At 43.0% G+C, this 57,671-nt stretch carries 46 protein-coding genes and 3 pseudogenes (1 of these 49 running past the window's edge); 42 read left to right on the plus strand and 7 right to left on the minus strand.

Translation table 11 applies throughout. The features are described from left to right. Positions 1 to 222: 222 nt before the first annotated feature. Positions 223 to 543, plus strand: coding sequence for a hypothetical protein (locus tag KQI87_RS04695; protein ID WP_216459098.1), 321 nt, complete (start codon positions 223 to 225; stop codon positions 541 to 543). 20 nt (positions 544 to 563) lie between these two features. Then, entirely contained in the window at positions 564 to 3,914 is a 3,351-nt protein-coding gene (locus KQI87_RS04700; protein ID WP_216459099.1) for a carbohydrate-binding domain-containing protein, read from the plus strand. A gap of 81 nt (positions 3,915 to 3,995) precedes the next feature. Here the strand turns inward: KQI87_RS04700 and KQI87_RS04705 are convergent, their stop codons facing one another. Next, on the minus strand, positions 3,996 to 4,709 hold the full coding sequence (locus tag KQI87_RS04705) for a LytR/AlgR family response regulator transcription factor (protein WP_216459100.1): 714 nt from the start codon (positions 4,707 to 4,709) through the stop codon (positions 3,996 to 3,998). 15 nt (positions 4,710 to 4,724) lie between these two features. Further along, a complete protein-coding gene (locus tag KQI87_RS04710; protein ID WP_216459101.1) occupies positions 4,725 to 6,053 on the minus strand; it encodes an ATP-binding protein in 1,329 nt (442 codons plus the stop codon). A gap of 279 nt (positions 6,054 to 6,332) precedes the next feature. On the opposite strand from KQI87_RS04710, the gene KQI87_RS04715 reads away from it, so the two are divergent. The 5 genes from KQI87_RS04715 to KQI87_RS04735 all read left to right on the plus strand — a co-directional run bounded on the left by KQI87_RS04715 (position 6,333) and on the right by KQI87_RS04735 (position 11,316). After that, entirely contained in the window at positions 6,333 to 7,280 is a 948-nt protein-coding gene (locus KQI87_RS04715) for a hypothetical protein (protein WP_216459102.1), read from the plus strand. Between the two features lie 237 nt (positions 7,281 to 7,517). Continuing rightward, positions 7,518 to 9,002 carry a sensor domain-containing diguanylate cyclase gene (locus KQI87_RS04720; protein ID WP_216459103.1) on the plus strand — a complete coding sequence of 495 codons (1,485 nt, stop codon included), beginning with the start codon at positions 7,518 to 7,520 and terminating at the stop codon, positions 9,000 to 9,002. 197 nt (positions 9,003 to 9,199) lie between these two features. Next, entirely contained in the window at positions 9,200 to 9,634 is a 435-nt protein-coding gene (locus KQI87_RS04725; RefSeq protein ID WP_216459104.1) for a DMT family transporter, read from the plus strand. 97 nt (positions 9,635 to 9,731) lie between these two features. Continuing rightward, positions 9,732 to 10,613, plus strand: a complete 882-nt coding sequence (locus KQI87_RS04730; protein WP_253292370.1) for a helix-hairpin-helix domain-containing protein — start codon at positions 9,732 to 9,734, stop codon at positions 10,611 to 10,613. A 10-nt stretch (positions 10,614 to 10,623) separates the two neighbouring features. Continuing rightward, positions 10,624 to 11,316 carry a response regulator transcription factor gene (locus tag KQI87_RS04735; RefSeq protein WP_216459105.1) on the plus strand — a complete coding sequence of 231 codons (693 nt, stop codon included), beginning with the start codon at positions 10,624 to 10,626 and terminating at the stop codon, positions 11,314 to 11,316. A 101-nt stretch (positions 11,317 to 11,417) separates the two neighbouring features. Here the strand turns inward: KQI87_RS04735 and KQI87_RS17495 are convergent. Then, positions 11,418 to 11,483 (minus strand): annotated as a pseudogene (locus KQI87_RS17495) (DUF6783 domain-containing protein); the annotation flags it as partial. Here KQI87_RS17495 and KQI87_RS17500 point away from each other — a divergent pair. From KQI87_RS17500 to mobB, 9 genes and pseudogenes are all read left to right on the plus strand, one after another. Further along, positions 11,458 to 11,541 (plus strand): annotated as a pseudogene (locus KQI87_RS17500) (DUF6783 domain-containing protein); the annotation flags it as partial. The pseudogenes KQI87_RS17495 and KQI87_RS17500 overlap by 26 nt on opposite strands. 206 nt (positions 11,542 to 11,747) lie before the next feature. After that, positions 11,748 to 12,230, plus strand: coding sequence for a complex I 24 kDa subunit family protein (locus KQI87_RS04740; protein ID WP_216459106.1), 483 nt, complete (start codon positions 11,748 to 11,750; stop codon positions 12,228 to 12,230). Continuing rightward, positions 12,227 to 14,104 carry an NADH-quinone oxidoreductase subunit NuoF gene (locus KQI87_RS04745; RefSeq protein WP_216459107.1) on the plus strand — a complete coding sequence of 626 codons (1,878 nt, stop codon included), beginning with the start codon at positions 12,227 to 12,229 and terminating at the stop codon, positions 14,102 to 14,104. The genes KQI87_RS04740 and KQI87_RS04745 overlap by 4 nt, the downstream gene beginning before the upstream one ends. 13 nt (positions 14,105 to 14,117) lie before the next feature. Then, positions 14,118 to 16,826, plus strand: coding sequence for a formate dehydrogenase subunit alpha (fdhF, locus tag KQI87_RS04750; RefSeq protein ID WP_216459108.1), 2,709 nt, complete (start codon positions 14,118 to 14,120; stop codon positions 16,824 to 16,826). Positions 16,827 to 17,036: 210 nt separating this feature from the next. Beyond that, entirely contained in the window at positions 17,037 to 18,761 is a 1,725-nt protein-coding gene (locus tag KQI87_RS04755) for a [Fe-Fe] hydrogenase large subunit C-terminal domain-containing protein (RefSeq protein ID WP_216459109.1), read from the plus strand. Then, complete coding sequence (locus tag KQI87_RS04760) at positions 18,748 to 19,950, plus strand: PP2C family protein-serine/threonine phosphatase (protein WP_253292371.1); 1,203 nt, start codon at positions 18,748 to 18,750, stop codon at positions 19,948 to 19,950. Before KQI87_RS04755 ends, KQI87_RS04760 begins: the two co-directional genes overlap by 14 nt. A 21-nt stretch (positions 19,951 to 19,971) precedes the next feature. After that, a complete protein-coding gene (locus tag KQI87_RS04765; protein ID WP_216459110.1) occupies positions 19,972 to 20,409 on the plus strand; it encodes an MOSC domain-containing protein in 438 nt (145 codons plus the stop codon). A gap of 99 nt (positions 20,410 to 20,508) precedes the next feature. Continuing rightward, on the plus strand, positions 20,509 to 21,768 hold the full coding sequence (locus KQI87_RS16940; RefSeq protein WP_216459111.1) for a molybdopterin molybdotransferase MoeA: 1,260 nt from the start codon (positions 20,509 to 20,511) through the stop codon (positions 21,766 to 21,768). 17 nt (positions 21,769 to 21,785) lie between these two features. After that, positions 21,786 to 22,298, plus strand: a complete 513-nt coding sequence (mobB, locus tag KQI87_RS04775) for a molybdopterin-guanine dinucleotide biosynthesis protein B (protein WP_216459112.1) — start codon at positions 21,786 to 21,788, stop codon at positions 22,296 to 22,298. Here the strand turns inward: mobB and fdhD are convergent. After that, positions 22,273 to 23,091, minus strand: a complete 819-nt coding sequence (gene fdhD, locus KQI87_RS04780; protein WP_253292372.1) for a formate dehydrogenase accessory sulfurtransferase FdhD — start codon at positions 23,089 to 23,091, stop codon at positions 22,273 to 22,275. The two genes, mobB and fdhD, sit on opposite strands and share 26 nt — an antisense overlap. A 272-nt stretch (positions 23,092 to 23,363) precedes the next feature. On the opposite strand from fdhD, the gene moaA reads away from it, so the two are divergent. The 10 genes from moaA (at position 23,364) to holA (ending at position 35,271) form a co-directional block, all read left to right on the plus strand. Beyond that, positions 23,364 to 24,338, plus strand: a complete 975-nt coding sequence (moaA, locus tag KQI87_RS04785) for a GTP 3',8-cyclase MoaA (RefSeq protein ID WP_216459113.1) — start codon at positions 23,364 to 23,366, stop codon at positions 24,336 to 24,338. A gap of 94 nt (positions 24,339 to 24,432) precedes the next feature. After that, entirely contained in the window at positions 24,433 to 25,014 is a 582-nt protein-coding gene (mobA, locus tag KQI87_RS04790; RefSeq protein ID WP_216459114.1) for a molybdenum cofactor guanylyltransferase, read from the plus strand. 285 nt (positions 25,015 to 25,299) lie between these two features. Next, positions 25,300 to 26,724 (plus strand): sensor histidine kinase, encoded by a 1,425-nt coding sequence (locus tag KQI87_RS04795; RefSeq protein ID WP_216459115.1) that lies wholly within the window; start codon positions 25,300 to 25,302, stop codon positions 26,722 to 26,724. A 12-nt stretch (positions 26,725 to 26,736) separates the two neighbouring features. Beyond that, a complete protein-coding gene (locus tag KQI87_RS04800) occupies positions 26,737 to 27,669 on the plus strand; it encodes a GerMN domain-containing protein (RefSeq protein ID WP_216459116.1) in 933 nt (310 codons plus the stop codon). Positions 27,670 to 27,687: 18 nt separating this feature from the next. After that, complete coding sequence (locus tag KQI87_RS16945) at positions 27,688 to 30,132, plus strand: ComEC/Rec2 family competence protein (protein ID WP_216459117.1); 2,445 nt, start codon at positions 27,688 to 27,690, stop codon at positions 30,130 to 30,132. Between the two features lie 168 nt (positions 30,133 to 30,300). After that, positions 30,301 to 31,590 (plus strand): L-aspartate oxidase, encoded by a 1,290-nt coding sequence (locus tag KQI87_RS04810; protein WP_216459118.1) that lies wholly within the window; start codon positions 30,301 to 30,303, stop codon positions 31,588 to 31,590. Then, the gene (gene nadC, locus KQI87_RS04815; protein ID WP_216459119.1) at positions 31,583 to 32,440 is read left to right on the plus strand and encodes a carboxylating nicotinate-nucleotide diphosphorylase; all 858 of its coding nucleotides are present in this window, start codon (positions 31,583 to 31,585) and stop codon (positions 32,438 to 32,440) included. The genes KQI87_RS04810 and nadC overlap by 8 nt, the downstream gene beginning before the upstream one ends. A 246-nt stretch (positions 32,441 to 32,686) precedes the next feature. After that, on the plus strand, positions 32,687 to 33,229 hold the full coding sequence (locus KQI87_RS04820; protein WP_216459120.1) for a transcription repressor NadR: 543 nt from the start codon (positions 32,687 to 32,689) through the stop codon (positions 33,227 to 33,229). A 34-nt stretch (positions 33,230 to 33,263) separates the two neighbouring features. Next, positions 33,264 to 34,181 (plus strand): quinolinate synthase NadA, encoded by a 918-nt coding sequence (nadA, locus tag KQI87_RS04825; protein ID WP_216459121.1) that lies wholly within the window; start codon positions 33,264 to 33,266, stop codon positions 34,179 to 34,181. Between the two features lie 94 nt (positions 34,182 to 34,275). Then, entirely contained in the window at positions 34,276 to 35,271 is a 996-nt protein-coding gene (gene holA / locus KQI87_RS04830; RefSeq protein WP_216459122.1) for a DNA polymerase III subunit delta, read from the plus strand. 194 nt (positions 35,272 to 35,465) lie between these two features. On the opposite strand, the gene rpsT is transcribed toward holA, so the two are convergent. Continuing rightward, positions 35,466 to 35,729 carry a 30S ribosomal protein S20 gene (gene rpsT, locus KQI87_RS04835; RefSeq protein ID WP_330635998.1) on the minus strand — a complete coding sequence of 88 codons (264 nt, stop codon included), beginning with the start codon at positions 35,727 to 35,729 and terminating at the stop codon, positions 35,466 to 35,468. Positions 35,730 to 35,922: 193 nt separating this feature from the next. On the opposite strand from rpsT, the gene gpr reads away from it, so the two are divergent. Next, positions 35,923 to 36,837 (plus strand): GPR endopeptidase, encoded by a 915-nt coding sequence (gpr, locus tag KQI87_RS04840; RefSeq protein ID WP_216459124.1) that lies wholly within the window; start codon positions 35,923 to 35,925, stop codon positions 36,835 to 36,837. 162 nt (positions 36,838 to 36,999) lie between these two features. Beyond that, positions 37,000 to 38,340: a stage II sporulation protein P gene (locus KQI87_RS04845; RefSeq protein ID WP_330655687.1), complete on the plus strand. Its 1,341-nt coding sequence runs from the start codon at positions 37,000 to 37,002 to the stop codon at positions 38,338 to 38,340. Between the two features lie 47 nt (positions 38,341 to 38,387). Here the strand turns inward: KQI87_RS04845 and KQI87_RS04850 are convergent, their stop codons facing one another. Continuing rightward, entirely contained in the window at positions 38,388 to 39,497 is a 1,110-nt protein-coding gene (locus tag KQI87_RS04850) for an Ig-like domain-containing protein (RefSeq protein ID WP_216459125.1), read from the minus strand. Between the two features lie 271 nt (positions 39,498 to 39,768). Here KQI87_RS04850 and lepA point away from each other — a divergent pair, with 271 nt between their 5' ends. The 4 genes and pseudogenes from lepA to uvrA all read left to right on the plus strand — a co-directional run. Next, complete coding sequence (gene lepA, locus KQI87_RS04855; protein ID WP_216459126.1) at positions 39,769 to 41,577, plus strand: translation elongation factor 4; 1,809 nt, start codon at positions 39,769 to 39,771, stop codon at positions 41,575 to 41,577. A gap of 54 nt (positions 41,578 to 41,631) precedes the next feature. Next, entirely contained in the window at positions 41,632 to 42,000 is a 369-nt protein-coding gene (locus tag KQI87_RS04860) for a hypothetical protein (protein ID WP_216459127.1), read from the plus strand. A 120-nt stretch (positions 42,001 to 42,120) separates the two neighbouring features. Then, positions 42,121 to 43,263, plus strand: a complete 1,143-nt coding sequence (hemW, locus tag KQI87_RS04865) for a radical SAM family heme chaperone HemW (protein ID WP_216459128.1) — start codon at positions 42,121 to 42,123, stop codon at positions 43,261 to 43,263. Between the two features lie 207 nt (positions 43,264 to 43,470). After that, positions 43,471 to 46,248: pseudogene (uvrA, locus tag KQI87_RS04870) on the plus strand (excinuclease ABC subunit UvrA); the annotation flags it as partial. Here uvrA and KQI87_RS17160 read toward each other — a convergent pair. Beyond that, a complete protein-coding gene (locus KQI87_RS17160; RefSeq protein WP_334300723.1) occupies positions 46,187 to 46,432 on the minus strand; it encodes a DUF6783 domain-containing protein in 246 nt (81 codons plus the stop codon). The pseudogene uvrA and the gene KQI87_RS17160 sit on opposite strands and share 62 nt — an antisense overlap. On the opposite strand from KQI87_RS17160, the gene KQI87_RS17165 reads away from it, so the two are divergent. The 10 genes from KQI87_RS17165 to KQI87_RS04915 form a co-directional block, all read left to right on the plus strand. Continuing rightward, a complete protein-coding gene (locus KQI87_RS17165; RefSeq protein ID WP_334300724.1) occupies positions 46,364 to 46,507 on the plus strand; it encodes a DUF6783 domain-containing protein in 144 nt (47 codons plus the stop codon). The two genes, KQI87_RS17160 and KQI87_RS17165, sit on opposite strands and share 69 nt — an antisense overlap. A 220-nt stretch (positions 46,508 to 46,727) precedes the next feature. After that, positions 46,728 to 47,717: a rod shape-determining protein gene (locus KQI87_RS04875; protein WP_216459130.1), complete on the plus strand. Its 990-nt coding sequence runs from the start codon at positions 46,728 to 46,730 to the stop codon at positions 47,715 to 47,717. Positions 47,718 to 47,865: 148 nt separating this feature from the next. Next, positions 47,866 to 50,112: an SF1B family DNA helicase RecD2 gene (gene recD2 / locus KQI87_RS04880; RefSeq protein ID WP_216459131.1), complete on the plus strand. Its 2,247-nt coding sequence runs from the start codon at positions 47,866 to 47,868 to the stop codon at positions 50,110 to 50,112. A 116-nt stretch (positions 50,113 to 50,228) separates the two neighbouring features. Beyond that, a complete protein-coding gene (locus KQI87_RS04885; RefSeq protein WP_216459132.1) occupies positions 50,229 to 50,939 on the plus strand; it encodes a ComF family protein in 711 nt (236 codons plus the stop codon). 149 nt (positions 50,940 to 51,088) lie between these two features. Further along, positions 51,089 to 51,523, plus strand: coding sequence for a hypothetical protein (locus KQI87_RS04890; protein WP_216459133.1), 435 nt, complete (start codon positions 51,089 to 51,091; stop codon positions 51,521 to 51,523). Then, positions 51,520 to 52,614 (plus strand): hypothetical protein, encoded by a 1,095-nt coding sequence (locus KQI87_RS04895; RefSeq protein ID WP_216459134.1) that lies wholly within the window; start codon positions 51,520 to 51,522, stop codon positions 52,612 to 52,614. Before KQI87_RS04890 ends, KQI87_RS04895 begins: the two co-directional genes overlap by 4 nt. 89 nt (positions 52,615 to 52,703) lie before the next feature. Beyond that, positions 52,704 to 53,594 (plus strand): diadenylate cyclase CdaA, encoded by an 891-nt coding sequence (cdaA, locus tag KQI87_RS04900; RefSeq protein ID WP_216459135.1) that lies wholly within the window; start codon positions 52,704 to 52,706, stop codon positions 53,592 to 53,594. Continuing rightward, positions 53,569 to 54,882, plus strand: coding sequence for a CdaR family protein (locus tag KQI87_RS04905; RefSeq protein WP_216459136.1), 1,314 nt, complete (start codon positions 53,569 to 53,571; stop codon positions 54,880 to 54,882). Before cdaA ends, KQI87_RS04905 begins: the two co-directional genes overlap by 26 nt. Before the next feature lie 154 nt (positions 54,883 to 55,036). Continuing rightward, complete coding sequence (locus KQI87_RS04910; protein WP_216459137.1) at positions 55,037 to 55,300, plus strand: HPr family phosphocarrier protein; 264 nt, start codon at positions 55,037 to 55,039, stop codon at positions 55,298 to 55,300. Positions 55,301 to 55,616: 316 nt separating this feature from the next. Continuing rightward, positions 55,617 to 57,671, plus strand: partial view of a L,D-transpeptidase family protein gene (locus KQI87_RS04915; RefSeq protein ID WP_330655688.1) — the 5' portion only. The gene runs 558 nt beyond the window's last position; the window shows 2,055 of its 2,613 coding nt (coding positions 1-2,055); its start codon is at positions 55,617 to 55,619; the stop codon falls past the right edge of the window.

Raw genomic sequence — 57,671 nt, forward strand, 5'->3', positions numbered from 1 at the left:
CATCTGATGTAATTATACAGACTGGAAATAACGCCAGTCTTCTTGTTGTACACAAAAATAGATTAAAGAAATAATTTTAAAAACCTGCTTAAAAGTACTTGACTTTTGTTAGCAGGTTTTTTTGAAAAAATTTGATTTTCAGGTGAGAGTTTTTCGGTTTTTTTGTACCTATATAAGTGAAAGACTTTTTTAGACTGTTTTTTGGGAAGGAGGTTGGAAGGCATGTACGATACCAAAACCCGTATCGAATTGGTAAAAAAGCGAATGCATGAATACCACCGCCGCCAGGAGCGGCGCGCAGTCTGCCGGCTGTCTGTTCTGTGTACCCTGTTATTCCTGTCTCTTGTGGGAGCAACGGGGATAATGCAAAGCCAGCCAATAAACGTTACGGGAATGTACGGCACAATTCTGCTGCATGAGGACGCAGGCGGCTATGTGTTGGTGGCTGTCATTTCCTTTAATATGGCAGTCGTGATTACCGCATTATGTATCAAATTCAGAAAAAGAGGACAAAAGAGTCAAGACGCAGAAGATCATGTATAAAGAAAGGAAAGGTGGAAAGCATGAGGAAAAAGTTATTAGCCGGGATTCTGGCACTTGCACTGTGTTCTACAAATATGCCCCCCCAGACCATATTTGCGGAAGAATTTACTTCCGGAAATCAGGATGTAGTGTCTGAGGAAGAAACTCCGGAGATTTTTACCAATGAAGAGCAGGAAGCTGTAGGAGAGACAGATGAGGAACTGTCTGTATTCAGTTCAGAAGAGGTTCCTGAATTTAATGATGCCCCCGATGAGGCAATGGCTGCTGCGGAAAATGAACAAGCTGGAGAAATTGATTTAACTACGAGCAATAAAGTTGTGAATGGAGTTTATACTATAAGTTCGGCAGGAGATCACAAATTCATATGTAGCCAGGAAACAGGAAATAGAATTGTGGTTGATGGAACAAATATTTTGGCGAAAGACAAAATCAACATTTATCTTAATAACGTAAGTATCAATACATCTGCTGGTTCGGCATTGCAAATAAAGGGAGATGTGGAGGCTGCAGTCACTATCCATTTAACAGGCACAAATAGTCTTATAACAAAGAATAACTATAATGCCGGTTTACAGAAAGATAACAAAGCTCAGCTTATAATAAAAACCAATAATTCAGACGCTACTGCAGGAATCTTAAATGCTCGTAGTATCGATGGGGATGGCGCCGGAATTGGTGGCGGCTATTACGGCTCCGGCTCTTGCAGTAATATTATTATTGATAGTTGTTCTGTAATTGCTAGTTCTAAGTATGGTGCTGGAATTGGTGGCAGCAAGCAACACGCTGGCAGTGATATTACCATTAATAGTAGTTCTGTAACTGCTAGTTCTACGGATGGTGCCGGAATTGGTGGCGGCCTTTACGGCGCTGGCAGTGGCAGTGATATTACCATTAATAGTAGTTCTGTAACTGCTAGTTCTACGAATGGTGCTGGAATTGGTGGCGGCGAAGGAAATTCTTGCAAAAATATTACCATTAATAGTAGTTCTGTAACTGCTAGTTCTACGAATGGTGCCGGAATTGGTGGCGGCAAGGGAGGCGCTGGCAGTAATAATATTACCATTAATGGCGGCTCGGTAAAAGCCTCTTCTGTATCCGGTTCCCCAACAAACAAAGGGAAAGAGGTTTACTGTTGTACTATTGAAAATCCCGAAAATGCGAACGTAACAATCAAACCTGGAACAGGTAATTGGAAGCCTGTAAACCATTCCTCTCTCGACCCTGATGACACTAATCTGTATGTTTGGCTACCCAAGCTCGAAGGCAATTCTACAAACAGCTATTTGATTATACTTGACCCAGAAAACGGTTCAGAATCTCGAACACGGAATTATTCATTCGACACCGTTACCAACACATTTAAAGCTGCTCAAGTTGTTGATGATTTTATATTTAAGTCCCCTGTAAATCTTACTTACGATGGTCAGCCTAAAGAAGCCTCATTAGAGTTTAAATTTAAACCTACACATGAAAATAACAGAAAAATATCATTGGTATATTATAAAGGTAATTACGATGATATCAAAGATACCACCGAACCGCTCCAAGGTGCTCCTGTAAATGCAGGCACATATACTGTAAAAGCTCAGATAGCGGCAAGTGAATCCTATTTTGCACATAATGGATTAGAAAGTCGAGATTGGACATTTACTATTGAAAAAGCCCCTGTAGCACCAGGAGTAGATCCTAATAAAACTACTATATCCGTTCTATGGTCCTGTAAAAAGATCAGAGACATTACCAATCCTTTTTCGGCTGACTGGAAATGGGATAACGATGTTAATCCTGATCAGGAATTACAAGTTGGAAAACCCATTACAGCTACCGCAGTTTACAATGGCGACGATAAGGGGAATTACGAAAAAGAATCTATTACTTACACAATCACCAGAAGTCAATGCACGCACGAACACACCGCCGGACGTTATTACTCCTCTCCATCCTGTACTTCCAGCGGATATAGCGGAGATACCTACTGCACAGACTGTAATGAAACACTTTCGTATGGTTATACCATTTCCGCATACGGCCATGACTATGACAACGGCGTTATCACTACAGAACCAACTACAGAAATTGACGGAATCATAACTTACACCTGTAAACGATGCAAACATCAGGATACAAAAAATCTCGGAAAGCTTGGTGACGGGGAACCTTACATTGAGGGAAGTTTCCAGAAGAAAAGCTGGGATACTGTTAATGATCTGATCAAGACATCCAAAGAAAAAGATACCATCTCCATTATCATGAATGGTGCCAGGACACTTCCTGCTTCCGTTTTATCCGGGATAAAAGGAAAAGATATTTCCCTGAATCTTGATATGGAGAATGGTTTCATCTGGAAGATTAACGGTACTTCCATTACAGCAGAAACACCTGCAGATACCGATCTTTCTGTTACAAACACAGCAGAATATATCCCGGCAGCATTATACAGCCTGATTTCCACAAACCAGAATGATTTCGGTTTCCATCTTGGAAGAAACGGAACTTTTGATTTTCCGGCTGTGCTTTCTGTAAAAGCAGATGCCTCCTGTGCAGGACTTATGGCAAATCTGTTCTGGTATGATGTTGAGAATGGGGTTCTGCAGTGTATCCAGACTGTAACTGTAGGCGGTGCATTTGAGGACAGCATTCCATATGCTGACTTTACCCTTTCCAAAGGACAGGATTATTTCATAGCATTTGGTACAGAATCCCTCAATGGCAGAGTTATTCACACAGACGGAAGTATCACAGATGAAAACGGTACATACCTGCGACCTGCCGACACAAAGATTTCCAGCTACTCCATTGACAGAAACAAGCTTACTGTCAAACTTGCCAAAGGATGTGCCGGTGCTCAGGGTTATGACTTCGTGATCAGCAGGAAATCAGATATGCTTAAGACCGGTAAATTCAGCAAAACAATTTCCTCAACCGGCAAGCCACAGGCATCTTTCAGATATCTGGCAAAAGGTACCTGGTATGTGGCAGCCCGAAGCTGGGTTCTGGATGCACAGGGCAATAAGGTCTATGGTTCCTGGACAAAGGTTAAAAAGATCAAGATCACAGTTGTCACACCACAGCAGCCAAAGATCAAGAATATCACTGTAAAAGGAAACACAGTGACTGTTACTTACACAAAATGCAAAAATGCCACAGGTTATGAGATTCTGCTCGGAACCAAATACAAGACCTCCGCAGGAGAGAAGTATCCGATTAAGAAATATGTGAAACGTACAGAAGGCAAAAATACCGTAACAGTAACCTTTACAAACGTAAAGAAAGGTACCTGGTATGTGACAGTACGTTCCTGGAATAAGACCTCCAAGGATAAATCCAGAGTTTACAGTCCATATTCCACAATGAAGAAATTTGCTGTATGATTTTTTCGTAACTGAATAGACTGATACTAAAGAAAACAAGGGGCGGTCGATAAGACCGCCGTTTTCTGTTGTTTGGAGAAATTAAAACCATTTTGCAGCGTATTGCTGTAATTGTTCCTGGACATCCCGGTAGCTGTATTTGCTGACCGGGATTATTTCATGATTATTCAGTGTGATTTCAAAGCGTCTGATTGAACGGACAGCATACAGAGAAACAATGTAGCATCTGTGACATTGCACGAAGATATCTTTCGGCAGAGTTTCACGGACTGCAGAAAGGGATTTATATATCTTCGTGACAGTACCGTCCTGAAGGTGAATCTGCAGTTCTTTATTGATTATTTCAATATAGGTAATATCCCTGATATGAAAGGATACAGTTCTGGACGGAGTGTCGATTATAATGGATTTCGGGATCAGATGTCGGATTGCACGGGTTAGTGCTTCTGCAAGTTTTTGACGGCTGACCGGCTTGAGGATATAACCTACAGGTTCAGCAGAATATGCATCGAATACAAATTTCTCACTGCTGGAAATGAAGATAACGGGAATTTGGTTTCTGGTGTCACGGAGACATTCTGCAAAGCTGATCCCATTGTTTTCACCCAGCATAATATCAAGAATCAGAATGTCACAGTTTTTGGGAGTATTCTGCAATGTATTTTTTAATTCTGCAATAGAAGTATATTTTCGAATCTCGCAGGATTCTCCCATGGATGCTAAAATATCGCTGATCATTTCTGATATCTGTGTTAAAAAAATCGGTTCATCATCACAGATGACAATATGGTACATAGTGAAAGCCTCCTATTATTCGTTATTTTCGTCAAGACAAAGCGTTGTTGTTACAGCAAAAAAGCCGCCACGTACCTGTACGCTCAGTATACCATTGTATTTTTCGGCGATTCCATTGATGATCTTAAGACCGTAACCGTGTCTGTCACTGTTCTTTTTACTGGATTTATATTTTCCATTCGTGATTCTCAAGTTATCCTCATTGCAGGAGTTTTCACATTTAATAAACAGAAAATTTCCCTTTGAATGGAGATTCAGCCGGATGACCCGCTGTCCTTCAGAAACCTTCTGACACCCTTCTACTGCATTTTCCAATATATTTGTCAACATCCGGCACAAATCAATGTCTTCCATGTTGAGTCTTCTGCCAATGATAATACTGTACTCCACTATGGCTTTATAACGGCTGGCACGTTCTGCAAATTCTGAAAGGATGGAATTGACCAGAGCATTGGCTGTGTAGGTGACAAAAGGAAGCTGTTCGGCTTCTTCAGTAAATTTCTGTATATACTGTCTGGCACCTGCATAGTCCTCCTGTTTAAGATAGGAGGACAGGGCATTCATATGATGCCGGATCTCATGGTGTATTTCCAGAATATGTTCGTTGTTTTCTGCCTGATTCCGGTAGTTTTCCAGTATGCGCTCGGAAATCCGCTGTTCTTCCTGTTTACTGCGGATGTATTCCATGACACTGAAGAATACGGCATACACCATGAAAGCAAATACTGCAAACAGTACAAACATAACATGGACAACTATATTATTGGAAAGATTTATTATGCTTGAGAACTGTGCAATACTGGCAATTAGAATAAACAAAGCAGGGAGGGAGCAGAGAATCTTCCAGATACGTGATTCCAGATCAGCGTTGATCATAGTACGGATTCGCTCCATCAGCATGAGAAATGGTTTCGCAAGAAGCAGATTTATGATAAGTGTGAGAATCAGTGCAAGGGGCGGATACATAAAATGGTCGGATGGGAACCGGAAAGTACGGTGCAAAAAAGTAACAGTACTTGTGACAAAGAATCCGTAGCTCATTACAACAAAAAATACAAATAGTTTTTCTGCTATTTTTGCCTGGATGATAAAGCAGTACAACACTCCGAACAGTAGCAGGGCAATATAAAAAATAACATTCCAGATCAGCTCTTTGTAATCACCGCCAATGTTGAACTGTGCGATAAGAGAAAACGGAATGACCATTACAATAAAAATGGACAGTGCCATGAGCATTGTCTTTTTTGTGCTTAGGCGGAAACGATCCCGGAATGGATACAAACAGAAAAATGCATAAGGAAGAATCTGAAGAGAAAATCCGCAGAAATAACGCAATGCTATCATAAAGACCTCCTGTCGTAAAGATAGATAATGGCCAGGTTACTTATTAAAAAAAGTATACCATTGGCAGATGGTAAAATCAAACCAGACAGAGGTCTTTTTACGCTATATTTTGACTATTCACGCAAAAATATAGACAGGGAAGTCAAATTCAAATAACATAAATAATATAGATACAGAAAACTGTCAAAATGAGGAGAGCTTTTGATACGGTATATATGTCCGAAAGTTCGCTTTTACTGGCATCGTAAAGGAAAAAATATAAGAAAAGGAGACTAAAAAATGAAGAAAAGAATGATTATTGTGACGACACTGATTATGGGAACTCTGGGAGCAGGATGTGTGAGTGTCCAGGCATCGGATACGTTACCTGAACTGACAAAAGACAATGCACTGGAACAGATGATGAAAGCAGGAGAAACAGACAGTCTTGTAAGCAATCATAAAAGCTATGAAGCTACCTGTGAATATATACTGCAGAATACAAAGGTATATGACTATGAAGATTCTGAAGTGATGTATGTAGATATGTATGGTACTACCCAGATGCTCTATAAAGATGGCGAATTAAAATACGGAAAAGAAGGAGATGAGTATCTCTCCTGTCTGTATATTGATGAAGCAGATGGAAATGCAGATGATCTTATAAGCTTTTACACAGATGAAACTATAGAGGAAGAAGTGACGGATCTGAAGGAAGATGGTGATACGATCATTATACAGACAAAGGTACCTGAAGAACTTACGCAGAGCGCATTGAATTCTCAGGGAGATGGAGAATCCTACACAGAGGGAGACTGGATTTCTATGGAATATGTGGTTGCTTCGGATGATTACAGACCATTGAAACATACTCAGATTCTGAATCATAAGGACGGCACTTCAGAAGAAGCTTCGAAGATGGAATTCTCCTACGGCGTGGACAGACCTGAGGATGTAGCAGATCTCTGTGAAAAGTACGAAGAAGCAGAAAAAGCAGAAGGTGATGTACGTAATGTGACAGTTACTGCAGCTCCTGGTACAGAGCAGGAAAAGGATTATGCAATCACGGTTCCAGCAGATAATCATGTATGGATCATGCTTCATGACGATAATTCTTATTACATTATGTATACAGATAAGGAATGTAAAGAACTGTACGAGCCAGAGGAAGATGTGAAAGGAGACACACATCTTTATGCAGAGATTGAGTCTTATGAGGATTATGAAGAGGCAGAGGATGAAGTATGAGGAGTTTGAGAGTATTTATCCGGTAACAGTATATCACAAAACAATACCATAGATTTACAATTCGTGTCATTTTCTGTCGTTTCGTGACAGAATTATTGAAAAAAATTCTGACTCTTTTATAATGAGGATAACAAATGGGAGTACATTAAATGGAAGAGCAGAAAATAAAAGAAGGACTTTCCATCTGGCTTGAATGTAGAAAAATAAGATGAGAACGACATTCAGGAGGAAAACAACATGAAGACAATCATAAAGTATGAACTGGTCATAAATGAAGCACTTATATCCGCACTCAATTACCATACACCTGACGAGCAGATTAATGAATTTATCCGTTTTTTCGGCAGACATATCGGTTCTGACAGAATATATATTTTCGAAGACTGTAAAGAAAGACATGGCACAGATAATACGTATGAATGGTGTGCACAGGGAGTAATTCCTGAGATAGACAGATTGCAGAATGTCGATATGGACGTAATAAAGTGGTGGTATGATACGTTTTCCAAAGGCGAAAGTATCATTATTACTGATATAGAAGATATCAAAGAAGAACATCGTGCATCGTATGATATGTTAAAAGCGCAGAATGTGAGAAATGTGGTGGTATGTCCTTTGCGTTATAAAGATGAGATAAGTGGGTTTTTCGGTGTGGATAATCCTCCAAAGAGTGATTACAGGGGACTTACTACTTTTCTGGATATGATAGGAACGCTTCTTATCTCATTTCTGAAATTGCGTAATTCGTTTATAAAGTCAAATAAAGAGGCAAAGCTCAGCAGTTATTCGTCGCTTTCCAAAATCTATGCATCTATGTATTTGGTTGATGTGCAGACAAAAAGATATCATATTATAAAAATGACAGATCAGATTGCGGAATATTTGGGAAAAGATTTTAAAATGGGAGAATATGAAATCAGAGATGATTTTTGCGGACATATCAAGAATATCGCTGAGAAAATGTGTACGGAATCACAACTTCAGGAATCACTGGAGTTTGTAGATATCAGTACGCTGGAAGAACGGCTTCTTGGAGAAAACAGCATAACACATGAATTTACAGATAAAATATCAGGCTGGAATCGAAGCAGATTTATTCCTGTAGACTACGATGAAGATGGAAAACTTCTGCATGTACTTTTCTGTATTGAGTGTATAGAAGAAGAAAAAAAGCGTGAGAACAGGCTGATTTATCTGGCGCAGACAGATCTTATGACAGGATTATGTAATCGTGGAAGCGGAGAAAAAAAGATTACTGAATTTTTAAAGGAAAAAACAGGAGGATTGCTTTGCCTGATCGACTGTGACAAATTTAAATCCATCAATGACACTTACGGGCATTCTGTAGGAGATAAGGTGATTATAGCCGTTGCGGAGAAACTACAGAAAACATGTCGTGACAGTGATGTGGTCTTGCGGCTCGGAGGTGATGAGTTCGCCATGTTTATACCGGGAATGCTGGAACAAAGGGTAGCAGAGAAATTTTTTGAGAGATTTTTTGAAAATATCCGACAGATAGATATCATAGAGATGCAGGGGAAGAACATAGAAATAAGTCTGGGTGCGTGTTTTTATGATGGATATGAAGAGGTTTCTTTTGATCAGTTATACAGAAAGGCTGACAGGGCAATGTATCAGAGTAAAAAGCAGAAAGGCTGCAGTGCTGTAATTTATGGGGAGGAGATGTCGAATTTTATTCGGATACAACCGGGTCAACTGTAACCGAATAAAAATATCGTTATCAATCAGGGAGTGAATGCTAGCTGTTACTGCATAAAATCAGTCGGAATAATATTTGTAAAACAGAATAAACTAATAATAAAGAATAAAAGAGGTACTGCTAAACAGCGGTGCCTCTTTTCGACATAAGAAAACGAAAACGGTTTTGTAATTTATCAGGTTATCAGGAGGGGAAGTTTATGTGGGGATTTATAGTGGCGCTGATTTCGGGAGCGTTGATGAGCATTCAGGGTGTTTTTAATACAGAAGTGACAAAGCAGACCAGTCTCTGGGTATCAACCGGCTGGGTGCAGCTGTCAGCTTTTGCAGTCTGTGTTCTGGCCTGGCTTTTCACAGGACGGGAAAGTGTAGCTGCACTCTGGCAGGTGGACAATAAATATACACTCCTTGGTGGTGTGATCGGAGCGTTTATTACAATTACAGTAATCCAGAGTATGGGAGCACTTGGACCGGCAAAGGCAGCAATGCTGATCGTTATTTCGCAGCTGGCAGTTGCTTATGTAATTGAATTGGCCGGGTTGTTTGGAGTAGACAAAGAACCATTTGAATGGCGCAAAATCCTTGGATTGCTGATAGCGATTTCCGGAATTATTATATTTAAATGGCAAAAATAAGATTTTACTATTGTAAAATATTTAAGATTTCGTTACAATAAGGGTGGCATTATGGACAGGGGGGACTCTTACTCTGAGAAATAAGAGGAGGACCCTTATGATAAAAATAAAAAACAGATGTTGTTATGCTGTGATGCTGATATTGTGCGGAACTTTGTTTCTTACAGGACTGACAGGATGTAAGAGCAGAGAGGCACAGTTTCTGATTGAAGGACTGCAGGAAGCGAAAGCAGAGGTGGATGCGGAGTCATCAGAAGAGAAAACATCAGGACAGAAGTCGAAGAAAGATACAGATGAGAAGAAAGCTGATACAGAAGACCGACAGAATGATGGTGGCAATTCTGCAGAGTTCCGGAAAAAACAGGCAGAATCAGATGGTTCAGATGCAGGTAATGGGACAGGAAGTGATTCCGGGAAACATACTTCAGATGTTGATATAGATAATGGGTCAGAAGCAGTTTCTGATAGGGAAATGCAGCAGGCGATGATCTATGTTGATGTCTGCGGAGCAGTTGCAAATCCGGGAGTCTTTCAGCTGGCAGCCGGAAGCCGGGTGTTTCAGGCGATTGAGGCGGCGGGAGGATATCTTCCTGAGGCAGCTCTGACCTGTGTAAACCGTGCAGGAGTTCTGACAGACGGACAGCAGCTTTATATTCTCACACAGGAAGAGATGGAGCGGCAGGGACTGGATCCGGCAGAGATGTCCGGGGCATCAGATGGACAGATGAATGGAAGTGCCGGGACAGGACAGAACACGGGGATGACCGCTCAGGTTCAGCAGGATAACAGGATCAACATAAATACAGCAGATGAAGCTCAGCTTACTACGCTGACGGGGATCGGTGCAACACGTGCGCAGGCGATCATTGCCTACAGAGAAGAGAACGGGCCATTTGCTGCGATAGAGGATATTATGAATGTGCAGGGTATCAAAGAAGGTACTTTTGCAAAGATAAAAGATGAGATAGTAGTAGGATAAGGAGAACCGAATGAGCAGGAAAGTTTTGGTAGTAGATGATGAGAAACTGATCGTAAAAGGAATCCGTTTTAGTCTGGAGCAGGATGGTATGGAGGTAGACTGCGCTTATGATGGAGAAGAGGCAGTAGAGAAAGCAAAAGATAAAAAATATGATATTATCCTTCTGGATCTGATGCTGCCGAAGATGGACGGGCTGGAAGTATGCCAGCAGATCCGCGAATTTTCCAATGTGCCGATCGTGATGCTGACAGCTAAGGGCGAGGATATGGATAAGATCCTTGGTCTTGAATATGGTGCGGATGATTATATCACCAAACCGTTCAATATCCTGGAAGTTAAGGCACGTATCAAAGCGATCATGCGCCGTGCGGGAAGCGACCACGAGGAGAAAGAAAAGGCAAAGAGCATTCAGGTGGGCGATCTTCGTATGGATTGTGAAGGCAGACGTGTATTTATTTCAGGAAAAGAGATTAATCTGACAGCAAAGGAATTTGATGTACTGGAGCTCCTGGTATTTAATCCGAATAAGGTTTACAGTCGCGAGAACCTGCTGAACATTGTGTGGGGGTATGAATACCCGGGTGATGTACGTACAGTGGATGTACATATCCGTCGTCTTCGCGAGAAGATTGAAACCAATCCAAGTGAACCGAAGTATGTACACACCAAATGGGGCGTTGGATATTATTTCCAGGCTCAATAAAAAGAACGCATGAAACAGGCAGACCATATTTTATGAAATAAATCTCATAAAATACGGTCTGTTTTTTTGTTGGGATCTATAGCAGTCCTGCTATAAAAAATTTAAATGAGAAGCTTAGAGCGTGTCTGAAAAATCATTCCCGCAAAGTGTGACGCACATCTTGCAGAAAGCCTTTTTCAGACACGCTCTAAAGAAAGAACGGCAGTTCAGTTTGACTCAGTTTAGTTTGGTTTGTATCTGAGATGGTTTATTGTTGAACAAAGATGATAAAAATTAAACAAACAAAACAAACATCTATAGAGGAAAATAATAAAAAATTAGAAAAATTCTATAAATGTGCTTGTGAAAATGACGAAAAAAGCTTATAATTAACGTTACAATATGTATAGAGTGCAATAAAAAGAGAAAAGAAGGTATAAGGAGGGTGCGAAATGCTAGATCAATCATTTTATCAGAAAGCGGACGAGATCATTGCTTTCTATGGTAAAAAGCCGGCATCACTGATTCCGATCATGCAGGACATTCAGGGAGTGTACAGATATCTGCCAGGGGAGTTACTTACATATGTGGCAGAGCAGATCGGTGTAACAGAAGCGAAAGCTTTCAGTGTGGCAACATTCTATGAGAATTTCTCATTTGATGCGAAAGGTAAATACGTGATCAAGGTCTGTGACGGAACAGCCTGTCATGTAAGAAAGTCTATACCGGTTCTGGAAGAACTGTATAAGAAACTGGGGCTTTCCAGAACAAAGAAAACCACAGATGACATGATGTTTACGGTAGAAACCGTTTCCTGTCTTGGTGCATGCGGTCTTGCACCGACTATGATGGTGAATGAGGATGTACATCCGAGAATGACACCTGAGAAGGCAGATGAGTTGATCGATAAACTGAGAGGGGGCGAACAGGGATGATCCAGAATAAAGAAGCATTAGACCAGGTCAGAGAAGAAGCCGTTAAGGTGCTTGATTCCTATGACTGTCGTATCCTTGTCTGTTCAGGTACCGGATGTGTAGCGACCGGTTCCCAGAAAATCTATGAGAAATTCATGGAGATCGCCAAGGATGCCCCTGGAGTAACAATTGAGTTCGGACCTCATGACAAAGACGCACACGTAGGTGTGAAGAAAACAGGATGTCAGGGTGTCTGTGAACTTGGACCTCTGGTTCGTATCCAGAAGGGTGACGATGTGATCCAGTATACAAAGGTTCAGATCGAAGACTGCCAGGAGATTTTTGAGAAGAGTGTTCAGGGCAATGAAACAATCGAGAGACTGCTTTATCAGAAAGGCGGCAAAGTAAGCCGTGGACCGGAAGATATTCCGTTTATTGCAAAACAGACACGAATCGTTCTGAAAAACTGTGGTAAATTTGACGCAGAATCTCTGAATGAGTACATAGCAAGCGGCGGTTTCCAGGCTCTGGAGAAAGCAATGTTTGAGATGGATCCGGATCTGGTTATCGATCAGGTTGATAAATCCGGTATCCGCGGACGTGGAGGCGGTGGCTTCCCGGCAGGTAAGAAATGGATTCAGGTAGCCCGTCAGGCAGATCCTGTTCATTATGTAGTATGTAACGGTGATGAGGGTGACCCGGGAGCATTCATGGATGGTTCCGTAATGGAAGGTGATCCTTATCGGCTGATCGAAGGTATGATGCTTGCAGCTTACGCAGTAAGAGCACAGCATGGATATATTTATGTACGTGCGGAGTATCCGCAGTCTGTAGCACGACTGAAACATGCGATCGCAGTTCTGGAAGAAGTCGGACTGTTAGGCGATGATATCCTTGGAACAGGATTCTCTTTCCATATGCATATCAACCGTGGTGCAGGTGCTTTCGTATGTGGCGAAGGTTCTGCCTTGACTGCTTCTATCGAAGGAAGCAGAGGTATGCCTCGTGTAAAACCGCCTCGTACAGTTGAACAGGGACTCTGGGCGAAACCTACAGTCCTGAATAACGTAGAAACTTATGCAAATATTCCGGAAATCATTCTTAAAGGGGCAGACTGGTACAGAAGTATCGGTACAGAGGGTTCACCTGGAACAAAGACATTCTCACTGACAGGTTCTATTGAGAACACAGGTCTGATCGAGGTTCCGATGGGAACAACTTTAAGAGAGATTATCTTTGATATTGGCGGCGGTCTGAAGGCAGGCGCAGCATTCAAGGCTGTACAGATTGGTGGACCATCCGGCGGATGTCTGACAGAAGAACATCTGGATGTACCGCTTGACTTTGACTCTGTTAAGAAATACGGTGCGATCGTTGGTTCCGGTGGTCTGGTAGTTATGGATGAACATACCTGTATGGTTGAGGTAGCACGATTCTTCATGGGCTTTACTCAGAGAGAATCCTGCGGTAAATGCGGACCTTGCCGTATCGGTACCAAACGTATGCTTGAGATCCTCGAGAAGATCGTAGACGGCAAAGGTGAGATGGAAGATCTGGATAAACTGGAGCACCTTGGAAACTTTATCAAGGATCGTTCACTCTGCGGACTTGGAAAAAGTGCACCGCTTCCGGTACTTTCCACATTGAAGAACTTCCGTGATGAATATGTAGAGCATATTGTAGATAAGAAGTGCGCAGCTCATGTATGTAAGGCAATGCGTTCTTATGTAATTGATCCTGAGAAATGTAAAGGATGTACCAAGTGTGCGAGAAACTGTCCGGTTGGTGCGATCACAGGTAATAAGAAAGAGCCTCACAGCATTGATACCTCCAAGTGTATTAAGTGCGGAACATGTCTGGAAAATTGTGTATTCGGCGCAATTTCTGTGAATTAAGGAGGGTGAAAAGATGATTCATTTGACTATAGATGGAATTCCTGCAGAGGTAGAGAAGGGTACGACTATTCTGCAGGCTGCCAGACAGATCGGAGTGGAGATTCCTACACTCTGCTATCTGGAAGATGTATTGCCGGATGGTTCCTGCCGTTTGTGCGTGGTAGAAGTAACAAACAATGGAAGAACCAAATTTGATACGGCATGTACACTTCGCTGTTCAGAAGGCGATGAAGTACAGACAATGTCAGAGAAGGTAGTTGCTTATCGTAAAGATACTCTTGACCTCCTTCTTTCAGACCATCGTGTACACTGTTTCTCATGTGAAGCGAATGGTGACTGTAAATTACAGGACTACTGTTTTGAATATGGTGTAACTGAGACAAGCTATCCTGGTGAAATGAAGGATATGCCGATTGATGATACCAATAAATTCTTTACCTATGATCCAAGTCTGTGTATTCTCTGCCATCGCTGTGTGAATACCTGTAAGGAAATCGTAGGAAGAGGCGCGATCGACACTATGGACCGTGGCTTCCAGTCTGTGATCGGTGCACATTATAAGAATAAATGGAACGAAGGTATCTGCGAATCCTGCGGTAACTGTGTGCAGGCCTGTCCGACAGGCGCTCTGACTATGAAGCGCAGAAAGAAATATCGTCCATATCAGATTGACAAGAAGGTTCTGACTACCTGTCCGCACTGTGCAACAGGCTGCCAGTATTATCTCCTTGTAAAAGACGGAAAGATCGTAGATACAGAAGCTGTAAACGGACCTTCCAACAAAGGACTGCTCTGTGTTAAGGGACGTAGCGGATGCTTCGATTTCGTACATTCACCGGAGCGTATCAAATATCCGTTGATCAAGAATAAAGAAACAGGTGAATTTGAACGTGCAACATGGGATGAGGCACTGGATCTTGTTGCTTCCAAATTTATGGAGATCAAGAAACAGTATGGTTCTAATTCCCTTGCAGGTTTTGCATGTTCCAGATCACCGAACGAAGATATCTACATGGTACAGAAGATGGTTCGCTGCTGCTTCGGCACAAACAACACAGATAACTGTGCCCGTGTATGTCATTCCGCATCCGTATCAGGTCTTGCAATGACTCTTGGTTCCGGTGCCATGACAAACCCGATCGAGGATATCACAAAGAACGCTGACCTGATCATGCTGGTTGGTTCAAACCCTGAGGAAGCACATCCTGTAGTTGGTATGCAGATCCGCCAGGCAGTCAAGAGAGGCTGCAAGCTGATCGTAGTTGACCCGCGTGACATTGGTCTTGCAAAGAAAGCAGATATTCATCTGAAACTGAAACCTGGTACAAACGTTGCTTTTGCAAATGGTATTATGAATGTAATTCTTTCAGAGGGACTTCAGGATGACAAGTTTATCGAAGAGCGTACCGAAGGTTTTGAAGAATTAAAAGAAATCGTAAAAGATTACACACCTGAGAAAGTAGCAGAGATCTGCCATATTGATGCAGACGATCTGAGAAAAGCAGCGATCATGTATGCAAAAGCTGACCGTGCTCCTATCATCTACTGCCTTGGTGTAACCGAACATTCCACAGGTACAGAGGGCGTTATGTCTATGTCCAATATGGCAATGATGGTTGGCAAGCTTGGACGTGAAGGCTGTGGTGTTAACCCGCTTCGTGGACAGAATAACGTACAGGGTGCCTGCGATATGGGTGCTCAGCCGAACGTATATCCGGGATATCAGAAGGTTACTGATCCTGCAGTTCGTGAGAAATTCGAGAAAGCATGGGGTGTAAAACTTGATCCGAATATCGGAACTCATGCAACTGATGTATTCCCGAAGGCAATCACAGGCGAGATCAAGGGTCTGTATATTTATGGTGAGGACCCGGTAGTTACTGATCCGGATACCACACACATTATCAAAGCATTAAAGAGTCTTGATTTCTTTGTACTTCAGGAACTTTTCATGACAGAGACAGCTCAGTATGCAGATGTTATTCTTCCTGGCGTAAGCTATGCAGAGAAGGAGGGTACATTTACCAATACAGAGCGCCGCGTACAGAGAGTCCGCAAGGCTGTCACAGTGCCTGGCGAGATGAGACTGGATACAGATATTATTATTGATCTGATGAACCGTATGGGATATCCGCAGCCACATCTGACATCTGCTCAGATTATGGATGAAATCGCATCCCTGACACCGAGCTTCGCAGGTATCAGCCATGAACGTCTTGACAGTGAAGAAGTTCATGGACAGGGACTTCAGTGGCCATGTACCTCCAAGGATCATCCGGGAACACCGATCATGCATGTTGGTAAATTCTCCCGCGGTCTTGGCTGGTTCTATCCTGCAAAATATGTACCGTCAGCAGAGCTTCCGGATGAGGAATATCCAATCATCCTCATGACAGGACGTATTCTGTATCATTACACAACAAGAGCCATGACAGGAAAGACACCTGAGCTTATGGAGATCGAAGGTAAGTCATTTATCGAAATGAACATCGTAGATGCCGATAAGCTGGGTATCAAAAACGGTGATAAAGTCAGAGTTTCTTCCAGACGAGGATCCATTGAATCTACCGCTCGTGTAGGTACAAAGACCTCACCGGGTGAGAGCTGGATGCCATTCCACTTCCCGGATGGAAATGCAAACTGGCTGACCAACGCCGCACTTGACAAATACGCAAGAATTCCTGAATATAAGGTATGCGCAATTAAGATTGAGAAAGCATAAAACAATATCGGAGACAAAGTTCCGGATCTGATATCGTAAATATTATATGGGGCTGTCGCACATGGATCTGCTGTCCTTGCGGCAGCTCCATATTCCTTTATGGAAAGGCAAAAATAATCATTCGGCAGTACATCATTCTGTGAAAGTACGGAACGGTTACAGATAATTTTTTGTGAAAAATATAGTGTTACATAATAAGGAGTACGAGGCATGCAGAGATTTCAGTCAATCCTTCAGTTTAAAAAAGTCAGTTGTAAAAACTGTTACAAATGTGTCCGGAACTGCCCGGTCAAGGCGATACGTGTTCATGATCATCAGGCCAGGATCATAGAAAGTCAGTGTATTTACTGTGAGAAGTGTATCCTTGTCTGCCCGCAGGATGCCAAGGAAGAGCAGAATATGATCCCTGCAATCCGCAGTGCAATGGAAAATAAGGCACAGGTTGTTGCCTCTCTTCATCCGGCATATCTGGCACGTTTTGGGGTAACCGGTGTCAACGAGATCAGAGAAGCGATGAAGAAACTGGGATTTGCAGACGCAGCAGATGCAGCAGAAGGTGCAAGCCTGATGACTGCGCAGTATAAAACGCTTTTTCCGGAGCAGAAGGAACAGGGAGTGATGATTTCTTCAGCCTGTCCTGTAATCGTGCAGCTTGTCAAGAAACATTATCCGCATCTTCTGGGAAACCTGGTACAGTCTGCTTCTATGATGCAGTTTCATGCCAATTATCTGAAAAAGCAATATCCGAAGGCAAGGATCGTCTATGTAAGTCCCTGTATTTCGGCCATGTCGGAACTGAGGGATTCCGGAAATGAAGTGGATTATGTTATTACATTGGAAGAACTTGCACAATGGATGAAAAAAGAAGGGATTTCCATAGCTGAGAAAGAACCTGAACAGATTGCCTACCGTTCCAGAGAAATTGCTATTGCAGATGGTCTGACAGACTTGCTTGGATCTGTAAAAGGAATCCGCAAGCTTTCTGTAAGCGGAATGGAACAGTGCAGGGAGGTTCTGGAAGAACTTCATCCGGAGGATTTTGCAAACTGTTTTCTTGAGATGTATGCATGCAGCGGCGGCTGTGTGGCTGGTCCTTCTTTTCAGATGAAGAAAGGACGTTATCTGGTAGATGTTCTGGCAGTGAAGAATGCAGCTTTTGGAAAAGATTTTCACAGAGAGCAGGGAGACTATGAATTACCGGGATTTGAACTGCGAAAGAATTTCGGCTACTGTCCTGCACAGGAGCAGGATGAGGTTTCTGAAGAAGAAATCAGGGATGCTCTGGCAGAAATGGGAAAATTTTCTCCAAAGGATGAATTAAACTGCGGTGCCTGCGGGTACAACACATGCCGGGAAAAGGCAATCGCCATTATTCAGAATAAGGCAGAGGTTGCCATGTGTATTCCATATATGCGGGCAAAACAGGAGAGTTATTCAAATAAAGTATTTAATGCAATGCCTGGTTTGCTGGTTACAGTAGATTATAATCTGAGAATTATCCAAATGAATCAGGCGGCGACAGATCTGTTCAATACACCACATAAACGCAGGCTGATCGGACATCCGGTTTCAGAAATTATGGAAGATTACAGCTTTGCAAGTATTCTGGCATTTGACAGAAATCTGATGCAGGATGAAATATATCTGGAAGAACAGAAGCGTTATCTGGACCGTGTGATGACGAATGACAGGGAGAATAAAATGATCCTCTGCATTATGAAAGATATCACAAAAGAGCGAAAACATAAGGATCAGATCCAGCATGCACAGCTCGAGGCAGTCAGAATGGCAGATAAACTGGTAGAAGAACAGTTAAAAATCGTTCAGCAGATCGCAGGACTTCTGGGAGAGACTGCGGCAGATACTAAGGTGGCAGTGGAGAAACTAAAAAATACCATACTTCTGGAGAGTGAAAAACCAAATGAAAAGAAATAGATATCACGGACTGAATGTGGAATTTGACGGTTTATGTATTGATTTTGGTCATGTGAGCCTGAATAAGAAGAAAGAATTTCTCTGCGGAGACTGTTATAAAATCGAAGAAAATGATAAAGACCATGTACTGGTGCTCTCCGATGGTTTAGGGAGCGGTGTGAAAGCGAATATTCTTTCCACATTGACTGCGACCATGCTTAGTACTATGATTATTAATCAGGTTGAACTGGACGAAGCAGTACGTGCTGTTGCGAAGACTCTGCCTGTATGCAGTGTGAGGAATCTGGCTTATGCTACCTTTACAGTGCTGAATTTTCAGGGGAAACAGGTCAGTCTTTACCAGTTTGATAATCCGGATGCAATTCTGATCAGGGATGGAAAGTTGTTTGATTATCCGGTAGAGACCAGTATGATCGAGGAAAAAGAAATTCATAAAAGCTGCTTTGAATTACAGGAAGAAGATATGCTGATCATTATGTCTGACGGTGTGACCAATGCCGGGATGGGAAAGACCACCAACGGAGGCTGGGGAAGAGAAGACGTGATGGCTTTCTGTAAAGCGAAATACCACAAAGGTATGAGTGCACAGGAGATGGCTGGTTATCTGGCAGAAGCAAGTCTGGATCTGAACCTGAATGAGACGGATGATGATATTACTGCCATTGTGCTGAGGATGCGGCAGAAACAGGTCGTGAATATCATGATCGGTCCTCCGAGCAAGGAAGAACATGATGAGAGATATTTGAAATCGTTTTTCGAGGCAGAGGGATACCATGTGATCTGCGGTGGTACTACTGCTCAGTGTGCTGCCAGATATCTGGATAAAGAGCTGATTTCTCTCAGTGAGACTGCCTGCGGGGATGTTCCGGCCTATTATAAGCTGGAAGGTGCAGAACTGGTAACAGAAGGATTTCTGACGATTGAGCATTTGCTGGAATACTGCGAAGAATGGCTGGATGACAGGCTGACTTTTAACAGGCTAAAACGAAAGAAAGATGCTGCTGCACTGCTGGGCGTGATGCTTTTTGAGCAGGCAACGGATATTAATTTCTATTTCGGTGGTGCTATTAATAAGAATAATGTGGAACTGGGAATCACAGAGAAGCGAAAAGAAGAAGTGGCAGAACAGCTTGTGGAGCACCTGCGGAATGCAGGGAAGAATGTGAATATTGCATTCTGGGCAATCTGACAGGAAGGATGAGACAGAGAAATGGCGAGAATATTATGTGTATGTATCAGCAAAGAACGAAAAACAAGTTCCCAGAACATTCATGAATGCGAAGCAGATCTACAGGGGCTTGTGGGTGACGTGCATTATGGAATGGGTGGAAGAAGGCAGGTCACTCTTCTACCGTATGAGAAAGTAAAGCCATACTTTGATGAGACAGGACAACCTGTCAGTTATGGACGTTTCGGTGAGAATCTTCTGACAGAGGGGCTTGACTGGAATGTGATTGAAGAGGGAAGCAGATTTCGCTGCGGAGACGTGCTTCTGGAAGTTGTGAGAATCGGTGCGGGAGGCCCTGCATCGGATGCATATAAAGGTGAGAAAGTGTGCTCACCGATGGAACCGTGGTTTATTTTCTGCCAGATCATAGAGCCGGGAATACTGAAAGAAGGGGCAGAAATTGTACCAATAGATAAATGACAGCAGTCATTTTGAGAGAATATCCTGTGAGTGATCAGAAAAGGAAATTTGAAAATATCTGATAGTTGAATGATAACAGACAAAAGGAGGACTTAGTGCGTGGAGGGAATCAGCGTAGAACAGGCAATGGAGCAGATTCTGCAGTATACGCCTGTAATAAACGAGACAGAAGAAGTGGAACTGAATAAGGCAGGGGGAAGAATCCTGGCGCAGGATATGGTGGCAGAATTTAACAATCCTCCTTTTGACCGTTCACCGGTAGATGGCTATGCATGTAAGGCAGAAGACCTTGCAGGTGCATCTTCAGAACATCCGGTGAAACTGAAAGTAATGGAAGAGATTGATGCGGGTCAGTATTCTGAGAGAGCTGTAGAACATGGACAGGCGGTGCGGATCATGACTGGTGCTGCAATTCCGAAAGGATGTGACTGTTGTGTTTATCAGGAGCGTACAGATTATGGGGAAGATTTTGTAGAAATTTATACGGAACAAAAGCAGTGGGACAACTACTGTTTTACAGGAGAAGACTTCAAAAAAGGAACCACACTTCTGAAAAAAAGAACATACATTGGCTATGTGGAGGCAGCGGTCCTGGCGGGAATGGGGGCTGCGAAAGTACCAGTTTACCGTCAGCCCAGGATTGTACTCCTTACTACCGGAGATGAGGTGGTAGAGCCGGGAAATCCTCTTCCGGCAGGCAAGATCTATAACAGTAACATGACGATGCTGTCAGCCAGACTGCGGGAACTGGGAATCGAACCTTTCTATATGGAAGCAGTCAAAGATGATCCACAGATTATGGCAGAGAAGCTAAAAGAGGCAGCAGAACAGGCTGATATGATCATCACTACAGGAGGGGTTTCTGTGGGAAAGAAAGATATCATGCATGAGTCCCTGCGCCTGCTCAATGCAGAGCGGATTTTCTGGAGAGTGAAGATGAAACCGGGAATGCCAACATTATTCTCAGTGTATAATAAAGAGGGTTCAAATGAAAGTGTTTCAGAGAAGTGTATGGCAAAAGTTCCTGTGATCAGCCTCTCGGGAAATCCTTTCGGCGTTGCAGTAACAGTAGAACTTCTGATCCGTCCGGCACTGGAAAAAATGATGCAGAATCCGGCAATCGGTCTGAAAGAAGTTACAGGTGTGATGGCAGATGATTTCGTAAAGGGAATCAAAGGCCGCCGTTTTATTCGTGCATATTGGGAAAATGGTAAGTTTCACCTTCCAAACGGACTGCACTCCAACGGAGTGCTCAGTTCTATGGCAGGATGTAACTGCCTGATCGATACGAAAACCATGGAAGATCAGGAAAGCAAGAGTCTGAATACCGGAGATAAAGTGAGTGCGATTTTGCTTTGAGAGGAACAAAGAAACTGGTGGAAAGAAAAAGAATAGTTGCGATCAGTGGCGTAAAGAATTCCGGAAAAACAACTCTGATCTGCAGGTTGTTGGAGATTTTTAAAGAAAAGGGACTCCGGGTGGCAGTACTGAAGCATGATGGCCACGATTTTGAACCGGATGTTCCGGGAACAGATACATACCGTCAGCTTCAGGCAGGAGCTTACGGGACAGTAGTGTTTTCAAAGGGAAAATATATGCTGGTAAAACAGCAGCCGCAGATTACGGAAAAAGAATTGCTGGAATTTTTTCCTGAGGCTGATCTGATTTTGCTGGAGGGATTTAAATATAGTAATTATCCGAAAATTGAAATTGTGCGTAAGGGAAATTCAGCAGAAAGTGTCTGCAATCCTAAAAGATTGATGGCGATCGCCACCAATCTGGATGCAGAAGAAAGAGAAGCACTGTCCATCCCGGAGGATGTTCCTCTTTTTGAGCTGGACAACGCGAAGAGTATTGCGGAATTTATTCTGTCGGATTATTTCCGTTAAAAAGTTTCATTCGGTCACGGCGTGCAGCGCAGATCAGGGTAAGCTGATATTCTTTAGCCATAGCAACTGCTTCGGCAGAAGGGGAAGCCTTGCTTGCCAGAACCGGAATCCCGGCGCGGATTGCTTTGATCGCCATATCTGTAGGAATGCGTCCGCTGGAATAAACCACACATTTTTTCAGATCAATATTATGGCGCAGGGCATATCCGATGGCTTTGTCCAGAGCATTGTGGCGTCCGATATCTTCACACTGGAAGAGCAGTTCTCCATTACATGCAAGAAAACAGCTGTGGGTCGCCCAGGTCTGGCTGTGGAGTGGAGTGCCGTTTGCAAAACAGTCTGCCAGGTCAAAGATCCACTGCTTTTTCCAAGGGATCGGAGTTACTGGCATTAATGGCTGATCTGTGATAAAATAATCATTAAGAACACGATTTCCGGTGCAGCAGGTAGGAGTAGGTGAAACATAATCTTCGTTTTCCTCATGAGGCTGCCCGGATTTATTTTTACTCAGGATCACGCGGGCACGTTTGCCGAATTCGCAGATGTAAATCTGTTCAACATCATCGGCAGAAGAGATGATCCCTTCAGTAAAAAGACGACCCAGAACCAGTTCGGCCAGATGTTCCGGGATACAGACCAGTTTCATGGTCAGACGTTCATTTACATACACATCCATCATGTGCTCCACGAGGATAGATTCCGTTTCTTCATGAGTTTCCCCGTCACGACCCAGGAACTCATAGGTGATATTCTCGAGCAGATTCAGGTTGTGGTATTGTTCGTTAATTTTCATAGGATAGTTCCTTTCATTTTATAAGGATTATGATACAATAATCAGGATATTTTAACAAGATAACTTTTCTTATTTGCAGAAAAGCAAGGAATTTCCTATCTCTAAGTGAAACGAAAGTAGTAAAAGGAATTCAGACTCCCTAAAATACCGACTGTGAGTTGAAACAAGTATAGACTGCGGAGTATAGAGTGTCAAACGATTATGAAAGAAATAATGTGGCCGGAACAGCAGAAGAAAAATAATTATTAAAAAGTAAAAGGCAGGTAGAGCCGATGATAGATAAATATGGAAGAGAAATAGATTATTTAAGGATTTCCCTGACAGACAGATGCAATCTGAGATGCATATACTGTATGCCGGAAGAAGGAGTAAAATCACTTTCCCATGCAGAAATCCTCACATATGATGAGATTCTCCGCATCTGCAGGTGCGCAGCAGATCTGGGAATCCGTAAGATTAAACTGACAGGCGGTGAGCCACTTGTTCGTAAGGGCTGTGCAAGTCTTGCAAAACAGATCAAGGCGATCCCGGGAATCGAGAAAGTAACATTAACAACAAACGGAATCCTGCTGGCAGAACAGCTGGATGCATTGCTGGATGCAGGGATGGATGCCATTAATATCAGTCTGGATACGCTGGATCCGGAACTCTTTAAAAAAGTAGCGAGACGTGATGGACTGGAAAAGGTATTCGAGGGAATCGAAGCAGCACTTGCACATCCGGGACTTTCCCTGAAGATTAACAGCGTTCCGGTGATCAAGGAAAAAGAAAACTTCATCGGGATTGCAGGACTGGCGCAGAAATATCCAATCCATGTGCGCTTCATCGAGATGATGCCGATCGGATTCGGAAAACAGTTCCCATTCCAGGACGAAGAATCCATTAAAGCAGTTCTGGAAGAAGCCTACGGTCCGATGCATGCAGTCAATGAACGTTACGGAAACGGCCCGTGTCACTACTATGAAATCGCAGGATTTAAGGGGAAAATTGGCTTTATCAGTGCCATGACTCACAAATTCTGCAGCCAGTGCAACCGTGTACGTCTTACATCTGAAGGCTTCATGAAAGGATGCCTCCAGTATCAGGAAGGTACAGATTTACGAGGCCTGATGCGCGGCGGCTGTACAGATGAACAGCTCAAAGATGCGATTCATCAGGTTATCTGGAATAAACCAGTCAGCCACAACTTCTATGAAGCAAAGACAGAACAGGATGAAATCAGGGGAATGTCACAGATTGGAGGTTGAATTATAGAGTTTTCTAAAAGCAAAAAAGGATGGATTACTCCACATAATGTTTTGGATTGCTGAATTAAAAAATTAAAGAAGAGGAAAAATAGTAATGCAGGAGAAGCAGATATCTATGGTAGTCCTCGCAGGCGGAGCCAGCAGCCGCATGGGTCGGGACAAATCAGATCTTACAATAGAAGGAAAAACATTCCTTGAAATGCAGATAGAAAAAGGAAAGAAACTGGGAATCAGCGATATTCTTCTGTCTGGTTATCACGGCGAAAAGAAATATGAATATCCTATTATATCAGACCGCTTCCCGGGGAAAGGCCCGTTGGGTGGGTTGGAAGCCTGTTTTCGCAAAGCAAAGAATCCATACTGTCTGGTACTTGGCGTAGATGTTCCATTAGTTCCGGCAGACGAACTGGCTGCATTGATCCGTCAGGCTCAGAATTCAGATGAAAAAGCAGTAATCCTGAGCCACAGCGGACATGAGGAACCTCTCATGGGAGTCTACCGTACAGAACTGGCGGATGCCATGCTTGAAGAGATTACCCAGCGGAAAGGCGCAGTCTTTGCTTTTCTGCGGAGAAATGGCTACGAATGCTACGAAAGTCAGGCTCCGGACTGGTATTTTTCCAATATTAATGACCCGGAAACATATAAAGAAATAGTGAGAAAACATTTTAAATAACTATGCATTGTATTTTGAGAGTACGGGAACAGCTTCTATTTGGGAGCAAGCTGGATGAATTATTATACTCGTAAGAAAGTAACTTACGAGTTACTAACTCATGAGTATAGTTATTGGAGGCAGGCAGACGAGGCAGTTTAAGAGCAATAAAAGTTTCTTTTGGGTAAAAAATAATAAATTACTTTTTGCCAAGATGTAGAAAAGCATTTTTTTCTGTGATAAGATGATAACAATTCGGAAAATAAAAGTTTTACGAATAGATAGAAAGAGAACGGAGTTGAAAAGGTGAAAAAAAGAAACAATTTTTTCAGGAGTCTGCGTTTTCGTATTCTGATTATCTTAATCATTCTGGGGATCGTGCCAGGTGTTATTGTGACTTATACAATGCTTCATAATTACCAGGACCGTGCGGTTTTCATGCTTACGGAGACTGTGAGCAATCAGTGTGAGATTCTGAGCAATCTGATCATCAGGGAAAATTACCTCAATGATACAAGCTCAGATGTTGTAAACAGCAAGCTGGAACTGTTTTCTAATGTATATAACGGACGAGTTCTGCTGGCTGACAGAGATTTTAAGATAGTGGGAGATACGTTTCACACAGAAGAAGGAAAGACACTTTTGAGTTCTTTGGCTGTGGCGTGTCTCAAAGGTGAAGAAAAAAGCAATTACGATGCAAAGAGTAAAGTTCTGGAGCTGGCGGTTCCTGTCCAGAGTCCGGATGTTCAGCAGCTTCAGGGTGTGATGCTGGTAACGGTTTCCACAATGGACATTGCACAGACATTGGATGAACTGGAACAGAGGGGCGTTATGATGATCGGGATCATCATAGTGCTTTCCGTATTTCTGTCATGGCTGTTGTCGACAATTCTGGTAAAACCTCTTGCAAGAGTAACGAAATCTATCGAGGATCTGACCGATGGTGTGCTGGACGAGGAAATCAGTGTTCCTGACTATACAGAGACAGAGCTGATCACAGATGCATTCAACAAGATGGTCAATCGTATGAAAATCCTGGACGAATCCAGACAGGAGTTTGTATCCAATGTGTCCCATGAGCTGAAAACACCTCTGACTTCCATGAAGGTTCTGGCAGATTCACTGGTAGGACAGCAGGGAATCCCGGAGGAGCTTTATCAGGAATTTATGAGTGACATCACTGCCGAGATCGACAGAGAGAATAAGATCATCACAGACCTGCTTTCCCTTGTAAAGATGGACAAGAAAGCAGCAGATGTGAATATCACCCATATGGATATTAACCAGCTTCTTGAGGATATTCTCAAGCGTCTGCGTCCGATTGCGGACAAGCGCAATATTGACTTGATCCTGGACTGCTTCCGGCCTGTAGAGGCGGATGTGGATGAGGTGAAGTTTACACTTGCCATCAGCAACCTGGTTGAGAATGGTATCAAATACAATGTAGATGATGGCTGGGTTCGCGTGTCTCTGGACGCAGACCATAAATATTTTTATATAACAGTGGCAGACTCCGGTATGGGAATCCCGGAAGACAGTATTGAGAGAATCTTTGAACGTTTCTATCGTGTAGATAAATCCCATTCAAAGGAAATTGGCGGAACCGGTCTTGGACTGGCAATCACCAAGAGTTCCATTGCGATGCATCATGGAGCAATCAAAGTATTCAGCAGAGAGGGAGAGGGAACTACATTCTCTGTCCGCATTCCTCTGTCATATATCCCGTCATAGGAGGTGCCATTTGTGAGAAAGAAGATTTCAATGATCGCAGTTGTGCTGATGTTGTGCCTCCTTACAGCCGGATGTTCAATAGAAGTACACCAAGATTCAAATAAAAAAGAACCGGCATATTATCTCTATGATATTGATGCTGATGAGACACAGCTTCAGAAAGAAGCATATTACCCGGAAGAGACCACTTCGGAGTATCTGCTCAAGGATATGATGCAGCGGATGAACAGTAAGGAGGCAGATTCCTCAGGAATCAGTCTGCTTACTGAAGAAGTGCAGATGAATTACAGCATAGAGGGCGAGACCCTTGTTGTGAACTTTAACAGTCAGTACAGCAATATGAGCCGTGCAAGGGAACTTCTCGTGCGTGCCGGGGTTGTTAAGACATTCCTGCAAATTCCGGGGATCACATCTGTGAGATTTACCATCGAGAATGAAGATCTGACAGATTCCAGAGGTCAGGCTGTAGGCGATATGACAGCAGATACTTTTGCAGAGTTTACGGGAAGCGAACCGGATGCTTACTGTAGCAATACCTTTACCCTTTATTTCACAGATAAAGATGGCAAGAAACTGGTGAAAGAGCAGCGGACAGTACGGTATAAACGCAGTATTCCGAAAGAGCGGATCATACTGGAGCAGCTGATGAAAGGCCCGCTGGAGAAAGGGCATTATCCGACGATCCCTGAAAATACGGAGATTCTGGATGTGACCATTGCGGACAGGATCTGTTATGTGGCATTTGACAGAGTATTTTCTTCTTATGCCCTGGATGTGTCCGAGAAGATTCCGGTTTATTCCGTAGTAAATTCTCTGCTGGATGCGCTGGAGGCCGACAAAGTGCAGATCACAGTTGGAAGTTCAGACAAACTGGATACTTTCGGTGACAAGATGGCACTGTATCGTTTTTATGAGAAAGATGATAAAATTGTAAGCGAAGAATAAAAAAAGGAGGCAGCGAGAGTGAGGAGACGCCCTGTGTGTATCCTGTGCCTGCTTCTGGTTGTTTTTCTGTGTGTGACAGACTGGCTTGGATTTTCCCTGATACGGGGAAATCCACTGCCAGAGACTGTGCAGACATGGATTAAAAAGCACCCGGAATCCACCATCTGCGGGGAGGTGGTCAGGTGCCAGGAAAATGAAGAGTTTCAATCTGTATATCTAAAAGATACTTATCTTATTTACAATTCTGAAAAAGTTTCCATTGATAATGTGAGAGTTTATTTAAAAGAGAATAACAGAAACAAAAACAGCAAAAAACTTCTGGCAGGAAGTCTTATTTTGGTGTCCGGAAAGCTGGAAGAAGTGCCGGAACCCGGAAATCCGGGAGAATTTGACAGCAGACAGTATTATGCATGCCGTCGGATTTATTATGTGATGAAGAAAGGAAAAGTGGAGAAGCAGTCGCGGAATCATTCTGCATATGGGCAGTTCCTTATTGATATGCAGCAAAAGTTTGCGGGAATTTTGGAGAAAGCCTGTGGAAATGAGGCTGGTGCATTTGAGGCGATTGTGTTGGGGGATAAGAGCAATCTGGATGCGGAGCTGAAAATGCGGTATCAGATGGCGGGGATCATTCACATTCTGGCGATTTCCGGTTTGCATATCAGTCTGCTGGGAATGGGACTGTACAATATTCTGAAAAAGATTGGTCTGGGAATCTGGCCTGCAGGGCTGCTATCGCTTGTGATCATGCTGCAGTATGGGATGATGACCGGTGGGACTGTTTCAACCATGCGGGCTGTGTGTATGTTCCTGCTTTCGGTTGGTGCGAAGATTGCGGGACGGATTTATGATATGCCTACGGGGATGGCGGCTTCGGCAATTCTGATACTGGTAGAGAATCCGGCGTATCTGTTGGATGGAGGGTTTCTAATGTCTTTTGGCTCTGTGATTGGGATAGGATGTGTGTGGCCGCTGATCGTAGAAGTGATGGACAGAGAAGAAAAAAATCAATGGAAGACAGAGGATAAAGGCGTAAGAGTGTTCCTGAAATCAACGGGAAAATCACTCTGGAAATCATTTCTGGCTTCTGGAACGGTACAACTTACGACACTACCGGTGGTGTTGTGGTTTTATGGGGAGATATCAGTGCTTGGAATTTTTCTGAATCTGCTGGTGCTTCCGACAGTGGGGGTCGTGCTGGGAAGTGGAACGGCAGGGGCGCTTGTGGGATTATTCAGTGGCAGAGGTGCATTCCTGACAGTGGTTCCGGGCAGGATTATTCTGAAAGGGTATGAATTTCTGGCAGCAGTGGCAGGAAAACTGTCATTCTGTACCTGGGCAGGCGGAAGGCCGCAGGTGTGTCAGCTGGTGGGCTACTATGTGATTTTAGCTGTGAGTGTGTGGATATACAGGTGGACTGCGCAGAGCGGTGTGGATAATGATAGTTTTTTGAAGTGCGAATCTGATTTGTATAATAGGAAAGATTCTGGAAAGGAAATGCAGATAATACAGAACTCAGGAGTTTATAAAAGCCATAAAAGACAGAACCGATGTAAATATGCTGTTATGAAAGTCTGGGGAATTCGCGGCTTATGTGCCGCAGCAGTCTGTCTGGGAATCCTGCTGATCGGATATAAGCCACGGGAAGATTTTCGCATTGCGTGTCTGGATGTGGGACAAGGTGATGGAATCGTAATAGAAATCGAGAATCAGTGGAATATTCTGATTGATGGTGGCAGTACGAACAAGAGCGCACTTGGACAGTACCAGCTGCTTCCATATCTGAAAAGCAGAGGAATCTCCAGACTGGACGGGATTTATATTTCGCATACAGACGAAGATCATATCAGTGGCGTGCGACAGATTCTGGAATATATTGGAAAAGGTCTGACCGTTTTGCGTGTGGAGAATTTGATTCTTCCAGACTGGCAGAACATACAGGAGAATAAAAATTATCAGGAACTGATAAAGTTGGCAGAGGCAGCAGGAACAAGGGTGCTGTATGCAAAAGCTGGCGACAGGATCAAGTATGGGCAGGCCAGTCTGGAAGTTTTATGGCCGCTTTCCGGGGCGTCAGGAACAGAGGTAAATGAAGATGCAATGGTGATGGAGATGACCAGCGGGGATTTCAAAGGGATTTTTACAGGCGATATTGGAAAGGAAACAGAGGAAAAGCTGTTACAGAATGGATGGCTGGAAGATGTGGACTTTCTTAAAGTGGCACACCATGGATCAAAATATTCTACAGGACAGGAATTCCTTGACATAGTAAAACCGGAGCTGGCAGTGATTTCCTGCTCATCAATGAACACTTACGGACATCCGTCGCCGGATACTCTGCGGCGTCTGGAAAACAGTGGGAGCAAAGTGTTGATTACGAAGGATGCAGGGGCAGTCATGATATACAGAAAACATAAACATATTTTTGCAAAAACTTATCGAAAAAATTCTGACTGTGAATAACAGTGAAACAGATAGAATCTTGTTGCTGAGAGCAGATTGAACAAATAGTAACACATCATATAAGTTTACAATAGTATATTTATGTGTCTTGACACCTAAATAGTCAGGTAGTATAATGGCACAGACAAAAAAGAATATCCGGTATAATACCGGCATGAGGAAAAGAAAATGAAAGAACGTTATGACGCCATTATTGTAGGAACCGGAGCAGCCGGACTGTACTGTGCGTTGAATCTCCCGGAAAAAATGAATATTCTTCTGATCACCAAACAGGAAGCTGACCAGTCAGATTCTTTTCTGGCACAGGGAGGAATCTGTATGCTGCGCGGAGAAGAGGACTATGAGAATTATTTTGAAGATACTATGCGTGCAGGACATTATGAAAATAATAAGAGAGCCGTGGATTTGATGATCCGCAGTTCCAACGATATTATCAGAGATCTTTTGCGATATCATGTGGATTTCGCGAGAGACGGACTGGGAAATCTGGCATTTACCAGAGAAGGAGCACACTCTCAGCCAAGAATTCTTTTCCATGAAGACATCACAGGAAAAGAAATTACACAGAGTCTCCTGAATACTGCAAAGACAAGAGAAAACATAGAAATCTGTGAATATATGACAATGGTAGACTTGATTTCAAAAGACAATACTGTCTGCGGGATCATTGTGATGGATCAGAATGAACAGGCAATTCCTGTTTTTTCACAGTTTGTAGTTCTTGCCTGCGGAGGCATTGGAGGACTTTTCAAAAATTCAACTAATTTTTCCCATATCGCAGGAGATGGTCTGGGAATTGCTATGAAACACCACGTGGAATTGGAACATCTGGATTACATACAGATTCATCCAACGACCTTGTATTCCCATAAACTGGGACGACGTTTTCTGGTTTCAGAATCAGTCAGAGGAGAAGGTGCATTGCTTTATGACAAAAATGGACAGCGCTTTACCAATGAACTGCAGCCAAGAGATTTACTGAGTCAGAAGATTTTTGAGCAGATGGAAAAAGACGGAACAGAATTTGTCTGGGAAGATATGCGCCCACTGGGTGAGAAAACGATCATGGAGCATTTTCCACATATTTATGAACAATGTATAGAAGAGGGATTTGACCCAAGAAAAGAGCCGATCCCGGTCGTTCCAGCCCAGCATTATTTCATGGGAGGAATCAAGGTTAATCTTGGAAGCAAAACTTCCATGAAAGGACTTTATGCCTGCGGAGAAACAAGCTGTAACGGCGTTCATGGAAAAAACCGCCTGGCAAGCAACTCCCTGCTGGAATCCTTAGTGTTTGCAAGGAAAGCTGCCGATGATATGATATTTGGAGAAACACCGGAATATGTGAAAGCAGACGATGTCGATATGAAAATATACGAAAACAGAGAAGAACTGCTGAGCGGTTATCACACAGCAGTCTTAAATGAAATTGAAAGGATGAGAATGAGCCATGAATGAGATTACAATGAAAATGCAGGCGGACCAGCTGATCCGTATGGCACTTCAGGAGGATATTACAAGTGAGGATGTTTCCACAAACGCAGTTATGCGCAGCGCAGTCAAGGGAACCGTAGACCTGATCGCAAAAGAAGATGGAATCATCGCCGGACTGGATGTGTATGCAAGAGTATTCCGGATTTTAGATGAGAAAACAGAAATTGATTTTAATTTCAAAGATGGAGATGCAGTAAAGAAAGGTGATCTTCTTGGGACAGTGAACGGAGATATCCGTGTGCTTCTTTCCGGAGAGAGAGTAGCGCTGAATTATCTTCAGAGAATGAGTGGAATTGCTACTTACACCAGCCAGGTTGCAAAACTTCTTGAAGGAAGTAAAGTGACACTTCTTGATACCAGAAAAACTACGCCGAACTGCCGTGTATTTGAGAAATATGCTGTACGTGTAGGCGGCGGATGCAACCACAGATACAACCTTTCAGACGGGGTACTGCTTAAAGATAACCATATCGGAGCAGCAGGAAGTGTTGCAAAAGCAGTAGCTATGGCAAAAGAATATGCACCATTTGTCCGTAAGATCGAGGTTGAAGTTGAGACAATGGATCAGGTAAAAGAAGCCGTGGAAGCGGGGGCAGATATCATCATGCTTGACAATATGACACCGGAAATGATGAAAGAAGCTGTAGATTTTATTGCAGGCCGCGCGCAGACAGAGTGCTCCGGAAACATTACAAAAGAAAATATCAAAAAGATCCTGGAGACAGGTGTTGACTTCGTTTCCAGCGGTGCTTTGACACACTCCGCACCAATTCTTGATATTTCAATGAAGAATCTTCACGCAGTTGAAGAATGATTCTTATCGGGAATAATCCGTTCTGTCAGTATGCAGGATTTATGTGAATCGTATAAATTTGTGTGATATATTCTGTTTTTTCTGTTAATATGTATTTACAGGGAACTACAGGTGGGATATCCCACAAGTATATTTTTACTCACAGAAAACATTTCGCGGAATATTATCAATGAACATCAGGCAGAGAAGTATATGAGCTTATCCGCCTGATTCCGCTTGAATATTGTTACAGAAAGGATTGTATTTATGAATACTGCGCAGAGAAGAAACGAAATTTTAAAACTCCTTCATCAGGCAGAGAAGCCGATCGCAGCCAGAGCACTGGCATCACAGTTTGGGGTAAGCCGGCAGGTGATCGTACAGGATATGGCAGTAATACGGGCGTCCACACCGGGAATCCTCTCCACTACCAGAGGCTATGTCCTGCAGCAGGACAAAGACGTTGCATGTACCAGAGAATTTAAAGTACGTCACGGACAGGAACAGGCAGCAGAAGAATTGAACCTGATCGTAGACTGTGGAGGACGGGTCAAGAACATCAGCATCAGTCACAGAGTCTACGGACGTGTCAGTGCAGAGATGGATATTCGTTCCAGACAGGATGTAAATGAATTTGTCCAGGCTATCAACAGCAGCCATTCCACAGTATTAAGCAGTGCGACTTCCGGTTATCATTATCATCTGGTAGAAGCTTCCAGCCAGGAAAGACTGGACCTGATCGGAGAACAGCTGGAGAAAGCAGGGTTCATTGCTCCACTTCAGCCATGGGAAAAAGAGAAACAGGAATAATGAAAACAGAATCAGGAAAAAAGGAATTAAAACAATGACAATAGCAGAAATTCAGCAGGAAATCCTGCGCATGAAAAAAGAAAAGGATATCTGTATCCTTGCACACGCATATCAGGGTCAGGAAATCCTGGAAGTGGCAGACTATACAGGCGATTCCTATGGACTGAGCGTCCAGGCTTCCAAAAGAGACTGCAGCGGCGTGATCATGTGCGGGGTCCGCTTCATGGCAGAAACATGTAAAATATTAAGCCCTGAAAAAAGAGTATGGCTCGCAAATCCGGCAGCAGGCTGTCCGATGGCAGAACAACTTGATCTGGAAAGCCTGCGTGAATTAAAAGCACAGTATCCGGATCATGCAGTGGTTGCCTACATCAACACAACTTCAGAACTTAAAACAGAATGTGATGTATGTGTTACTTCCTCTTCGGCATTAGAAATCTGCAGAAAACTGGAACAGGATAAGATCTTATTTATCCCGGATCCTAATCTGGGGCATTATGTAGCAGAAAAACTCCCGGAGAAAACATTTGAATTCTACAGAGGTGGATGTCCGAGACACATCGTAGTAAGTGCAAAAGATGTAGAAAATGCCCGCGCAGAACACCCGGATGCCCTTTTCCTGGTACACCCGGAATGCCGTCAGGAAGTAGTAGAAATGGCAGACTTTGTAGGTTCTACAACAGGGATTATGGACTTTGCTAAAAAATCCGATCACAAAGAATTTATTATCGGAACAGAAAACAGCATCGTAGAACATCTCCAGTTCGCTTGTCCTGATAAGAAATTCTACCCGGTTACTGTGCAACTCACCTGCATGAACATGAAAGTTACAACCCTTATGGATATCTATAACTGTCTTAAAGGAGAGGGTGGAGAAGAAATCTTCCTTCCACAGAATGTCATGGATGGTGCCGGAAGATGCATTCACAGAATGGTAGAACTGGGCGGCTGAATTTAGTATAGCAATTTTCTACTGGCTATTATTGCATGGAATTGGTACAATAAGTAATATTGAGAGAATATGAAAAAAGATCAGGGGTAGAAAATTGAAGAATATACAGGCAGACATTAAATCAGGTAATTTCAAACAGGCATATCTTCTGTATGGAGATGAAGCATATCTGAAGCAGCAGTACAAGCATAATCTGGTGAAGGCATTGAATCCGGATGGCGACACTATGAATTTCAATCATTATGAAGGAAAAGGCGTTGATGTTAAACAACTGATCGATCTCTGCGAAACTATGCCATTCTTTGCAGACCGGAGAGTAATCCTGTTGGAAGATACTGGTTTCTTTAAGAACAAGAGTGAAGAGCTGGCAGACTATATGAAAGAACTGCCGGATTATCTGTGCATGGTCTTTGTGGAATCCGAAGTGGATAAACGAAACCGTATGTATAAAGCGGTAAAAGCCTGCGGCACGATCGCAGAATTTGCCAGACAGGACGAGAAAACTTTGATGCGCTGGGCAGCAGGAATTCTTGGAAAAGCAGGAAAGAAGATTACACAGAGAGATATGGAACTTCTACTTACAAAGACAGGAACAGACATGGGAAATCTCAGAATGGAACTGGAGAAACTGATCTGCTACACAGAAGGCAGAGATGTGGTAACTGCAGAGGATATCGAAGAAATATGCACGACTCAGACCACCAACAGAATCTTTGATATGGTCCGTGCAGTAACAGAGAAGAATCAGAAACGTGCACTGGATCTTTACTATGATCTGCTGACGTTGAAAGAACCGCCAATGAGAATTCTGTTCCTCCTTGCGAAACAGTACCGTCAGCTGCTTCAGGTAAAACAGTTTGCCGAGGCAGGGCTGGCACAGCAGGAGATGGCATCGAAACTGGGAGTACCCAGCTTTGCAGTGCGAAACATCGCATCCTGCGCCAGAGCCTACACTATATCAGAACTGGAACAAGCAATCAAAGATTTTGTAGATGCAGAGGAATCCGTAAAAACGGGACGTCTGGAAGATAAACTGAGCGTAGAACTGCTGATTATTAAATATAGCAGTAAGGTGAGTAATGCGGGTTAAAAATGTGCAGATTTAAGATTGAGTCAAATTTATGATAATACAAAAACTTCCGGCAGAATATGAGATGCCTGTATAGATATCTCATATTCTGCCGGAAATTTTGTGTGAAATAACAGACAATAAAAAAGACAGCCACATGACGGTAATGGCTGTCCTTTTAATTATAAGCTTATAATTAAAAATTCAATCTATGATTAGTCAATGCTGTTAACAGCTTTAGCTAAACGAGCAACTTTTCTTGCACAGTTGTTTTTATGATAAACACCTTTAGATGTAGCTTTGCTGATTGTGGAAACAGCATCTTTTAATGCTACTTCTGCAGCTGCTTTATCTTTGTTTGCTACTGCTGCTTCAACTTTCTTGATAGAAGTCTTAACTGCGGATTTGATAGATTTGTTTCTAGCAGCTTTTGTTCTGTTTACTAAAATTCTTTTCTTAGCAGATTTAATGTTAGCCAATTCGTACACCTCCAATTTAATTCAATAAAAATATTAATTATACTCCTGTCATAGAAACAGACACGGGCGCTTCTATGAACATGCTTATATATATTATCCCAAATAGTCTTTTTTGTCAATACATATTTCTGTAAAAAAAGCTAAAAATATAGTTAATAAGACAATCACAATAAAAATGCGGGAGGAAGAGGAAATGTTGGGAAGTTATGGCATAAGAACAGACCTGGCACTGGAGGCAACAGAAAGGTTTACAGAGGAAAATGTGGAAGTACGCGGTGTGGAAGTTCAGGAAGACTATAATGAAGAAAAAGATATCCGCACAACAGTAGTAAAAATCACCACAGAAAACGGTGCACGTACAATGGGTCGTCCCCAGGGAAATTATATTACCATTGAAGCACCTGGACTTTCTGTCCATGACGAGGACTATCACAGAGAGATTTCACAGGAAATCATGCGTCATCTTCAAAAACTTATGAATCTGGAACGGGAGCAGTCGATCCTTGTTGTAGGTCTGGGAAATTCTGCTATCACTGCAGATTCACTGGGACCCCATGTAGTAGAGAACCTTCATATTACCAGACATATGATCCGTGAATACGGTCTCCAGAGTCTTGGAAAAGAAAAAATGCACCGTATCAGCGGGATCATCCCCGGAGTCATGGCGCAAACAGGAATGGAAACTTCAGAAATTATTCAGGGAATCGTGGCGGAGACAAAACCGGATGTAGTTATCGCCATTGATGCTCTGGCAGCTAGAAGCACCAGACGTTTGAACCGCACCATCCAGATCACAGATACCGGCATCAATCCAGGTTCTGGCGTAGGCAATCACAGAGTAGGGCTTACAGAGGAAAACCTTCAGGTCAAAGTAATCGGAATCGGGGTTCCAACAGTAGTAGATGCAGCAACGATTGTCCATGATTCCATGGCACATTTGCTGGACACACTGGAGGAGACAGAACAGAAAGAATTTTTGGAGGAAATGATCGCACCGCACCTTCATACCATGTTTGTGACTCCGAAAGATGTAGACGAGACAGTAAAATATTTAAGTTTTACGATTTCAGAAGGTCTGAACATGGCGTTTGAGGAAATCAGTGAATAGATATTATTACTGTTCATATGCAACTATCCCGCGAAGTGTATTACTGAGGATGGAGTAAACAGCAATTCCCCACCAATTGCTTGATTTGGTTAAATACCTGGCAGCAGGAACTGTGTATAAATGAGAAAACATGGACATAGGATAAGTCAAGAGGTGATCCATGTGACAAACTTTCAGAAAGCGTTCTGCATTGTGCTGAGCTTGTGCTTTTTTGCTTCGCTGGCAATCCTGCCGGGAGCGCTTTTTACAGGAGAAAATGTGTACAGGCATCTGCCCTTGTACCGCTTTCTGGAAAAAAAGACCCAGGTATCTTCCTATGAAGACAGGGAAACTTATGAAAAAATCGCAGGAGAAAATGGAAAATATCTCGGTGAACGCGCCAGGTCTGAACAGCTTGTGGCTGAGAATGAGAAAACGACACCTGAACCGGAAGAAAACGCAGTGACAGAAGAGACAATTGTACCGGAAGAAACAGCTATGCCGGAAAAAACAGCTATACCGGAGGAAACAATTATACCGGAGGAGACAGCTACGCCGGAGGAAACACTTGCGCCGGAAAAAACAGCTACGCCAGAGGAAACACCTATACCCGAGGAGATATCTGCTACTGAAATAACACCTGCATCAGAGGCGGCAGACCACTCTGAAACAATTCAGGAATCACCAGAACCTGACGAACCAGATCTTCACGATTCCACAGAAACTTTGGCAGCAGCGATCCCACATCCGGAAATTGACCTGTCTCCGGCAAAACTCGCAGACTATAACTATCTGCTGGGACAATTCTATATTGTAGATTCCAACACAGAAGCAGATGCCGTCCAGATCAATGCAGAAGACTTCCTCCAGCAGGACTTCGAAATTTCCAAAGACACAGAAACCCCTCAGATTCTGATCTACCACAGCCATTCTCAGGAAACCTTCGCAGATTCCAGAGAAGGCGAAGAAGCAGACACCATAGTAGGAGTCGGAGACTACCTGACCCAGCTTCTCACTGAAAACTATGGCTATAAGGTTGATCACATCAAAGAGCAGTTTGACATGGAATCCGGTGACCTTGACCGCAGCGCAGCCTACGATTACGCCCGGGACTATCTTGAGCTGTATTTGCAGGAACACCCTGACATTCAGGTCATTATCGACCTTCATCGAGACGGTGTCCCGGAAGATCGCCACCTTGTAACAGACATGAACGGAAAACCAACTGCCCAGATCCTTTTTTATAATGGACTGAGCTACACAGTCACCAAAGGTTCGCTAGATTATCTGCCGAACCCCTACATACAGCAAAACCTGGCATTCTCATTTCAATTAGAATACCAGGCTGCACAATACTATCCCGAATTCTATCGGGGAATCTACCTTGCAGGCTACCGCTATAACCTCCACTTACGTCCACGCTCCATTCTTCTGGAGGCCGGTGCCCAGACCAACACAGTTCAGGAAGTGAAGAATGCTATGGAGCCCTTTGCGGATATTCTCAATAGGGTACTGCAGGGGTAGCAAATGGAGTTTGACTTGTAAATATCTGAGCAATTACAATAGAACTTTTATACTGTATAGGTAACTCCAAGCTGACTAAGAGAGAGTTTTACAGTTTTCTTCAGAACCTGGCCGCACCCGGATGATAAGACTTGATATAGAGTATTTCCAAGTTCCTGAGTATCTTTGTCAGCTTTTTGACCATTTTTATAATAGAAAGTCAGTTTTCCAGAGGATCTGACATCGAAAGATGCTCTGGTATCCAGACTTTCATTTTCTCCCTCTACATGCATGGAAATCTGACCGGTATAAGTATGAGGACAGTCAATATAAAGATACATCGCTGCATAACCATCATATGCGGAATCACCTGCCAGATAGTCACAGGAGAGAGTGATACCATCTGTTTGGGTATCGCAGATTAAGTAATAGCCAAACACACCATCTCCGTAGGAAACGTACCAGTCGGAACCATTTTTAGTTCCTTTCTTTTTCAGATAGTTTTTTACTTTGGTATATTTACCAGAATATTTATTATATACGGAAGAACTTTTCACTGTAACGGTACAGGTAAAGGTTTTTCCGCAAAGAGTTGCTGTGATTTTTGCAGTTCCAGGGTTGATGGCAGTGATTTTTCCTCCATCTACAGTAGCAATCCGGGTGTTGCTTGATTTCCAGGCAGGGGTATGCCTGGTGTCAGGAAGTTTCAGTTTAAAGTTCTGACCTGTCTGCAGTTCCAGTTTTGTCTGATTCAGTTTTAACTGATTCAGTCCGGCAATCATGGAGATTCCTTCATGATTATAATCACTCCAGATAATCTTTCCGTTCTTTTTTATAAATGCTTTTACAGTGTAGACATACCTTACGCCAAAGGTTGGAGTGTTGTCTGTGAATGTTGTCTGATTTTTGTTGAAGACATCCTTCATCTTTTGCCACTTTAATCCGGAAGGACGGCGATAAATCCTGTAACCCGTAGCTTCCGGTACAGCGTTCCACCTTAAGATCAGAGTATTTTTACCTTTGGTTTTTAAAGAAAGCAGGCTAGGAGTAGAGGGAACTGTCTGTGCTGCCTGAACCTGTCTGGGGGCAATTCCGGTTATGGAATCTGCATAAGGAACTGCAGTAAGAATTATTAATCCGGCAATGAGACAGCAGAGAACCTTTTTCAGCTTTTTCATAATGAATTCCTCCGTAAATAAATTTTATAATGACATTATAATTATATTATAACAAAATAAAAGATAGATACAACCTGAAAAATGTTTTGGGGACAATGTATGTAATTTTCAGAGCGTAATAAATACGTGACAAAGTAACTGGAGCTGTGATATAATTCTTAATTAGCAATTAACCAATCAGAGTAGTCCAAAGCCGGAATAATCCATCAGCAGACAGATATTTCCGGTGTATAATGGGAGAGAACAGGAAATAGTAGGAGGGAATTCCTGAATGATAGATCAGAGTAAAATCAGAAATTTCTGCATTATTGCACATATAGACCACGGCAAATCCACCCTTGCCGACCGAATCATCGAAATGACCGGTACCCTGACCGAACGTGAGATGCAGTCTCAGGTCCTTGATAACATGGACCTCGAACGAGAACGAGGAATCACCATCAAATCCCAGGCAGTCCGAATCGTATACAAAGCCAAAGACGGCGAAGAATATATCTTTAACCTTATTGACACCCCAGGACATGTCGACTTCAACTACGAAGTATCCCGAAGCCTTGCTGCCTGCGATGGTGCAATCCTTGTAGTAGACGCTGCACAGGGAATCGAGGCTCAGACACTTGCAAACGTATACCTTGCACTGGATCATGACCTTGATGTACTTCCAGTCATCAACAAAATCGACCTGCCAAGCGCAGAACCGGACCGTGTAGTAAACGAGATCGAAGACGTCATCGGCCTTGAAGCCCACGATGCGCCAAGAATCTCAGCCAAAACAGGCCTCAACGTAGAAGAAGTCCTGGAGCAGATTGTAACCAAGATCCCTGCACCACACGGAGATGTAAACGCTCCGCTGAAAGCATTGATCTTTGACTCTGTTTATGATGCATACAAAGGAGTTATCGTATTCTGCCGTGTCATGGACGGCCGTGTCAAGAGAGGCACCCAGATCCATATGATGGCAACCGGATTCACAACAGAAGTCGTAGAAGTAGGATACTTCGGCGCAGGCCAGTTCATTCCGTGCGATGAGCTGACAGCAGGTATGGTAGGCTACATCACAGCCAGCATCAAGAACCTTGGCGATACCCGTGTAGGTGATACAGTAACAGATAAAGAAAGACCATGCGCAGAAGCACTTCCGGGATATAAGAAAGTAAACCCGATGGTATACTGCGGATTATATCCTGCAGACGGTGCCAAGTACGGAGACTTAAGAGATGCACTTGAGAAACTTCAGCTCAATGATGCTTCCCTTTTCTATGAACCGGAAACATCTGTAGCCCTTGGTTTCGGTTTCCGTTGCGGTTTCCTCGGACTTCTTCATCTGGAGATCATTCAGGAACGTCTGGAAAGAGAATATAACCTTGACCTTGTAACTACAGCACCAGGCGTTATTTACAAAGTACACAAGACAAACGGCGAAGTCATCAATCTGACAAACCCAAGTAATCTGCCGGATCCGTCAGAAATCGAATACATGGAAGAACCAATGGTAAATGCTGAGATTATGGTAACAACAGAATTTATCGGTGCAATCATGGATCTCTGCCAGGAACGAAGAGGCCAGTATATCGGAATGGATTATATGGAAGAAACACGTGCGCTTCTGAAATATAAACTTCCGTTAAATGAGATTATCTATGACTTCTTTGATGCTCTGAAATCCCGTTCCAGAGGCTATGCTTCCCTGGATTATGAACTCTGTGGATATGAGCGCAGCGAACTTGTGAAACTGGATATCCTGGTAAATAAAGAAGAAGTGGATGCTCTTTCATTTATCGTACATGCAGACACTGCTTATGAGCGTGGACGTAAGATGTGCGAGAAGCTGAAAGAAGAAATTCCGCGTCAGCTCTTCGAAATCCCGATTCAGGCAGCGATCGGAAGCAAGATCATTGCCAGAGAGACTGTAAGAGCCATGCGTAAAGACGTACTTGCCAAGTGCTATGGTGGTGATATTTCCCGTAAGAAGAAACTTCTGGAGAAGCAGAAGGAAGGTAAGAAACGTATGCGCCAGGTAGGAAATGTGGAAATTCCGCAGAAGGCATTTATGAGTGTATTGAAACTTGATGATAAATAAAAGTATCACAGTTGCAGACAGCAGTGATACTATGACAGAGAGTTGATATATAATATGAAGAAAAACAATTTTGCAGTAATTGCGCTATGTATGATCTTGAGCTGTGCGCTTCTCTCCGGATGTGGAAAAAAGAAAGAGGTAGATGAAGCCTCTTCTCAGGTAATCCAGATCAGTGTAGCACCGGAGGTTACTCCGACACTGGCTCCGGATCAGGTCAGTTCAGATGCTGTTGTGACAAATGGAAATATGACGATGGTCAACGAATATCTTGCAGATCAGAATACATCAGCAGAAACAGTTTCTGACAGCAGTAGCAATATCAATATAAATACAGACAGCACTGAAGATAGTAGTGAATCTGACAACACGGACGATACACAGGATAGTGCTGAATCTGGCGATAACAGTACAGATGGATACTGATCAGTTATATCTATATGGAGAAATGAAAGGTATAGCTTCGTGTCCCGAGTTCAAAAGTCTTATCGTGCAGGCATGAACAGATTTTTGACTCAGATTTTTAAAATGTGACAGGAGATGGAAATGGAAATTAGAGACATAACAGGCTCTCCCATGGAAATTTACATCCACATTCCGTTTTGTATAAAGAAATGCGACTACTGTGATTTCTTGTCAGGACCGTCCGGTCCGAAGGAGCAGGAAGCCTATGTGCAGGCTCTGATTGAAGAAATCCATGCAGTAAAGGAAGGTAAGGGAAGGAGTGTATCCTCTATATTTATTGGAGGAGGCACTCCTTCTGTTTTGGATGCGAGATTTATCGGAGAAATCCTGAATGAAATAAGAGAAAAATTTTTGATAGAGAATAACGCGGAGATTACGATTGAGGTAAATCCCGGAACTGCAGACAGGAAGAAACTCCGGGCATACAGATCTTATGGGATCAACCGTATGAGTATCGGTCTGCAGTCCCCGGATGACAGGGAGTTAAAAATTCTCGGCAGGATTCATAATTACGGGCAGTTTCTGGAAACCTATAAGAATGCAAGAGATGTCGGTTTTGATAATATCAACATTGACTTAATGAGTGCGATTCCAGACCAGACTTATGAAGGATGGGAAAAAAATCTGTGCACTGTAGCAGAACTGGAACCGGAGCACATTTCAGCATACAGCCTGATCATTGAAGAAGGTACTCCTTTTGCATCCAGAAAACTGAATTTGCCAGATGAAGATACCGAATATAATATGTATGAAGCAACTGCACGGATTCTGAGAGAGTATGGTTTTGAACAGTATGAGATTTCCAATTATGCGAAAGACGGCAGAGCCTGCAGACATAATATAGGTTACTGGACCAGACAGGACTATCTGGGATTTGGACTGGGCGCGTCTTCACTTTATGGAAAGGAACGTTTTGCAAATACAGCTGACAGAGAAATATATCTGCAAAACAGCAGCCGTCCGGAGCTGATCCGGGAAAGGGAACCGGTTCTTACCAGAGAGGATGAAATGGCAGAATTTATGTTTTTGGGACTTCGTATGACAGGGGGAATTGCAAAGACGGATTTTGAGCAAAATTTCGGATGCCCGATCGAGGAAATCTATGGAGAAGTTCTGAAGAAATATAAATCTATGAAGCTGCTTGAGGAGAAAGACGGCAGAGTCTTTCTGAGCAGAGAAGGAATTCATGTGAGTAATTCCGTTATGGCAGAATTTTTGCTGTAAACGCCTTGACGAACAAATGTTCTTATATTATACTGGAGACATACAAGTCAAAATCCCATCGCCGCAGGCGATTTTCAATGGATTTTGACTCGTAACTGTGAAGGTACTGAACAGTTACATTTTATCCTGCAAACACGGCACAGATAACTTTTTTACTTAGATATTATAACGGATTCAGACAAGAATGAATAAGAAACGGAGGCAGACATGGCCGCAGATATATCAAAGAAACAATTTATCAGGATCAGAGGAGCGAATGTTAATAATCTTAAGAATTTAAGTGTTGATATTCCGAGAGATAAGTTTGTAGTACTCACCGGACTGAGCGGTTCCGGGAAGTCTTCACTGGCTTTTGATACTATTTATGCAGAAGGACAGAGACGTTATATGGAGTCTCTGTCTTCCTATGCGCGACAGTTCCTTGGCCAGATGGAGAAGCCAGATGTAGAGAGTATTGAAGGTCTGCCGCCGGCGATTTCCATTGACCAGAAGTCAACTAACCGCAACCCGCGTTCTACAGTGGGTACTGTGACAGAGATTTATGACTATTTCAGACTTCTCTATGCCAGAGTAGGAATTCCGCATTGTCCGAAGTGCGGCAGAGAGATTAAGAAGCAGACAGTTGACCAGATGGTAGACAGTATCATGTCTTTTCCGGAGAGAACAAAGATTCAGCTGTTGGCGCCTGTTGTAAGAGGTCGTAAGGGAACTCATGTCAAACTTCTGGACCATGCGAAGCGAAGCGGCTATGTCCGTGTGCAGATTGACGGAAATATGTATGAGCTTTCTGAGGAAATCAGTCTGGATAAGAATATCAAGCATAACATTGAGATCGTGGTAGACCGTCTGATCGTGAAACCGGGAATTGAGAAGAGACTTTCAGATTCTATTGAGACCGTACTGGAACTGGCAGACGGACTTCTCATGGTAGATACCATGGATGGAAATATTCATAATTTCAGCCAGAGTTTTTCCTGCCCGGATTGTGGAGTGAGCATTGATGAGATTGAGCCGAGAAGTTTCTCCTTCAATAATCCGTTTGGTGCCTGCCCGGACTGTCTGGGACTTGGATATAAGATGGAATTTGATATTGACCTGATGATCCCGGATAAATCTTTAAGCATTCTGGAAGGAGCGATTGCGGTAACCGGATGGCAGTCCTGTACAAGTGAGGGAAGCTTTTCACGGGCAATCCTGGATGCACTTGCCAGAGAGTATGATTTCAGTCTGGCAACACCATTTGAAGATTATCCGGAGAAAATCAAGGATATTCTGATCAACGGAACGAACGGACATTCCGTTAAGGTTTATTATAAGGGACAGCGCGGAGAGGGTGTTTATGATGTGGCATTCCCCGGACTGATCCGAAATGTGGAGCAGCGTTACAGAGAGACTGGTTCAGATACCATGAAGCAGGAGTATGAATCTTTCATGCAGATCACTCCGTGTAAAACCTGTAAGGGTCAGCGATTGAAGAAAGCGTCTCTGGCAGTGACTGTTGCGGATAAGAATATTTATGAGATCACGAACCTTTCTATAGAGAAGCTGAAGGCCTTTCTTGCAGATATGCAGCTTACGCAACAGCAGCAGCTTATCGGCAAGCAGATTCTGAAGGAGATCAAAGCGCGAGTAAGCTTTTTGTCAGATGTAGGTCTGGATTATCTTTCTCTGGGACGTGCTACCGGAACTCTTTCCGGAGGTGAAGCACAGAGAATTCGTCTGGCTACACAGATCGGTTCCGGACTGGTAGGTGTTGCCTATATTCTGGATGAGCCAAGTATTGGTCTTCATCAGAGAGATAATGACAGACTTCTCAGTTCTCTGATGAAACTGCGTGACCTTGGAAACAGTCTGATCGTTGTGGAACATGATGAAGATACTATGCGTGCAGCAGACTGTATTGTAGATATCGGACCTGGAGCAGGAGAACATGGAGGACAATTGGTTGCCATGGGAACTGCCGAGGATCTGATGAAGAATGAGAATTCAGTTACAGGTGCCTATCTGAGTGGGAAATTGAAGATTCCAGTACCAGCAGAGAGACGTAAGCCAACTGGTTTTCTGACCATTAAGGGAGCGGCGGAGAACAATCTTAAGAATATTGATGTGAAGATTCCTCTTGGAATTATGACCTGCATTACCGGTGTTTCAGGTTCGGGCAAGAGTTCTCTGATCAATGAGATCCTTTATAAACATCTTGCAAGAGATCTGAACCGCGCAAGAGTGATCCCTGGCAAGCACAAGGATATCCTTGGGGTGGACCAGCTGGACAAGGTAATCAATATTGACCAGTCACCGATCGGACGTACACCGAGATCGAACCCTGCAACTTATACAGGCGTGTTTGACCAGATCCGTGATCTTTTTGCTGCAACAGCAGATGCCAAGGCAAGAGGATATAAGAAAGGACGTTTCAGCTTTAATGTAAAGGGCGGCAGGTGTGAAGCCTGCAGTGGCGATGGTATCATCAAGATCGAGATGCATTTCCTCCCGGATGTCTATGTACCATGTGAAGTCTGCAAAGGCAGAAGATATAACAGAGAAACTCTGGAAGTGAGGTATAAGGATAAGAGCATTTATGATGTGTTAAACATGACAGTGGAGGAAGCATTGACATTTTTTGAAAATGTTCCTTCTATTAAAAGAAAGATCCAGACACTGTATGATGTAGGGCTTTCCTATATCCGGCTGGGACAGCCGTCCACAGAACTTTCCGGAGGAGAGGCGCAGAGAATTAAACTTGCGACAGAGCTGAGTAAGAGAAGTACAGGTAAGACGATCTATATCCTGGATGAGCCGACAACCGGACTTCATTTTGCAGATGTGCACAAACTGGTAGAGATTCTGAAGCGTCTGTCAGAGGGCGGTAATACAGTAGTTGTGATCGAACATAATCTGGATGTGATCAAGACAGCGGACTATATTATTGATATTGGTCCGGAGGGCGGTGACAAGGGAGGCACTGTGGTAGCACAGGGAACTCCGGAGGAAATCGCACAGTCACCAGTCTCTTATACTGGAAAATATGTAAAAAAATATCTGGAAGATTAGAGCGTGTTTGAAAAATCGTTCCCGCAATCTGCACGCCCCACTTTGCGGTATATTTTGCCCGAATTCGGTTGTCGTAGCCCGCTACGACGCCCTCATCCGAACAAAATCTCCCACAAATTGTGACGCACATCTTGCAGAAAGTCTTTTTCAAACACGCTCTGGGGCTTTTCTTTTGGCAGGAAGTTGTATATAATAGAAGCGATTATCTGACCGAATTATAGCAATCATCGTAACTGTTCAGTACCTTCATCGTGGACTGCGGAATAAGTAACGATCATCTAAAATAATGTATTTTAATCTTGTTTATCAGAGAGTGAAAATACTTTGTTGAACTGTCTTAAATACATGATTTACAGGGATTACTATAAATGGCAACAGGATATTAAGAACGTAAGAACAGAAAGGGGATTTCCATGCCGGCAACTGATATTGGAATTGACCTGGGAACCAGGAATAGTCTGGCTTATTCTACAACAAGAGGACTTGTGTTAAATGAACCTTCTATTGTAGTTTATGATAAGAATACAGAGAAGATCCGGGCAATCGGAGAGGAAGCCCGTATGATGGAGGGAAGGATTACTTCAGATCTGGAGATTATCCGGCCGATCAGACAGGGCGTGATCGTTGATTATACAGTTACAGAGAAAATGCTGAAATATTTTATATCCAGGGCAATCGGAAGGAGAGCGTTTCGCAAGCCGAGGATCAGTATTTGTGTTCCGAGTGGAATTACAGAGATTGAACGAAAGGCAGTAGAAGAAGCGACTTATCAGGCAGGAGCCAGGGATGTCTATATGGTAGAGGAGCCTATTGCAGCAGCAATCGGAGCTGGGGTAGATGTGACGAAACCTTTTGGTAATCTGGTTGTGGATATTGGAGCCGGAACATCTGATGTTGCAGTTATCTCACTGGCAGGAGTTGTAGTTTCTGCTTCTGTAAAGGTTGCGGGGGATACTTTTAATCAGGCAATCCTGAATTATGTGAGAAAGAGCCATGGACTTTTTATCGGTGAGGATATGGCAGAGAAGATCAAAATACAGATCGGAACAGCCAGTGAAGAATCCAATCCAAGAACGATGGAAGTGAAGGGACGAAATGTGATCACAGGTCTGCCGAAGACGGTGACACTTACATCAGAGGAGATCCGTGTGGCATTGAAGGATTCTACTACCCAGATTGTAGAGACTGTACATGGAGTTCTGGAGAAGACACCTCCGGAACTGGCAGCGGACATTGTAGACAGAGGAATTGTGCTTACAGGCGGCGGTGCACTTCTTCATGGAATGGATACACTGATCGAGCAGAGAACAGGAGTGAGTACACTGACGGTTCAGGATGCAATGAGCGTAGTTGCAGTGGGAACAGGTAAGTACGCAGAGGTAATGGCACGTTTTGATGGATAAAGCAGGAGGTACTGCATGTTGCAGTGCCTTTTTGTGTTGTGTAAAAGATTTTTGATTATTGTTCATTGTTAATATCCTGTGAAGTATCTTGCCGGATACGGAGTGAACAGTAAAAGTTTTGGGGAGCAGGAGGTGCAGGAAAAAATACATGAGCGAAACGGTTACAGGATACATAGATCATATTATTTTCAGAAATGAAGATAATGGATACACGGTTATGGTTTTAAAAGATACAAAAGAAGATACGGAATTAACCTGCGTCGGAAGTTTTCCTTCCATCACACAGGGCGCCTCTATTGAAGCAACAGGAGTGTATACCCACCATCCTGTGTATGGAAAGCAGTTCCAGATCAGCTCTTTTGTAGAGAAAATGCCTGAGGATACAGATGGGATAGAACGTTATCTGGGTTCTGGAGCCATTAAAGGAATTGGTGCTGCTCTGGCAGCCAGAATCGTGCGCAGGTTTGGTGAAGATACGTTGCGTATTGTGGAAGAAGAACCGGAACGACTGGCAGAAGTAAAGGGAATCAGTGAAAAAAAAGCCAGAGAGATCGCTGCACAGGTATCTGAGAAAACAGATATGCGAAGGGCTATGATCTTTTTGCAGAAATATGGGATTTCCCTGAATCTGGGAGCAAAGATCTATCAGAAATACAAGGAGTCTGTTTATACAGTGCTCCAGGAGAATCCTTACAGACTGGCAGAGGATATTTCGGGTGTTGGCTTTAAAATCGCAGATGAGATTGCTGCCAGGATTGGAATTCATGCAGATTCAGATTACAGAATCCGCAGTGGAATGTTGTATACTCTCCTACAGGCTTCAGGGGAGGGACATACCTATCTTCCAAAGGAGCAGTTATTTACAAGATGTTCCCGTCTTCTGGGAGTAGATTCGTCCTATATGGAGAAGCATCTGATGGACATGGTCATTGACAGAAAGCTGCTATTGAAGGAGAAGAACGGAGAAACCATTGTCTATCCTGCACAGTATTATTATCTGGAATTAAATACTGCCCGTATGCTTAATGAGCTGAATATTCTGTGTCCGGAGGATGAGAAGTTTGTTCAGCACAGGATCGAGATGATCGAGAAAGATACAGGAACAGTTCTGGATGAAATGCAGAAGAAAGCGGTTACAGAGGCTGCAAGTCATGGTTTATTTATTCTGACCGGTGGACCAGGTACAGGTAAAACAACTACGATCAATGCGATCATCCGCTTTTTTGAAGCAGAAGGAGCAGAACTCCGGCTTGCAGCGCCTACCGGGCGTGCTGCCAAGAGGATGACAGAGACTACCGGGTATGAGGCACAGACGATTCACCGTCTTCTGGAACTCAATGGAATGCCAGAGGACGAAAGGGACGGTCGTTCTGCTAAATTCGAGAGAAATGCACAGAATCCGCTGGAGGCGGATGTGATCATTATTGATGAGATGTCTATGGTGGATATTCATCTGATGCATTCCCTTCTTCTTGCAGTAACTACTGGAACAAGACTGATCCTGGTAGGAGATGAGAACCAGCTTCCAAGCGTCGGACCGGGAAATGTCCTGAGAGATATTATTCATAGCGGATGTTTTCCGGTGGTGGAGCTGACAAAGATTTTCAGACAGGCTTCAGAGAGTGATATTGTTGTAAATGCACATAAGATCAACAGAGGTGAGCAGGTACAGATCAGTAATAAGAGCCGTGACTTTTTCTTTTTGAAAAGATATGATGCAGATATTATCATAAGAGTTGTGATCGCGCTGATCCAGGAGAAACTGCCTCATTATGTGGACGCCAAGCCTTTTGAGATACAGGTATTGACGCCTATGAGAAAAGGACTTCTGGGAGTAGAACGTCTGAATCAGATTTTGCAGAGATTTCTTAATCCACCGGAGGAGAGCAAGCCGGAGAAAGCAGTTGGAGAGCGCCTGTTCCGTACCGGAGATAAGGTGATGCAGATCAGGAATAATTATCAGATGGAATGGGAAATCCGTGGAAGATACGGTATTGTCATTGAGAAAGGTGTGGGTGTTTTTAATGGCGACACCGGAATTCTTAAAGAAATCAATGAGTTTGCAGAGACTGCAGAAGTAGAGTTTGAGGATGGACGTTTTGCCATTTATTCCTTTAAGCAATTGGAGGAGCTGGAATTGGCATATGCCATTACAATACATAAATCTCAGGGTTCCGAATATCCGGCAGTGATCCTTCCACTGCTTTCCGGACCGCAGATGCTGCTGAACAGGAATCTTCTTTATACAGCAGTGACCAGAGCACGAAAGTGTGTGACTGTGGTTGGAAGCGAGGAAACTTTTGCGGAGATGATACGCAATGAAAAACAGCAGAAGCGTTACAGTGCGCTGGATGAGCGGATCATAGAGCTGAGCAATGCGATGGAAGATGAATAACAGATAACAAAGAAGAAAACAATTTGTTGGTACCCTAATAGCGAAGAAATAGAGGGAAACGGCAGATAAAGGATGCGTAATGAGCAGATATAAAAAATAGCGGAGAGGAACAGGAAATGAAAGTAAGTCGTTTATTAAGCAGAATTCTTGATGTTTTTTACCCCAGACGCTGTCCTGTCTGCCAGAAAATCCTGAAGGATCAAAGGCGGATGATCTGTCCGGAATGTGAGAGACTTCTTCGACCTATCGGACATCCAAGGTGCTATAAATGCGGAAAACCCGTTGAAAAAGGGGAATATTGCAGAGACTGTGAAAGAAGGCAGCATATATTTGAACAGGGAAGAGGGATTTTTGTTTATGACAGCAGGATGAGAAGATCTGTTACCAGATACAAGTACTATGGATGCCGGGAATACGGAGATTTTTTTGCAAGGGCAATGTACCGGTATGGACAGAAAGAACTGCGGGAATGGGATCCTGACCTGATCGTACCAGTTCCTGTGCACAGGTCAAAGGAACGAATGCGGGGATTTAATCAGGCAGCGTATCTGGCAGAACGTCTCAGTCGCTATACAGGGATCCCGGCAGATATGGAACTGGTAAAGAAAGTAGTGAAAACCAGATCCCAGAAGAAACTGAACGCACTACAGAGAAGAAAGAATCTTGAGAAAGCTTTTTTTGCGACAAAGAATGTCAGAGGAAAAAATATTCTGGTGGTGGACGATGTTTATACGACCGGAAGTACCATAGATGCAATGGCAGGATGCCTGAAGAAAAAAGGGGCAGAAAATGTATATTTTCTTACTGTCTGTATAGGTCGGACATAGGTTGTATATCAGAAAAAACACTTTTCATACATAATGATATATGTTACAATTAATCTGTATGATTATATAATGGTACTGGACAAAAGGCAGTGCGAAGCCAGCTGGTATCAGACTTAGTAAAAGGGAAAACATGCAGTAAGGAGTAATTTATGTTAAATGAAGAGAAGATAAAAATCATGAACAAACTTGCCATGTATGAACAAGGTGAAGGAAAGAAATATCTTCCAGTCAGTAAGTTCTATAGAAGTGATTACATTGGACTTGCCATGATTAAAAACTTTTTCATTGTTACGATTGGTTATTGTCTGGTTTTGGCCGGTATCGCAGCGTATTTTGGTGAATACCTGATAGACAATATTCATAAGATGAATCTTGTTTCACTGGGAGTGGAAGCGATTTTTGGGTATGTGATCGTACTGGTGGTGTTTTCAGTACTTACCTATATTCAGTATACGGTAAAATACCGCAAGGCCAAGAAGAGTGTGAAGAATTATTACGAAGAGCTTACACAGTTAAGCAAAATATACGGCCGTGAAGAGAAAAAATCCTCAGCCAGAGGAGTTTCAGGAGGATATAAGAGATGACAGCATTACTCGAATTGAAACAGAAAATTAAGAATTTATATAGTCAGTATGAGGTTTATATCCTGCCTGTTTTACGTTTTATCCTTGCTCTGGTTTATTTTGTATGGATTAATTCGAATATGGGATATATGACACAGCTCAATAATATATTTATTGTACTGATCCTGGCACTGATATGCTCTATCTTACCGTCCAGCATTATGATTTTTGCAGGTTTTGCATTGATGATCGCCCATAGTTATGCAGTGGGAATAGAAGTTGCAGGATTTATGCTGGTACTGATCCTGTTTATGACAATTTTATTCCTGCGATTCAGCGCAGGCAATAATATCGTGCTGGTATTTACCCCACTTTCTTTTGGATTCAGTGTTCCGACACTTCTTCCTATAGGAAGCGGACTTCTGTGCAGTGCGGCTTCCGCGCTTCCGGCAGGCTGTGGAGTAATTATTTACTACTTTATCCGTTTTATCCGTGTACAGAATAAAATCCTGGAGAATGCGGATGTTGCTATGGCAGATAAATTAAAATTGCTGGCAGACGGAATTGTGCAGAACTGGGGAATGTGGATCACAGTGATTGCATTTATTGCTGTAACTTTACTGGTAAATCTGATCCGTACACGTTCTTTTGACTATGCATGGAGAATTGCCATTGTTGCAGGTGGAGTTGTTTATGTTCTTGTGATCCTGGCAGGCGGATTTTATTTTGGCCTGAATATTAATGTAATCGCACTGATTATTTACACAGTGATCTCTGTTGTGATCGGACTGGTCCTTGAGTTCTTTGTGTTTGGTGGAGATTATACCCGTACAGAGAGACTGGAATACGAGGACGACGAGTATTACTATTATGTTAAAGCAGTGCCGAAGGCCTCTGTAGCAACTTCTGAGAGAAGCATTAAGAAGATTAATGGTGAACCTGCAAACGATGAAAAACAGCAGGATAATGTAGTTTCTTATGCAAATCCAATCTTCCATGGAGATGAGGAAACAGTACAGATTCCGGAAGATGCAGCTCCTGTAGAGAGGAAGAGAGATATTGACAGCATTGACTTTGAGAAGAAACTGGAAGAATCATTAAAGAATCTTTAGGGAAAATGCTGGTTACTGTTTGTAGAGTGAACAGTGATAAACTTTAAGATACTGCTTATGCAGGGAATAATAAGGGAAAGGAGAACCGTATGCAGAATATTTCAGGAAATCTGATCGAGATGTTATCAAGAATGGCACTTCCTAAAATTGGGATTATTGATATCATACAGATTGCACTGATCGCATTTTTTGTATACCAGTTTATGGTGTGGATCAAGTATACTCATGCGTATACACTGCTGAAAGGTATACTGGTTGTTCTCCTCTTTATTCTGGTAGCCTATATTTTTAAGATGAATACGATCCTGTGGATCTTTTCAAATCTGGCAAGTACATTGATCGTAGGTGTGATCGTTATTTTCCAACCGGAGCTGCGAAAAGCTCTGGAGCAGATCGGACAGAAGCGGATCATGGCTTCACTGATACCTTTTGATGCAGGTAAAGAAGTGAAAGAACGATTTACAGACAAGACGATCAGTGAACTGGTTAAGGCATGTTTCGATATGGGAGAAGTTAAGACCGGAGCATTAATTGTGATTGAACAGAATGAGCTGCTGACCGACTATATTCGTACAGGTATTAATCTGGACGCAATTCTGACAAGTCAGCTTCTGATCAATATATTTGAGCATAATACACCACTTCATGACGGAGCTGTTATTGTGAGAGAAAACCGTATTGTGGCGGCAACCTGTTATCTTCCGTTATCAGATAATATGGAGCTGAGCAAACAGCTTGGAACACGTCACAGAGCAGGTGTGGGGATCAGTGAGCAGACAGATTCTGTTACGATCATTGTATCAGAGGAAACGGGGCAGGTGTCTGTGGCACAGGGCGGAAGACTGATCAGAGGCGTGAACAGCGCGAAACTTCGTGAGATTCTTGTCAAGGCACAGAATAAACAAGTCGTAGACAACAGCAAACTTCGTCATTTACTGAAAGGAAGAGTGAAGCATGAAGAAGAGAAAAATAACAGATAATATACCTCTTAAGATCATGTCTGTCGCAGTAGCTGTTGTAGTATGGTTGATTGTTGTGAATATTGACAATCCCGTAGGTACAAATTATTATACATTGAATAATGTTGAACTGATCAATAAAGAATATGTGGAGTCTTCGGATACGATTGGTAAGATGTGTATGCCGGAACAGAGCCAGGATTCTATCAGAGTCGCGATCACAACAACAAAGAAGATCAGAGACCGGATCAAAGTTACGGATATTTCTGCAGTAGCGGATCTGCAGCAGGCAGTAAGTCTGGACACGAATCCTGTTATGGTTCCGATCACAGTGACCTGTTCTATACCTGGTGTATCAGCAAATGATATTAAAGTTACTCCACAGAATCTCAGTGTGAATCTGGACGAAAAGGAAACACAGGAGTTTGTAGTTAATGTCAGTAGAGGGGATACAAAACCTGGCAAGGACTATGAGGTAGGAAGTCTTACAGCTAATCCTGAGAAAGTAAGGATTACAGGTCCAAAGACCCTGATAAATAAAATAGATAAGGTAAATGCTGCCATTGATCTGGATGGAAATACACAGGATTTCAGTCAGGACGTAAATCTCACGATTATTGACAAGAATCAGGAACCTCTTTCTGACTCTGAGATGAATTCATTGAGGATTGAGAATAATGCGAAAGTGGTAGTGACTGCAAGACTCTGGAAGATCCGTCAGGGAGTGGGAATTTCCGCAGGCTATGTGGGAACACCGGCGGACGGATATCAGGTAGGATCTGTAAAAACTGTACCGGATACTATCAGTGTAGCAGGGAGTACAGAGGGACTGGAGAGCCTTGCCCAGAATGATAATGTGATTACAATACCGGCAGACAGTATTGATATTTCAGGTGAATCTAAAGATATTGAGAAGAAGATCAATCTGAGTAACCTTCTTCCGGATAATGTGAAGCTTACCAGTGATTCCAGCGAGGATGTGTGGGTAACAGTAAGTATCCTGCCTGTTGGAAGCAGAGAATTTGATATTCCGACTAAAAGTATTGAAGTCAAGAATAAGCCGGATGATCTGCAGGTAACATTTGAGACTGCGCAGATTGCGGTTCGCATTAAATCAGATGAGAATGACATGGATGATCTGAATGCACAGAAAGATATTAAAGCTTCTATAGATTTGAATGGTAAAGAGGAAGGAAACTATGAGGTTCCGGTCAAGATTGTTTTACCAGACGGATATGAGACAGTAGAGGATATAACTACAGAAGTGGTGATTTCATCAGGAACTGCTGTTGATGAGAGTAAGAGCTAAGAGTATCTGGCTATGCTGAGGCTTTTTCATCTGTGCAATCGGATTTGCAGACAAGTGAGAGGTATAGTTATTTCGAAAACGCTCTAGTTACTGAGAATGGAGTGAACAGTTACGGCAGCTGTACAGTGGCCGACAAGATAAGAGGAACTATATAATGGTTAATAAGAAAGTGACAGTTAAGAATCCCACAGGTCTCCACCTGAGACCTGCGGGGATTTTGTGCAATGAAGCAATGAAATATCAGTCACAGATCACATTTGCTTATGACGGCGGTATGGCAAATGCTAAGAGCGTCCTGAGTGTACTCGGGGCATGTGTGAAATGTGGAGATGAGATTGAGCTTACCTGTGAGGGGGTTGATGAACAGGAAGCACTGGATAACATGGTAGCTGCTATTGAAAGTGGGCTTGGCGAATAGCGTCATGAAGCTTTAGAGCAGTGAGAATCGTTGTAATAAAAGAACGCTGCTGTACATTAGTGGCTACGGCGACTGACAACAACGCGGAAATAAAAAATTTAGATGCGATATTGTTCAAGAAATCAACTTGTTGGCACACTAGGTGTACAGTAACAATATAAATGCAGTTGTTCAAAGATCAGTTTAATCAAATCAGGTAAGTCTCCCTGCTTCAATTGCGAAAAGCAATAAGCGACAGGTGGTGACTTGCTCGTGGGATATTGAGTTGGTCAACAGTTATATAGAAACTGCATAAATAAAAGAGGAGGACATTATTGTGAAAAGAAGATTAGTTGCAGTTACACTGAGTCTGGCCATGACGATGGCAACGGTCAGTGAAGCGGGTGCTGCTGCATTTACTTCACCTGATGAGTCTGCTGTTGTTACACAGGTGACAGAGACAGACACAGAGGATGTAAGTGTTGCAGAGGAGCCGTCTGAAACAGATACGGATTCCGATGAAGTGGATATTTTCTCATCAGGAGATGATACAGCAGATGTTCCGGCTCAGGATCAGACAGACGATGTTTTCACAGCAGGAACTGATACAGCAGCAACAGCACAGCAGGATCAGACACCGGCAGTTACAACAGGTACCACAGATGCAGAGGGTGCAGTTGTAGTGAAAGCAGAGGACTGGGTAAGTACAGAGGCAGGATTTAAACTGCGTAAATCTGCACAGACTCAGGATGCAGCAAACACAGATGGCGAAGATATGGCTCCGACAGATGGGGACACATCCGCTGATGAAGTGCAGAATGTGGCAGATGTATTATCTCAGGGTGATGCGGATGTGATCGTAGACAATGCTGATGCTACAGCAGATCAGGTTGATGCAGCAGATGTAGCTGATGCAGATACTACCGTAGATACAGCAGATGATTCCACTGTAGAACCGGCAGCAACAACAGAAACTGAGTTTTATACAGAAGCTGACGGAATTGTAAAGATCAGTACAGAATATAAAGGAACTGCACATACCGGATATTATCTGTTTGATGAGAATGGAATTCTTGTAACCGGACAGGCAGAAGTAAAACAGGAAGTTGTTCCGGCTGCACAGGGAGAAGATGAACCGGCAGTTATTAAGGAGAATCTTACACAGTCTTACTTCACAACCGCAGAGGAAGCAGTTGTATATGAAGGATGTGAAGGCGAGTCCGTCACACCTTATACTTCTACTGTGGGACAGCAGGAGATGAGCACCTGGAAATGGACAGGAACTGTGTTCCAGTATTATGATGAGAATGGTACACTGGAAACTGTAAAACAGCTGGAAGAGAAAGCGAAAGCAGCAGGTACATATACCGGATACTTTGAGATTAACGGAGAGTACTATTGCCTGGACGCAGATGGCAAGCCGCAGACAGGTGAGATTACTCTTACAGTGAATGGTCAGTCAAATCTGTATTATTTCCAGCCGGCAAGTACAACAGATGATATTCCTGGAAAGATGTATCATGATGGATGGATTCGTCTGGACAAGTCTAACAAAGAACGCTGGCTGTACTTCAAAAAAGGTGAAGTGCTGGCAGATATTGGTAAATGCTACAAACGTGGTGTGATCGCGACAGCAATTGATAAAAAGGGAACAGATGCATACCTGATAGATGCCAACGGATATATTCTGAAATCAACCATGAAGAAGGCAGCAAACGGTGCGTTCTACTGTACAGATAAGAATGGTGTGATCTACAGAAATCAGTTGGTGAAATACGGAAACTACAGATATTACTTTACATCCAATGGTAAAAGAGCTAAATGGACCAAGAGATGGGCAAAAGTAGGTACTCACTATTACTATTTCGGAAGTACAGCAGGCAGAGTTGTAGAGAAACACGGATGGCAGAAACTGGTAAACACCAGCGGTAAATATCTTGGATGGTTATACTTTGATTCCAAGGGAAATCATTACACAAACAAGTGGACTTCCACAGGATATTATTTCAAACCATCAGGAAAACTTGCAAGTGGTTTAACTGAAGTTGACGGCAAGATGTATTTATTTGAGTCATCTACTTCTACAGAACATAAAGGTAAACTGTATAAGAGCACAATGGTACGTTATAAGAAGAAATGGTATCTTGCATCTTCTACAGGAAGTCTGTATAAGAGTGGATGGAAGAAATACAGTGGTAACTACTATTATGTAAAAGATTATGTGATCCAGACAAATCAGTTTATGAAGAAGAAAGGAGTAAACGGATATCTGGATTCCACCGGTAAATATACAACAGGATGGGTAGTTGTAAGTAACACTAAGAACCTTGTAAGATATATTGATCCAACCGGAAATGGTTTTGCAAAGAATAAGAGTATGAGAGTTAACGGT

The organism is Blautia sp. MSJ-9, assembly GCF_018919065.1.
GTDB lineage: Bacteria > Bacillota > Clostridia > Lachnospirales > Lachnospiraceae > Blautia_A.

Excerpts from the sequence above, each read along its gene's own strand:
- KQI87_RS04695 (WP_216459098.1), top strand. The coding sequence starts at position 223 with ATGTACGATACCAAAACCCGTATCGAATTGGTAAAAAAGCGAATGCAT.
- KQI87_RS04700 (WP_216459099.1), top strand. The coding sequence starts at position 564 with ATGAGGAAAAAGTTATTAGCCGGGATTCTGGCACTTGCACTGTGTTCT.
- KQI87_RS04705 (WP_216459100.1), bottom strand. The coding sequence starts at position 4,709 with ATGTACCATATTGTCATCTGTGATGATGAACCGATTTTTTTAACACAG.
- KQI87_RS04710 (WP_216459101.1), bottom strand. The coding sequence starts at position 6,053 with ATGATAGCATTGCGTTATTTCTGCGGATTTTCTCTTCAGATTCTTCCT.
- KQI87_RS04715 (WP_216459102.1), top strand. The coding sequence starts at position 6,333 with ATGAAGAAAAGAATGATTATTGTGACGACACTGATTATGGGAACTCTG.
- KQI87_RS04720 (WP_216459103.1), top strand. The coding sequence starts at position 7,518 with ATGAAGACAATCATAAAGTATGAACTGGTCATAAATGAAGCACTTATA.
- KQI87_RS04725 (WP_216459104.1), top strand. The coding sequence starts at position 9,200 with ATGTGGGGATTTATAGTGGCGCTGATTTCGGGAGCGTTGATGAGCATT.
- KQI87_RS04730 (WP_253292370.1), top strand. The coding sequence starts at position 9,732 with ATGATAAAAATAAAAAACAGATGTTGTTATGCTGTGATGCTGATATTG.
- KQI87_RS04735 (WP_216459105.1), top strand. The coding sequence starts at position 10,624 with ATGAGCAGGAAAGTTTTGGTAGTAGATGATGAGAAACTGATCGTAAAA.
- KQI87_RS04740 (WP_216459106.1), top strand. The coding sequence starts at position 11,748 with ATGCTAGATCAATCATTTTATCAGAAAGCGGACGAGATCATTGCTTTC.
- KQI87_RS04745 (WP_216459107.1), top strand. The coding sequence starts at position 12,227 with ATGATCCAGAATAAAGAAGCATTAGACCAGGTCAGAGAAGAAGCCGTT.
- fdhF (WP_216459108.1), top strand. The coding sequence starts at position 14,118 with ATGATTCATTTGACTATAGATGGAATTCCTGCAGAGGTAGAGAAGGGT.
- KQI87_RS04755 (WP_216459109.1), top strand. The coding sequence starts at position 17,037 with ATGCAGAGATTTCAGTCAATCCTTCAGTTTAAAAAAGTCAGTTGTAAA.
- KQI87_RS04760 (WP_253292371.1), top strand. The coding sequence starts at position 18,748 with ATGAAAAGAAATAGATATCACGGACTGAATGTGGAATTTGACGGTTTA.
- KQI87_RS04765 (WP_216459110.1), top strand. The coding sequence starts at position 19,972 with ATGGCGAGAATATTATGTGTATGTATCAGCAAAGAACGAAAAACAAGT.
- fdhD (WP_253292372.1), bottom strand. The coding sequence starts at position 23,091 with ATGAAAATTAACGAACAATACCACAACCTGAATCTGCTCGAGAATATC.
- moaA (WP_216459113.1), top strand. The coding sequence starts at position 23,364 with ATGATAGATAAATATGGAAGAGAAATAGATTATTTAAGGATTTCCCTG.
- mobA (WP_216459114.1), top strand. The coding sequence starts at position 24,433 with ATGCAGGAGAAGCAGATATCTATGGTAGTCCTCGCAGGCGGAGCCAGC.
- KQI87_RS04810 (WP_216459118.1), top strand. The coding sequence starts at position 30,301 with ATGAAAGAACGTTATGACGCCATTATTGTAGGAACCGGAGCAGCCGGA.
- nadC (WP_216459119.1), top strand. The coding sequence starts at position 31,583 with ATGAATGAGATTACAATGAAAATGCAGGCGGACCAGCTGATCCGTATG.
- KQI87_RS04820 (WP_216459120.1), top strand. The coding sequence starts at position 32,687 with ATGAATACTGCGCAGAGAAGAAACGAAATTTTAAAACTCCTTCATCAG.
- nadA (WP_216459121.1), top strand. The coding sequence starts at position 33,264 with ATGACAATAGCAGAAATTCAGCAGGAAATCCTGCGCATGAAAAAAGAA.
- gpr (WP_216459124.1), top strand. The coding sequence starts at position 35,923 with ATGTTGGGAAGTTATGGCATAAGAACAGACCTGGCACTGGAGGCAACA.
- KQI87_RS04850 (WP_216459125.1), bottom strand. The coding sequence starts at position 39,497 with ATGAAAAAGCTGAAAAAGGTTCTCTGCTGTCTCATTGCCGGATTAATA.
- lepA (WP_216459126.1), top strand. The coding sequence starts at position 39,769 with ATGATAGATCAGAGTAAAATCAGAAATTTCTGCATTATTGCACATATA.
- KQI87_RS04860 (WP_216459127.1), top strand. The coding sequence starts at position 41,632 with ATGAAGAAAAACAATTTTGCAGTAATTGCGCTATGTATGATCTTGAGC.
- hemW (WP_216459128.1), top strand. The coding sequence starts at position 42,121 with ATGGAAATTAGAGACATAACAGGCTCTCCCATGGAAATTTACATCCAC.
- KQI87_RS04875 (WP_216459130.1), top strand. The coding sequence starts at position 46,728 with ATGCCGGCAACTGATATTGGAATTGACCTGGGAACCAGGAATAGTCTG.
- recD2 (WP_216459131.1), top strand. The coding sequence starts at position 47,866 with ATGAGCGAAACGGTTACAGGATACATAGATCATATTATTTTCAGAAAT.
- KQI87_RS04885 (WP_216459132.1), top strand. The coding sequence starts at position 50,229 with ATGAAAGTAAGTCGTTTATTAAGCAGAATTCTTGATGTTTTTTACCCC.
- KQI87_RS04890 (WP_216459133.1), top strand. The coding sequence starts at position 51,089 with ATGTTAAATGAAGAGAAGATAAAAATCATGAACAAACTTGCCATGTAT.
- KQI87_RS04895 (WP_216459134.1), top strand. The coding sequence starts at position 51,520 with ATGACAGCATTACTCGAATTGAAACAGAAAATTAAGAATTTATATAGT.
- cdaA (WP_216459135.1), top strand. The coding sequence starts at position 52,704 with ATGCAGAATATTTCAGGAAATCTGATCGAGATGTTATCAAGAATGGCA.
- KQI87_RS04905 (WP_216459136.1), top strand. The coding sequence starts at position 53,569 with ATGAAGAAGAGAAAAATAACAGATAATATACCTCTTAAGATCATGTCT.
- KQI87_RS04910 (WP_216459137.1), top strand. The coding sequence starts at position 55,037 with ATGGTTAATAAGAAAGTGACAGTTAAGAATCCCACAGGTCTCCACCTG.